Here is a 57,671-nt window from a genome sequence, read left to right as displayed (position 1 = left end):
AGTACAAGAGAATGCTGAAGCCCCAGCACCACTTATGACGATTCGTGCATCTTCAATCTTTTTTCCAGCAATTTTCAATGCATTAAGCAATCCAGCGGCAGAAATAATAGCTGTACCATGCTGGTCATCATGCATTACAGGGATATCAAGCTCATCTTTGAGGGCTTGTTCGATTCTAAAGCACTCAGGTGCCTTTATATCTTCGAGGTTGATTCCTCCAAATGTAGGAGCAATAGCCTTGACGATCTCAATAAACTTCTCGGGATCTTTTTCATCTATTTCGATATCAAATACATCTATTCCCGCATAAATTTTGAATAGAAGTCCCTTACCTTCCATCACAGGTTTCCCTGCTAATGCACCGATATCACCAAGCCCTAGTACGGCTGTACCATTGGAAATTACGGCCACAAGATTTCCTTTTGATGTAAAATCGTAAGCACATGCAGGATCTTTATCTATATCTAAGCAAGGAACAGCTACACCTGGGCTGTATGCAAGGGTTAGGTCTTTCTGTGTGCTAAAGGGTTTAGTAGGTCTTACTTCAATTTTACCTGGTTGAGGCAATGAGTGGTACACTCTTGCTTCTTCTGAGAGTTTTTTGTCCATGTTTAAAAATAATATTGATTGGCTTAAGTTTTGGCAAAGTTACACAAAGCTTTAGAATATATAATTGTTATATAGCAATTCGTAAGGTCTTTATATCCCTTTTATGAGAAAGGGTGTCGTAGATCACTCTACAACACCCTCGCAATCTTGAAAATAATTTGAAAGTGAAAATATTGAATAATTACTTCAAGAATGGATATGTATAATCTACAGGTGGGACAAAGGTCTCTTTAATACAGCGGGCATTTGTCCAGCGTATTAGATTGAGAACCCCACCAGCTTTATCATTGGTACCACTAGCACGACTTCCACCAAATGGTTGTTGACCTACCACAGCACCTGTCGGTTTATCATTTATATAAAAGTTGCCAGCTGAGAAACGTAGCTTATCTAGTGCCGTCTCTATTGCGTATCTATCTCGTGAGAAGATGGAGCCTGTCAATCCATATGGAGAGGTTTCATCACATAGCACAAGTATATCTTCAAACTTAGAGTCATCATACACAAAGATGGTAAGAACTGGTCCAAATATCTCCTCCTGCATCGTCTTAAACTTAGGATCTGTTGTGAGGATAACGGTTGGCTCCACAAAGTAACCTTCACTCTTGTCGCATCCACCACCGATGATAACTTCAACATCAGACGAGCTCTTAGCATAATCAATATAGGACTTGATGTTATCGAATGAGGTTTCGTCTATCACAGCATTCATGAAGTTAGAGAAGTCTGTTACATCGCCCATCTTGATGGTCCCAATCATGGACTCTAAGCGTTCACGTAGCTCATTCCACATACTCTGAGGAATGTATGCTCGTGATGCAGCTGAGCACTTTTGTCCCTGATACTCGTATGCTCCTCGTACTAAAGCCACCGCTACTTCATCCACATTAGCAGTAGGATGAGCGACCACGAAATTCTTACCACCAGTCTCTCCAACAATCTTTGGATAACTCTTATACCCTGAAATATTTTCGCCTATTTGTCGCCATAAGGTATTGAATGTTGCAGAACTACCAGTAAAGTGAAATCCTCCAAGATCTTTATGGGGTATTAAGGACTTTCCGATGACGCTCCCTTTGCCAGGGATGAAATTAATCACGCCATCAGGTAGTCCAGCCTCCTTCATCACTTTAAGCAATAGATAATTTGAGAATATTGCAGTTGATGATGGCTTCCAGACAGATACATTACCCATGATAGCAGGAGCCATAGTAAGGTTCAGTGCGATGCTAGTGAAGTTAAATGGTGTGAGAGCAAAGACAAATCCTTCAAGCGGACGATATTCCACTCTGTTCAGTATAGTATGATCACTTAAGGGTTGATCTGTGTATATTTTTGAAGCATAGTAGGCAGAGAAACGTAGGAAGTCTATCAATTCGCACGGTGCATCGATCTCTGCCTGCATGGGATTTTTACTCTGACCCAGCATTACAGCCGCAGCTAATTCATATCTATATTTTGTGCTAAATAGTTCAGCCGCTTTTAGCATAATAGAGCTCCTTTCAAGCCATGGCAGTCTACTCCATTCATGGTGAGCCTTCATCGCGGCATCAATTGCCATCTGCACCTCTTTATGGCCAGCTTTGTGATATTTAGCCAGAATGTGTTTGTGATTATGAGGCATTACTACCTCTCCCATATCACCAGTACGCACCTCTTTGCCACCGATAATGAGTGGCACTTCTAGTTCCGTGGCAGCCGCACTTTTTAATGCTTCTGTAAGGCGATCACGTTCGAGTGTCCCTGGAGCGTATGAGTTTATCGGTTCATTGGTTGGTCTCTCAAAGTTATATAGAATATTATCCATCTTGACTATTAAAATTATTATTTATTCAAATATTAGTATAAGTTCTTCTTCTGCAATCTTTTTATTATGAGCCAAGAAGATCTCAGCTATCATACATCTAGCAGAGCCACCACCATTCTTCTCAATGACGTTAAGATTAGGTGTGATTAATTTGCTCTTGTTACTCAGTCTCTTAATCTGATCAGGCGTAAGGCTATCATAGGCTGCTTTGCTCATGACGAGTAGGGGAGCTCCCGATTTGTTGTGCAGTGCAAGCATATTCCCTGCAAATGACTTGACTTGCTCTTGGGTTATTTCGACAATTTCTCTCCCAGCACTCCTAAAGCATGCCCTCAGCGTTTGTTGTTCTTTTTCAGACTTAATACTATCCATACAGATGATAACCTGCTTAGGAGCAATGCACATCATGACATTTGTGTGGTAGATAGGCCGCCCTTCGTCATCAGTTGAATCGAAGAGAATGTACTCGTAGTCAAGTTCCTTACAGAATTCGGCTAGGATTTCTTCATCTGTTCTGGGGCTTCTGCAGGCAAAGAGGACCTTATTGACACGATCCAGGATCATACTTCCTGTTCCCTCAAGAGCTTTCATGTCAGCTTCCCATTTCGTGAGATCAATGATCTTTGTAACTCCTGGCATCAATGATAGCATATCTACAGCCTCCAGCTTACGTTCCAGTTGCCTATTATCGGCAAACATAGGATAGAAGACAAGCTCTCCAGTGCAGTGTGTGCTAAACCAATTATTGGGGAAGATGGAGTCCGGAGTCGCTGGCTCTAGAGTATCCTGCACCACGATGACCTCGACTCCATTTTTTCGAAGTAGATCTACATAATGATCAAACTCCGCTAATGCTTCCATCGCAACATCAACCTGCTGATCCGAACGAACTTGGAAATGATTAGTTACAGCCGTTTCCTCATTAAAACCAAACCTTGCGGGGCGGACCATCAGTACTGTATCAGTTGTTTGTTTGCGTATCATTTTAGACCATTTCTAGAATAGACTTTTTAATAATAGATATCGCATCTCTTAGTTCATTTTCTGTAATACATAGTGGAGGAGCAAAGCGGATAATATGACCATGAGTAGGCTTTGCTAGTAATCCATTTTCAGCCATCTTCAGGCACACATCCCAGGCTTCTTTGCCTTTATAAGGCCTGATTACCACTGCATTTAGAAGTCCCTTTCCCCTAACTATTTCTATAAATGGAGTATCAATAGCTTCCATCTCGTCACGGAATATTTTTCCGAGCCTAGCCGCATTCTCCATCATGTTTTCTTCCTTGACCACATCAAGGGCTGCCATGGCTACTTTACAAGCAAGGGGAAATCCACCGTAAGTACTGCCATGTTCACCTGGACCTATAGTCATCATGATTTCGTCATCGGCAAGAACAGCGGATACCGGAAGAACTCCACCACTTATAGCCTTCCCTAAGAGGACTATATCTGGTCTGACGCCTTCATGATCGCATGCTAGCATCTTACCAGTTCGGGCGATGCCTGTCTGGATCTCATCGGCGATGAATAGGACATTGTGCATTTTACACAAATCATAAGCTTTCTTTATGTAGCCATCATCAGGGACATATACACCAGCCTCACCTTGGATTGGCTCCACAAGCATGGCTGCGACCTTCGTTCCTTGAGTCGAAAGGGTAGTCTCTAACGCTTCGATATCATTATAAGGGATGTTAACAAAGCCTGGTGTGTATGGTCCATAATCAGTATAGGCAGATGGATCATTACTCATGCTTACAATACTTATGGTACGACCATGAAAATTACCATTACAGACAATGACAAGAGCTTCATCCTTAGGGATGCCCTTTATACGATATCCCCATCGACGGGCTAGTTTTACTCCAGTCTCGACTGCCTCCGCACCACTATTCATTGGAAGAACCTTGTCATAACCAAAGTAATGATGCATATACTCCTCATACGGGCCTAAGTCATCGTTATAAAATGCCCTTGATGTCAGACAGAGCTGCGCAGCTTGATCCTTAAGTGCTTGAATGATTTTGGGGTGGCAGTGTCCTTGATTAACAGCTGAGTAAGCGGATAAAAAGTCATAGTACTTTTTGCCATCCACATCCCATACATACGCCCCCTTTCCTTTGGCGAGTACTACCGGGAGTGGGTGGTAGTTATGTGCTCCATATTTTTCCTCTTGGGCGATATACCGCTGTGCATTCTTTGAAATTTCCATAGGGTTATTTTTTATATTTAGGGTTAAGTCGGGTATTCATTCCCTCTCGTACAAATTAAATGAAATTAATTCATATTATCAACTAAATATCAATAAAATAGTATAATGTATTGACCGTTGGTTAAGAAATTGTTATTTTTATGACTCAATGTTGTTTCGGTGCGAGTCGATATTGTGGTCTATTTTGTCTTATCTTTGATTCATTTTAAAAGTAACATCATGAATTTTTAATATCTTTGCTGCAAAATAAATTATTATTATACCGTATTAAATTATGAAGCTAAATGGACGTAGAGAGAGTGAAAATGTAGAGGATCGCCGAGGAAAAAGGACTCGGAAGGCATCCCTAGGAGTAGGAGGGCTAATCATTCTTGGATTGATTACTTGGGTCCTAGGTGGTAATCCATTGGATGTCCTAAAAGATAATGGTGCTGAGATCATTCCAACCCCTGCAACCACAGAGGAGTATGTACCAACAGCTCAGGAGGAGGAGATGGCTACATTTGTAAAAAAGGTCCTAGCCGGTACCGAGGATGTCTGGACAAACGTTTTCGCTGAAAATGGGATGACATACAGAGCACCTAAGTTGGTTATGTTTACCAATTCAGTAGAAAGTGGATGTGGTGCAGCGTCGGCACAAGTAGGCCCCTTTTACTGTTCAGCAGATCAGACCGTTTACATTGACTTATCTTTCTTTGTTGAAATGAAGAATAGGTTAGGTGCTGGAGGCGATTTTGCTTATGCTTATGTCATTGCTCATGAGATAGGTCATCACGTGCAGTATTTACTAGGCACCTTGGATGAAGCTCATTCCAAGATGGCTCAGATGAGTAAAAAAGAAGCTAATGCCGTGAGTGTACGTCTAGAGCTCCAGGCAGATTATTATGCAGGAGTATGGGCACATTATGAAAAGGCTATGTACGATTCACTGGAGCCTGGCGACCTTGAAGAAGGCATCAACGCTGCACACGCGATAGGAGACGACAAGCTACAGATGGAAGCGCAGGGCTATGTAGTTCCGGATGCATTTAATCACGGGACTTCCAAGCAACGTATGGCATGGTTGACTAAAGGCTATCAAATGGGAACTATCAAAGATGGTGATACATTCAATCTCAAGGATCCATTATAAATATCTGTACTCCGCCACGAATGATTATCAGAAAGCTCTTAGGTTTGTATAAATCTAAGAGCTTTTTTTATCGTTTGTATATAAAGCATGATACTAGGTTATGGTCCATTTTTGATTCAGTCAAACATGACAAACTGAAATCTGTAGTGTCTAGATGATAGGCTTGAAGAGTAAAAAAATTCTCTTATAAGAACGATTTCTTCTTCCTATAGGAAGAAAAAATGTTTCCTATATGAAGCGTTTCTCCTCCCTATAGCTAGCGTTCTGATCCGTTTATAGACGACATCCACTTGACTTCAAGGCTAGAGATAGTGCCGCTTTGTTAGCATCTATCGGCTCTGTTTTTTAGAGTTCACTATGCTCATTCCGCAAGTAATTAGGGCAGGTTTTCAGGTACTTTTCTTATTCTTAATTTCTGTGAGATCATCTAATGTCACCACGAGCTCTCTTTCTTTATCATTATGTATTCTTAATACATATTCTAGCGGTTCTCAATCTGATAACTCCACGAATATATATGTATAGGCAATACGATTTCAAAATCGTGAAACAGAGGGAGCTAAAATTATTAGGTGGGAAAACCAATACTTTCTTCCTACCTTATCAGTACCAATAGGACCATTCACCATGGAATCTATCCATGGGTAACGCATTAGGACGCATAGTATATCTCACGTTAGTGTTAAATTCTATTATTGGTGTCCGATAAAAATTTTAATAGCTTTTATAACGAATTGAATAATAGTCCATTACACTACAATTAGAAGAAGGGGGCTTGTCTCTTAAAACTATCTTGATTATCAAAGAGTTAAGTGTGTTTATCGGACACTAATAATATTTAATAAAAACAAAAATAATTAACAGGTTTAGTATATTTTCATATGCCAATTAATGTGCATATATTTGTTTAGAAACTTTTCGGTCGGTTTTTGAAAGTAATTCAAGGTTTTTCATTTGAGAAGATTACAAATGAGCAATAAAGAACAAATATTGAAAGAGTCATTCATGCTTTTCCTAAAGCATGGATATGAAGCTGTAAGCCTTGTTGATATAGAAAAGGCATCCGGAGTTTCACGGGGTGGAATTTACCACCACTTCAAAAGCAAAGAAAGCATATTCGTTGAGTCTATAGGGAAGTTTGTCTTTGAGTTTTTAGAATCTTCGCCCGTTGAATCAATGCCAGACCATACAAGTATTAGCTCTCCTTTACTAACTTTTCTAAGTCTTATACTTGAAAACATAGAGCATAGAATGAAGATATTTCACGAAAGATTTGGTGATGAAGTATCAGCTAGGAATCTCTTTGCTTTAGTTTTTTACCTTAGTAATAACTATCCGAATACAAAGGAAAAGATTAGAGAATCCAGCTACCATGATCAAGAAAAGTGGGTAGGTGTAATTAACGAGTCTATAAAAGCTAATGAAATCACTGATGCTGTGGATGTCGAACAACTGGCACTCAACTTCAGAAACATATATGTAGGAAAGTCTATAAGCGATTCCCTAAATGAGGAATTGATTGTAGAGGAGCTTCGCTCTCAATGGATAAACATATACAACTTAATTAGACAAAAATAATTTTGTTGCAATCTTCAATATAACGAGCTTATAGTTGTAGAAATGCACCACAAGAAATTTTAAGAAAAGCTCCTCAAATTTTATTAGATATATCAGAAATGTGTTGAAGGAAATGGATTGAAGTGCCACATAAAGGATTTAATTCAAGGTGTTCATTCAATCATTTTGGGCAAGGTCAAAAGGATTTGTAATATAGAACGAAATCAAGATTATGAACAATAAAACACTTTTAAGAAGTCTAATCACAATACCCTTTTTATTATTTTCGGGTTTGTACGCTATCACTGGTTGGGCTCAATACACGGACACGCTTCAGGTGGAGACTTTACCGGAGGTTACTATTCATGCACAGTTACAAAGGACATCTGCCAAGTCCTCTGTATTTACACCAACGATGAGCCAGAAAATCTCTGCTCAGAGTGCTGTGGACTTGCTTCGTCAGTTGGCGATTCCTCAGATTAATATCAACCTGATGAATAATAAGGTGACTACTCCAATAGGTGCTGGTGTAGCACTATTCATCAATTACATTCCTGCTTCTCAGCAGGATATTGATGGATTGTTGACGACTGACGTGAGGCGAGTGGAGTATCTGGACTTTCCTATTGATCCTCGCTTTCAGGGTAGTGAGCATGTCATCCACTTTATTGTACACAAGTATGAGTATGGAGGGTACACCAAGCTGAGTGTCAATGAGAATTTCCTCACTGGACTATCTAGCAATGTCTCACTCTTTTCAAAATTTGCTTACAAAAAGATGATTTATGATCTCTATGTAGGTGCTTCTAATTATGACCTCCGAAATATTGGTACCTCCACGATTGGCACTTATTCACTGCTTGATGAGAGTGGAAATCCTAAGTCTATCACTAGGAAAGAGCTATTTGATAAGGCTCACTATAAACAGAATACCTATCCTATCACATTTAGAGCATTCTATGAAGCTGACAAGACCCAAATAACCAATACGGTAGGCTTCTCTTACTCCGAAAAGCCGATGGCGAGATATGCAGGTACACTTTTTTACGAGCCGACTCTAGGCAGTGACTATCAATTTACGAGGGACAATCCTACAAAGCATAGACTGATTACTTGGAATGGTTTTTACTTCTTTGTCCTTCAGAATGGATTTCAACTTAGCTTTAGTCCTTTTGCTAGCTATGGAAAAGTGAATGACAATAGCTTGTACTCTAATACTTTGCCTAACTCTACTGCTATAGAGAATAATGCCGAAGAGGATCAGTATAGGTATGGGCTGACTGCGACGCTTAATAAGAGGCTGTCAGATGGTCAAAACATCTTGATTAGGGGATATTATGGAGCGAACAAGAGCGATGTGAGTTACCGCGGTACTTCGCCCTATGAAAATGAATTTATGTCGCAATATGGTGGTGCCACTCTGGGCTACAACTTTTTCAATAATAAGTGGAACTTTAATGCCAATGCTTCGCTTCAGTGGGAGGAGAATAGAATCAATAAGGAATCGATTAAGGAGCTTTATCCGCTTTTTAATATCTCAGCTGGCTTTTCTCCTTCGTCCAAGCACTCATTTAGGACTTATTTCCACTTTGGAGCTAATTACCCTGGAGCAAGTGTGAAGACTCCTAATGTGTTGCAGGATAATGAATTGATGTATATTACTGGTAACCCTGATATAAGGCTTTCAAGACAGTTTAATTTTAATCTTTCGTATAATTGGATACCCAATAATAAGTTTTCAACCTCTCTATACAGTCAATACTTTGGGGAGCTAAACCTCTATGTGCCTATCTATGAGCATTACAAAGAGGGCAAAGTCCTATTAAGGAAGTACGATACAGACTCTCAGTATCATCGTGTACAGCTAGGAGCTTCCTTTAATTATAAGTTGTTTGATGGTAAGCTCCAATTGGCAGCCTCCCCATCGGTCACCCTATTTCGTGTGCTTGGCTATTACGATATGTCCAAAGCTCCCTTCTATTTTAATGCTTCAGCGACCTATTACCTCAATAACTTTTACTTCCAAAGTGCTTATCAGACTAAGTTCCGTACTATCCAGGGCAACAGAGCTGTCTATTATGAGGATAGGGACTTCTGGCAATTAAAAGCAGGTTGGAGTAAGAACAACTTGAATATCCGTCTAAGTGGCAATAACTTATTTAGAAACGACTGGAGGACCTCGACAGAGATATTTGATAGTCCACTATATTCTGAGATTAGATACTTAGAGGGTAATAATTTCCATCGTCGCATCAATCTCTCTGTGACCTATACCATTGGCTACGGTAAGAAAGTACAGCATGGTAACGAAGTAGGACAACAGTATGGAGCTTCATCAGCAATCTTAAAGTAAAAATGAAATTTGTTTTTTTTGCAAAGAGATGCGATGGATTGTGGACCAGTGTGCTTGGCTATGGTGGTTAAGCACTATGGTCGGCATCCTGACGTGGAACAAATCTGTGAAGCTTCGCTTTAAGTAAGAAGGGGTCACGGAAAATGGTTCATCATTCTTTGGTGTTACTTGCACCACTTTATCTAGGTTACCCGTAGTCTGTAGTGTGGTTTTCTCCTCATCGGTGAACTTATACCCCAGATATGGGTAGTCCAACTTTGGCTCCTTACGGATGTTGTGGATCGCCAAACCGATTTCACCATCTTCATTGGTGCGAAGTGCGAGACGAGCATCTGTGTAGATGGTCTCCTTGCCCGCTTTTACTGCAATAGTAACAAGGTCGGACTTCTGCCAATTAAGGAGTTTTTCCAATTGTCCGCTCTCTTCCAATCGCTCCTTAGTGACTCCAATAGTTTCCAACTGCTTCCAATCTACCTTGTTTTCGGGAATGGCCGTCGTCTTCTTCTGCATAGGGAGGAAGTCCTCAAAGCGAACTTGACTCTTCTCCAACTCTGCTTTAATCTTTGGGTCTTCACGCTCAGGAAGCATAGTCTTGAGAGTCTCCACGCTCTTTTCCACTCCTTGGGCAGCTACTCTGTAAAGTCCGAAGTGGGTCGGGTTGTTGAACTGCCTGAGGAAGTTGCTCATGAAGTTCTTGAATAGACCGTCTTTATTATTAAACTTGAGGAATGCTGCTTGATTGGCATCTATCGGCTCAGTCGTCTTGAGCTTGCCCTGCTCGTCCATTCCTGTTACCACAGAGAGCTTTCCAGCCTCCTGATCATTCTTAACTTTCGTGCGATCCTCTAAAATCAGCACATACTCTTGTTGTCCATTGTCATTCTGTTCCATAAGACATATTCTTTTGGTTATCAATCAAATTACCAAGCAAATATATCCGCTAAGGAAATACGATTTCAAAACCGTGAAACAGAAGGAACTAAAATTATAAGGTAGGAAGAAAACACTATTTTCTTCCTACCTTATTAGTGTCAACAAGACTATTGTATAGAGAAAAGATACTTATGAATCTTCTTCGGATCTCTCCCCATTTATGAAGCAGTAACCAATACCGTGGATGGAGCGGAGGTAAGAGTTGACGGTGTAGCGATTGATGATACGGCGGATACTGGAGATAGCGTTGTAAATCACCCCGTCGGCATTGGTGGGGAGCTGCTCTTCACCCCAGAGATGTGCCTTGAGCTCAGCAAATGTCACATTTTTACCCTCACGCTCATTTAGCAGCTTCAGCATCTGACTCTGCATGGGACTAATCCCTACGATACTACCGTCAGCAAAGTAAATCATCTGCTCACCAAAATCTATCTCCATCTCACGATATTGCTCATTAGGAGCTTTGGAGTAGCGCTCCGCATAAGCTGCCAGTAGCTGTGCTGTCAGAGGCTTCTCTACATAGCTGAGCGCACCAGCTTTGACCGCTTTCACCTTGACACTCGGGTCTGCGTGGCTACTAATGATGATAACAAGGAGGTCGGGATACGTACGAGTCACCTCCTCACACACCTCGATACCATTTCTATCCTCTCTCAGTTCGATATCTAGGAAGAGGAGTTCGGGCTGGTAATCCTTGATAAAGTCCATAATTCCATGTGCTGTAGGTGAGTAATAGACATCATAGCCCAGCTCCTCCAGTTTGCTCTTCAAGTCGTAGCCATACTTCAGCACATCATCTATAAGCATTATCTTTTTCATCATCAGTTTTTTGTAATAGGATTGTAAATTTTGAACCTCTCGGTTGTGATTTTTCATATCTCATCTCACCACCCATAGCAGAGATCAGCGACCAAGCAGTCATCAGTCCCACACCGCTGCTGGATGATTGTGATACTCTCTTGATCCACACAGGAGTGATGAGCTGCTCCTTCTGCTCTATAGCGATTTCTATCCCCTCTGCCTCATCACAGATGACGATAGCTATGGAGTCATTCTTTTCTACCGCATCTATGCAGATAGATGGTTCGAGGTCATTGTATTTAACCGCATTATCGAGCAATACCCTCAAGATGAGTCTTAGCTCCTCTATCGGCTGGTAGAGCTGTAGCTCAGTGTCAAATCTCCGCTCTAGTGTAATCCCCTTTTCTGGATAGTGAGAAATTAGTTCGCCTATGATATCCTCCAGAAGGTCATAGAGGTAAAAAGCCCTTCGACTAAAGTTTCGTTGCTCTCTTGCTCTCCTGATGAGTAGTAGAGTATTGACATCCTCTGTCAGCTTCAAGATATACTGGTCTGCTTCTGTCAGACCACTCTCTAGTTCGTCACTAAGCTCCGCACTGTGGTCGCTTCTCAATCCATAGAGCATAGAGTGAGCAAGTGATAGGGGGAGCTTGAGGTCGTGTACCAGTCCGTAGAAAAAGATCTCTTGCTGCTGTGTACTCTCTCGCTCTAGCCTAAGCTCTCTACTCATCCTAACTAGTAAAATAAGTATCGCCACAAGCACCACTACACCGAGGATAAAGAGAATAAATACCAGACTGAGTGACGAAGGAAGCGAAGAAGTTACCTCTAGGTATAGTCTATATTGCTGTTCATTAGTTTCATAGTGCTTATAGACAATTTGCTGATAGTTCCACAAGTGACTTCTCTTCAGCTCTATTTTTCTATTTCCTATCTCTTCATCACCAGCTAGTAGCGTTAGTTTGAATGATGAGACATCTCTGCCAACGACTTTGCTTTCAAGAAAACTAGTAACACGGTCCAAAAACTCTGAATCCTTAATAATACCTGTAAGTATCGTGATATCACTCAGTAGATTGGTCATCTGCTGACGAGAGTCCAAATTAATCTCAAAAATAGCACCACTCACTACTGAGTCTTTCTCTGCTTCAAGAACCCTCTCAATATTGAGTCCTACACTCTCTACAGGGTTTTTCAGATTCTCCTTGAAGGAGGAAAATGCATACATTTCAAGAACCTCATTAAATATCACCTCCACTTCTTGCTTCTCTTTCTCCACATGGGCTTTGTAGAGATTGATGCCCCATGCGAGCTGTACCGCCACATATAAGAGAAGTGCAATAATGGTAAGGAAGAGATATGCTCTCTTCCTGCTCCCTGCTTTGCTTTTTGTTATCCAGGTCATAATCATAACTGTCTATTAGTGCCACAAATATAGTATTTTACGAGTGATCCTCCACCAAAAATCCGTTTGTTAGGATTTCAGTTAGAATTTCAGTTAGAATTGGCTTGGTTTTCTTTAAAACTCCCCCGACCTTTGTAGTGTGAGTTAAAACTAATGAAAGAGAGAATATAAGTGTATGAAAAGGTGTGTAACAATACTAATCCTATGTCTGTTATGTGCTATCAGGGCGATGGCGCAGGAGACTTCAAAGGACTCTATCTTAATAATGCGAGATAGTATTGGGCTTCATTATCAGCCTAAGCATGAGATTCCCAAGCAGTCTCCGAATTGGAGCCATTCTCTAGAGAAGAAAGATATAAATGAATTGATAGAGCTAGATAGAGCTACTGAGCCCATATTTGCACCAGAAAATAGTGAGAGACTTAGTGCCGAGATATCACCTTTTAGAGTAAGCGGTGGTGCTTCATCTGGATTTGTTGTAGGAGTTCATCATAGTTTGCTATTCTCTAATTCTAAGACATTAAGACTGGACTATAAGATTCTTAAAAATCTCTCACTTTCTATGGGTTCAACTATTGGAAATACTAGTGTGCCATGGCTTCAAATTCCTATAAATCAGTATTCTGGATATTTGGGTCTCAATTACAGTCCTATTGCTAGCGTAGTACTCTCAACTAGCATCAATATGGGTTCGCTAATGGGAGAAAGATACTATAATCCAGTAGCTGAACTTGTCTATACCCCTAACCAGAATTGGGAGCTCACACTCTACGGTGGAGCTTACTTCTCCCCGATGCTCCATGGAGGTAAAATCTACAATGCAATCTATGGTGGTGTGAAAGCTAAATATACAACAGATTTGGGGATATTTATTTACGGTAAGGGCTCTATAAGTAAGTCTAATCTGCCATATAATGGTTCGTCGCCAAAAGCGTTGTTTAATGGATACTCAAGTTTTGGAGGAGGTGTAGGTTACCAAAACATAGGTGTAGGTGCAAATTACTCTATCAATCCATTAACTGGTCGGTCACGTGTTACTTACGAAGTCTCGTACGACTTATAACTTTGACTTATTAGCTTTGGAAAATTTAAAAAGCAAACACCATCGCAGTTAGAAATCACAAAATTCTGATACGATTATTAATATATAACAATGGAAAAGAAGAACAGTATAGTATTATTAAATTGGTGCCCGCCAGCTATCACTTTATGGCCATCACCAGCACACAGTATTCTCAAACAAGCAATTATTAAAGAAGGAATTAATTGTAAGGTCATATATTGGAATATTGAACTAGAGGAAATTTTAGCGAGCTTTTTATTCGCTGAAAGCACATATAGCTTTAGTGATTCGGATCGATTGGCTCTATTTTATAGCTACATAGCGTTCAAGAGAAATGATTACATCCTTCTATTAAGAGAGGAAATACGCCTCAGAGGCATTAAACCCTCTTTGGATTCAATCCAATTTGACTTTAAAGACCATGTATTAACCCACATCAAGAAGCTTGAGGATAAAATAAATGAAATTATAGATCGTGACATTTCTGAAGCATTACTCGTTGGGTTTTGCCTGCACTTATATCAATGGGTAGCTGCATCTGTAATATCTGAAATCATTAGGAGAAAGCATCCGGAAATTCCAATAGCTGTTGGAGGTATTGGTTCAAAAGGTACAGCAAATGCATTTTTAGATACCTTTCCCCAATTTGACATTGCAATGTGGGGAGAAGGGGAAATGTCACTGATTGATGTAGTGTTAGCGTGCAAAAAGAGTTTTTCTCTCGAGGGTATTTCTCAAATTGCATTCAGAGACAAATATAATAATATCGTGTTTAACGAACAAAAGAAAAAATATTACGACATTCAATCTGAACTTTCATTTGAATACGATGATTTTTTTAACTATAAAACAATAGATAAAGATAAGATAGTTATTCCATTGGAAATGAGTCGCGGTTGTCATTGGAATAAATGTCATTTTTGCTTTCTTAATGATGGGTATAAATATAGAACAAAAAGTCCTGAAAAGGTAATTAGAGAACTTGAGTATTATATCAGTAAGTATGGTATATACAAGTTTTCCTTTTTGGATAATGATTTAATTGGGGGGAACTTAAAGCGTTTTGAAATGCTCTTAGATATGTTAATTATGCTAAGAGTGAATTTTCCTGACTTTGAGATAATTTTAGCAGAGATAATAACGAAAGGGCTAAATAGGAATTTGATTAAAAAGATGAGTCTGGCAGGGTTTAATCATGTCCAGATTGGGTATGAATTTCCAGGAGATACTATTCTCAGAAAAATTCAAAAGAAAAATAGTTTTTCTAGCAATTTGTTATTTGTTAAATGGGCAGACTGCTATGGTATATCTTTGGGAGGAATGAATATCATTCGAGGTTTATTAGAAGAAGACACAGAAGATATTTCAGAAGCATGTCAAAACCTTCATTTTCTAAGATTTTACTTAAAGAAAGGGGTTATTGAACATAATGTTTCCTCTTTGGCTGTTTCTAGCACTTCTTATTATTACGACTCTCTGATTAACAATCCTTTGTATGAGAATGTTTTGGATGACTCTCTTAAAAAAAGACTTCCTAAAAACTTCATTCCTTCAAAATGGTGGTTTTATATTTATCATATGGTTATTCTAATACAAGATGACTTATGGGCATCGTTTGACAAATTGAATGAATTTTACACAAACTCACTGTTTGAGTATAAAATTATCAATAATGGTAACACAAACACATATTATGAGTATTGTAATTATGAAGAGATAAATAGATTGGACTTTTTAATTGAAGATATGCATTGGAAAGTGCTCGCTTTTGCCAATGAACAAGTTAGGTCATATTTAGAAACAATGACTTATTTTTCTTTAGATAAAATATCATTAGAGAGTATTCTTGATGCTCTTTCTGCAGAAGGATTACTTTATGATTCTCGCTCTAGAGGGGAGTTTGTCAGTGTAGTCAATACTAATTTACAAAACATTTAAATTTTAACAAGATGAGAAAGTTGAAGAAAGCAAGTTTTGCTGATGTAAGTGCAATGGATTTGGAGAAAATCAAAGGAGGAACTCAATCGTCTTCTGGAGATGGAGGAAATCATCAAATCCGTATTTCTGTGAATAATGACCCATCTATACAGGTAGGTGTGGGCATAAGATTCTAAAATGAATTTGGAGTTGTGGCTATAGGACATCATCCTTCTGTCACAACTCCTCAATTCTGCTATAGACCGCTCGTAATCCATTGGAGAATTTGACCCTTATTTTGCCAAACTAAATAAAGGTAAGATATCAATAAACTTGTAAATTGAAAGTATCTACCACAATGGTGCTTTAAAGGAGTAGAGTTGTTGGAGATGGACTAGTAAGATAGATGAAAACTCACTTCAGATTCTATTACATCAATAACTACTTAAATTTGCCTGCGACCTCTTTAAATATAAATAATCCACTATATTCAAAAATCAGATACTTCAAGGGTAAAATTTCCTGCATTGTGCCGACATTTCTATAGCTTACAGATCAAAACATAGAAAAATACAGAGTTGAAATGAGGTAGATTGAAATATGGAGTTCTCTTCGTTATCCTTAAGTTTACATTGATCTTACGATGGCAATAAATCTTGGAATTAAAAAGCTAGTAAAATTTGTTAATAGACTTTTGGAGTGAGTATAAGTAGATTTCAACTAAAAAAAAAGAATTCTTATGAAGAAAAAGAGAGTAATAGAATTAGTGGTAGTAAGTTTGTTTTGTGCCATCGGAGTAATGGCGCAGGAGGTGACTTATAAGTCGGTGATTAAGGATAGGAAAGAGCAGGTGGTGGAATTTGCTACCGTGGTATTGCTGGATGGTGATTCGTTGGTGCTGACTGTAGGGGCTTCCGATTCTGAGGGGACTTTTTCACTTACAGGTGAGGGAGCAAAGTATTTAAGGATTTCACACCTCGCCTATAAGGATGCTTTGCTAAGTCTTTCTGAGCCTTTGCCTGAAGTGATCTATCTAGAGGAGAGTGACCTATCACTGGACGAACTGGTCGTGAAAGCAGATCGTCCGCTGATGAAACTGGTAGATGGTAGTATTCCGAACTATGACATTGATGTGCTCTTTGAGAATAGTCCGATCACTACAGCCTACGAGATGCTGGGGAGATTGCCAGGAATGGCGATGGAGGGTGGTGTGCCAACGCTGATGGGCACTACTGGTTATACGCTGGTGCTCAATAGCAAACCGTCCGATATCCCTCAGGGACAGCTGCTGGAGATGCTGAAAACAATCCCGGTGCAGATGGTCGCCAATGTGGAGATTTCGTATGCTCCAATCGCTCGATACAGAGCAAAGGGGGCTTCTATCAATGTGATCCTCAAGACTCAATCCAAGGATAAGCAGCTGAGCGGTCTTTCGGGGCAGTTATTTGCTGGGTATTACAATACCTTCTACGATACATATTCTGGCGGTGGCAATATTAGCTATGCTGGTGAGAGTGGCTGGGCTTTTAATGGCGGTTACAAAGGCAGCGGTGGTAAATCATATACAGATATGAGCTTTGAGACAGAGCCATTTGGGGGCAATAGCGGAATTGCTGTCAATAATGTGGGCGTGTCAAAGTTTTTAGCTCATACGCTATTTAGTGACCTGTCGTATAGCTGTGATAAGCACTCAGTCTCTCTCAATTATTACGGCGATATCAATCCTCGCAATCGATACATCGAGAGCGATATCAAAAATATAAGTCCACTAGAGCGCAATCAAGAGAGTAAGACGCAGACTCATCACGCCGCACTGGAGTATGTCTATAATAATAGTCTGATGGTGGGTGGTTTTTATACTCGTTATAACACTGATAGGGAGCTGCAGTACGGTATGGATAAAACACCCCTAGAGGCTAGAGCTCATCACTATATTCAGAGTCAATCTTCTGAAGTGTGGGGTGCGCATATAGACAATCGTCATCGCTGGCAAAGTGGCTGGGGACTAGAGTATGGAAGTAAACTATCCTACTCTCATACCGTCAATAGGCAAGACAACTTTGTACCTATAAAATCTGAGAACGAGAGGATTAGTCGCGAGCTACTGGCAGACCTCTATCTAGGTGTCAAGAAGCAGTTTTCGCCTAGACTTAATGCTGGTATTACGCTGATAGGCGACTATGCTAAATACTTTGATCACGAAGATAATTTCCAACTGATTCCTCAAGCTAATCTTACTTATGTGATCAATCCCGCCAATATCGTGCAATTTAACCTCCAGTCTCAAAAGAGCTACCCCGCCTACTATGAGCGGGAGCCATTTGAGATGATTCATAGCGAGTATCAGATGTGGAAGGGGAATCCTGAGCTGAGACCTTTTGTGAGCTATGATGCGAAGCTGCTCTATATCCATAAGCAAAAATATATATTCATACTGGAGGATACCTATAATCCTGATTACTTTGTACAGCAGATGTACCTAGACCCAGAACGTAATCAGATTGTCTATAGGACTTGGAACTGGGACTACTACAACACTCTATCAGCTGTAGCTGTGCTACCTCTGCCTCAGATGAGGTGGTGGGAGGGCAAACTAACTATCAATGGTCAGCTCAATTCGCTTCAGATGGATGTGCCATTTGCTGAGAAGCTGAGGAGGAATAAAATAATGCTCTTTGCGTCAATGACCAATGACTTTAGACTCAGTCAAAAGCACAATATCTCTCTGGGGCTCAATGGTACATATATAAAAGGTGGTATGCAAGGTTATTATGACTTTGCTGATATGTTTAACCTCTCAGCTAGTGCCAAGTGGACCAGTCAAAACCAGAAGTGGAGCGTCACTCTGCAAGCCAATGACCTGCTGAATAGTGCTATCCCAAAGGTAAAGGCGGATTATGGCATTCATAAGTTCAATTTTGAACCAATGAATTTCAATCGCTCTATTTCATTAGATATACGCTATACATTTGGAGGATTTAAGACTATCAAGAAACCTACACAGCTGAATACAGAGCGTTTTGGGATGTGAGTTCACAATAATGTATTTGTAATTATTGTTGTCTAGTAAAAGCTAGAAATAGCTTTGTAATAGTTATAGGGTACTGTAATATCTGGGGGCCTTTTCGAATTGAAAAGCCCCCCTCTTTGGAGTGCCGTGCATGTGTATAATCTAGGTGGTGTAAGTCCACTGCGGGGTAAGCGGGTATTATATTCTTTTCTTTAATTTCTTTTATGGTTATAGTATGGGCGTTTTCTTATCAAATTTTCATAAAAAGAAAATTCTGTCCTCTTTGTCTCTTTGTTCAATTGCTTACATTAGCTTTCTTTATTAAACAAATAATGCACCAAAATTTATTAGTAGTTGATCAATATAAAGTTAGTGAAATAGTTTCGTTATCGTTTGTCTTTTTACTTATAACATTAGTGTTAAGTTCTTTTGTTAAACCTCATTTTGTAAATCAGAGCGATTTAATCTCCGCTAAATACCTTCTCAACAAATTAAAAGCAAGATTAGTCAAAAATTATCTCGAGAAGGATAAAAATGGAATATCTCATAATAAGAACTTACATCAATCTAGTTTGCCTATTTCCACTACAGGAGCTTCCCATGAATCATTGTTGTCATTAATCCGTTTTGTGTGCAATGTGGAGAGCATTATCAATCCTCTTTTTTTATCCAAAACACTTCATCAACATGCAACATTAAATATATTTTTTTATATGGTAATCAGTTGCAATTTGAATCTGTTAAGAGTATTTATTCTGCAATTGAGAATGGACAAGATTTTAGAACTATTCTTCTTAAGTGGTATTCGATACGAAGCAAAACTGACATCAAAAGTTTATTAACCAATACAATAAAAAACTCTTTCGGAAAACTCTTTAACTGAGATACAAGCAAATAATAATTGGTGTATTTCAAATTGAATTTACGAAGTTCCTGCCGTTATATTAAATGGAGAAAAATTGCCTTACGACATCGGGGTTTCAGATATTTTGAATCTCACTTTATGAGATAACAAACTAAGTAGACTCTTTTTTGATTTGACATTTAGTTTTATGCATCTAATTCACTTATCAGTATACTAATTTATGCACTTTATTAAACAGAAAGACGCAATGGATTGTGGGCCTGCTTGCTTGGCTATGGTGGTCAATCACTATGGTCGTCATCTAGACTTGGAGCAAATCTGTGAGGATTGTGCTTTAGGTAAAGAGGGGGTCTCTTTGCTGGGCGTAAGTAAGGCTGCAGAAAAGAGGGGGTTGCACTCACTGGGTGGTCGTATTACTTTTGAGACACTAGAGAATGAAGCTCCGCTCCCCTGTATCGCTCATTGGAATCAGAATCATTTTGTAGTCGTTTATAAGGTCAAGAAACTTCGTAAGGGCAATTATAGGGTCTATATCGCAGACCCTGGAAAAGGGTTGCTCACATACTCCAAAGAGGAGTTTTGCGAACATTGGGTGAGTACCAAGACTAATGGGGAAGAGAAAGGTATTGTCCTACTCTTAGAGCCGACAGACGAGTTTTATAACCAAGAACTAGCTGATAGTGGAAAGCTAGAGAAAGGTAATCGTCTGACTTTCCTATGGAGTTATGTCAAGAAGTACCGCAGATACTTAGGACAGATTATACTGGGACTTTTGCTTGGTTCGCTGATTCAGCTCGTTTTCCCATTCCTCACCCAAGCAATAGTTGATACCGGTATTGGAGGGCGAGACATCGGTTTTATTTGGCTAGTATTACTGGCTCAGCTAATGCTACTCTTTAGCCGTACTGCCATCAGCTTCATCCGCTCCAAGCTACTTCTTCATATCTCCACGAGAATCAATATATCGCTGATTAGCGACTTCTTTATCAAGTTGATGAAGCTACCGATGAAGTTCTTTGATACCAAGCTCTTAGGTGACTTATTGGAAAGGATAGAGGATCATAGGAGGGTGGAGCAATTCTTGACCTCCAATAGCTTAAATCTGCTATTCTCTTTCTTTACTTTCATCATCTTTAGTATCGTTCTAGCTTACTATAACCTCCTGATATTTGGAGTGTTTATCATCGGTACGCTCCTCTATGCTGGTTGGATTACTTTATTTCTCAAAAAGCGAAGAACACTTGACTACAAGTTCTTTGAACAAGCTGGCAGAAACCGCAATGTCACCTATCAGCTCATCAATGGTATGCAGGAGATTAAGCTACAAGGGTGTGAGCAGAGAAAGCGATGGGAGTGGGAAGATGTGCAGGCTGATCTATTCAAGGTCAATCTTCAGAGTCTCAATCTCCAACAAGTACAACAGGCTGGAAGTATCACGATTAATGAGGTGAAAAATATTCTCATTACCGTATTTGCTGCGACAGCTGTAATACAGGGTAATATGACGCTTGGTATGATGCTAGCTGTGCAGTATATTATCGGTCAGCTCAATAGCCCCGTAGAGCAATTGATCCAATTCATTTACTCTTGGCAGGATGTCAGCATCAGCCTAGACCGTATGAATGAAATCCATACAGAAGAGAACGAAGAGAATAGTAACCGACATGTTACTAGTTTTGCACAGAACAACTTAGATATCAAGGTGGAGAATCTTTCCTTTAAGTATGATATCTATAGTCCAACTCCTATCCTAGACAATCTTAATCTCACCATTCCCAATGGAAAAGTAACAGCCATAGTGGGGGCTAGTGGAAGCGGAAAGACCACTTTGATTAAGCTACTACTTGGTTATTATTCACCACTAGAGGGTGAGATAAAGGTCTCAGGGACCGACCTTGAGGAGTACAATCTAAGCTGGTGGAGAAGTCACTGTGGAGCAGTGATGCAGGAGGGGTATCTATTTAGTGATACAATAGCTCGGAATATCGCCATAAGCGATGACACCCCAGATATAGAGCGAATAAGAGCTGCTGCCTGTATTGCTAACATAGCTGACCATATAGAGAGCCTTCCACTGGCTTACAACACAATGATCGGTCAAGATGGTCAAGGGATTAGTCAAGGACAGAGACAGCGAATACTGATTGCTCGAATGGTCTATAAAGACCCTACATTTGTATTCCTTGACGAAGCAACGAATGCACTTGATGCTAATAATGAGCGAGCTATCACGGAAAAGCTTGAGAATTTCTACAAGGGTAAAACGGTAGTGGTCGTTGCTCATCGTCTATCTACCGTATGCAATGCCGACCAAATTGTAGTATTAGATGAGGGAAAGATCGTAGAAGTTGGCGACCACGATAGCTTGACTGCTAGACGTGGTAAGTACTATGAACTCGTAAAAAATCAATTAGAGTTAGGTAATTGATATGGAAAACAGAGAGAAAACCTACGAACTAAGAAGCGAAAAGGTGCGGAGCATTGTAGGACAGATACCTCCAGCACTTGTTAGATACGGGACTATTATCCTATTTGCCGTCTTAATGGTCTTATTTGGCATTGCCTATTTTATGCCGTATAAGCAAGTCTATTCAGGCACCATTACCTTTTACGATATTTCGGAGCCTACAACGACTGCCTATATCTCTTTTGCTAATAACAAAACTCTGACAAATATTGATGAGCCTATTCTTCTTACAGTCCATCTTGACACCAAGAAATTGGATGTGAGATTGAGAGACATAGAGAGCAAACGAGATACTCTTAATCGCTATCCTGTAGTCATTGAAGTAAATAGGGGGATTCAAAACATAGCTAATCTTAAGAATAGCACATTTGACTTTACCATAGTAGAGAGTTCAGATAATCTATTATCACACTTCCTGCCGAAAAAGAAAAAATAAGTGCATCAACAATGTAAGTTCGATCTAGGAAAACCATCTCTCTCAATTGATATATCAAATTATTATTTCTGATTAGTCTTATGTTCTGTGCTCTATAAAATCCATAGATGGTGCACGAAAGCTTTAAAAGTGATTCTATTTGATATTAGAAAACCAATTATAACGACAATAATTACAAGACATTGGTAATCAAACAGTCTTATCATATCGAACTGAGGCTATTAAGGTTTGTTGATTTCGTTTAGCCTAGAGATCAGCGAGTTTTGTGTATATTTGTCACGGCAAAATAATTTATTTTATCAGAATGGAAAAGAATTATATTTTTAGGTTAATCCTTCTTTTTGGGCTGACACTTGGCTATATCTCATCATTAGAGGCTCAAGAACAGAGTGAGGGATTTTATGCTCCAGAAATGAAGAAGCATGAGGTTAAAGTGAATGCTTTGAGCACGATCCTTCTTCAACACCCTGAGGTGGCGTATGAGTATTCGTTTAATCAAGACCTTTCAGTAGGAGGACGCCTAGGCTTCTCTTTCAATAACGAAATTGAATATTTGGGAGCATTCCAATTGATGCCGTATGTTCGATGGCATTTTTATACTGGGAGTAATAAGAATGTGCATTCCCTTCGTGGCTTTTTTGCTGAAGTAAACACAGCATACACTCTGTATAAGATAAATGAGTTAGAGCCATCGGTAGACTCAAATTACACTCTCAATGAGGTGACTAGAAAAAATAAGTCAGGCTTTGGCATGGGTGTAGGCGTAGGATATAAGTATATTTCACGGCGAAATTGGGTCGTCGAGACTAGCCTAATGGCTGGACGTAATTTTTCAGGTCCAGACTCTAGGATAATCTATTTAGGTCTAGGACTTTCGATAGGTAAGCGTTTCTGATACAATAAACTATAAAATGATATGTTAAACGTAATTACTTGGACCGTAGATCCTATTTTGGTAGAGTTTGGTCCATTGAGAATAGCATGGTATGGTGTGTTCTTTGCCGTTGGACTATTTGTCTTTGGTGCTACTATCCTTTCTAAAATGTGGAAGCATGAGGATTTGCCAGAGTCTTGGCTAAATTCCATGGTTCTCTATGTTCTAATTGCTGTTATAGTAGGTGCACGGTTAGGACATTGCCTCTTTTATGAGCCCGAATACTATCTTGCTCATCCCGTAGAGATCTTAAAAACATGGAAAGGGGGACTAGCGAGTCATGGAGGAGTTCTAGGGATAGTGATTGCTATGTATATTTACTCTAAGCGTGTGTCTAAGAGATCTATGCTTTGGAGTTTTGACCGCCTTTGTGTTCCTACTGGTATTGTTGCGGCTATGATTCGCTTTGGTAATCTTATGAATCACGAGATATATGGCCATGCCACAGATATGCCATGGGGCTTCCGTTTTATTCAGAATATCAGTGCCTGGAGAGCAGGAGCAGAGCCTATTTTTTCAGCCCCATCTCATCCAACTCAGATATATGAGGGACTTTGGTATCTCCTTACCTTTGCCATATGTATGTGGCTGTACTGGAAGAAGGATGCTCAGAAGAAAGAAGGCTTTATCTTCGGCTTTTCTATGGTCATGATCTTTGTCGCTCGTTTTTTCATCGAGTTCGTTAAGAACGACCAGGTTGATTTTGAGGCCAGTATGACGCTCAATATGGGGCAGTGGTTGAGCATACCATTCATCATTGTGGGTATTGTGGCCATGGTGCATGCGCTTAAGACGCCTGAGAAGGTGTATCCAAAGCCTAGAGTAAAAGTAAATAAGAAGTAATATGTATTTTATTAGTATATACAATAATTTAATTTTTTTTAGTTCCAATTTAAAACATCTATGAAGTATAATTTGAAAGTTAATGACTCAACATATTTCTTTGGTCAGAATGATAGAATAATAGATAAGTTTGAGCATGTTTATCCTGTTCCAAGGGGCATGGCCTACAATAACTATCTAATCAAGGATGAAAAAAATGTACTCCTTGATACCGTGGATGTCAATTTTAGTGAGCAATTCTTTGGTCAATTGGAGAGTGCTTTGGACGGATCGGATCTGGACTATTTGATTGTTCAGCACATGGAGCCAGACCATTCAGGAGCCATTCGCCTTCTGAGAAATAAGTATCCTAATGTCCAAATCGTTGGTAATAAGAAGTCCTTGGCTATGCTTAAGGGATATCATCATATCACTGAGGGATTGGTTGAAGTTGGCGAGGATAGTGAATTAAATATTGGTAGCCGAAGTCTGAAGTTTATGTTCGCTCCCATGGTCCACTGGCCTGAAGTGATGTTCACTTACGATCCTTTGGAGAAGACCCTCTTTAGTGCTGATGCTTTTGGTGCTTTTGGTGCCATTGATGGAGGATTTTTTGATGAGCAACAAGATCTCAATTGGTTATTCCCAGAGGTACAGAGGTATTATACCAATATAGTTGGTAAGTACGGAAGTTTTACTACTAAGGCATTAGAGAAAGCCGCAAAGTGGGATATTCAAACTATCTGTCCGGTGCACGGTGTTGTATGGCGTAAGCATATTCCCGAGGTGATGGAACTATATAATAAGTTGTCAAGCTACGAACCAGAGGAGGGAGTGGTCATTGTGTTTGGCTCGATGTATGGAAATACTGAGCATCTCGCTGAGCTCATTGGTAGAAGTATAGCAGCTCATGGAGTTAAGAATGTCAAGCTCCATCACATGGGTAAGTCTAATTCTTCATATGTCATCAGTGACATCTTCAGATACAAGGGGGTTATCTGGGCTTCACCTACGTATAATAATGGGCTTTGGCCTCATATTCAGGAGGCTCTAGATGCTGTGGCCGCTCGTAATATCCCAAATCGTATGTATGCTGTCATTTCTTCAGGGTCATGGAATCCTAATACGATTAAGCCTATTGAGGAGTATTGCGAGAAAATGAAGTGGAGCAAGGTCGCTGAACCTATTAAGATGCTCATGAGTATGGATGAAGATATTATGAGTCAGGCTTGGGAGCTTGGCCGTGTAATGGCAGGAGCCGTAAAGAAAAAATAGTGAGTGGGGGAGGGAATAATAGTTTTTATAATATATTAAACGATTAAAAGAGATGAGATTAATCATTTTACAGGACTACAATGAAATGTCCAAGTGGGCTGCAACCCATGTAATGAACCGTATTAATGAATTTAAGCCAACAAATGATAAGCCTTTTATATTAGGCCTACCTACTGGCTCAACACCACTCGGCATGTATGCGGAATTAATCAGACTTAATCGTGAAAAAAAGGTTTCATTTGAGAATGTGGTGACCTTTAATATGGATGAGTATATCGGTATTCCTAAAAATCATGAGCAGAGTTACTATACATTCATGTGGGATAATTTCTTTAGCCATATTGATATCAAGGAGGAAAATACAAACATCTTAGATGGAAATGCCTCTGATCCGATGGCTGAGTGTCAGCGTTTTGAAGATAAGATAGCAAGTTATGGAGGGATTCACCTCTTTATCGGTGGTGTAGGATCCGATGGCCATATTGCTTTCAATGAGCCAGGATCTTCTCTAACCTCGCGTACTCGTGTGAAGCAACTCTCCCATGAGACAATAATGGATAATGCTAGATTTTTCGAAGACGACAAGACACAAGTCCCCACTAAGGCGGTAACTGTAGGTGTCGGTACTGTTATGGATTCAGATGAAGTGATGATTCTGATTAATGGAACGAAGAAAGCTAATGCTCTAAAACATGCCATTGAAGGTGGTGTTAATCATATGTGGACTGTTTCTGCACTTCAGTTACATTCCAACGCTTTTATCGCTTGCGATGAAGATGCCACCAATGAGTTAAAGGTATCTACTTATCGTTTCTTTAAGACCCTCGGAAAGACTGATTACAAGCTAGGAGATGTAGATCTCTAAGCTATATTTGTGCTATATAATGAAAAGGGTGTAACTACTTATAGTTGCACCCTTTTCTTTTATTATGATGATCAGAGAACTATTATTCTGATCTAGATTTACTTTTTCTGTACACACTAAGCAGTTATGCATGTTTATCGGATACCAATTAATAAACAAATAACTAATGAGGTCAGGGGTGAGAACCACAAGATATTTAGCTTACTGTATCTCAAGTAGGTCCATGATGAACCACCTATGACCATTCGTAAGCGACTTCATCCAAATAGGGGGCAATGCAAACCGAAATATGCACTTCATGACAATTTAATAATACAAAGACACAGCTGACATACCTTTGAGAATCACGCATCCTTCCACATTTGAGAAGTGAATAACACGGGCTTTCAAAACGTAATCTCAAGTGTTAATTTCGAGCTAAATGTGGGGTGAAAAATTTAGTTATATGAAACGTAAACGCTTCTCATAGGAAAAATAATTTTTTCTTATGAGAAGCCGAACTGTTTCCTATAGGAAGAAAATTCACCCTTAATAGGCACTTTTATATGTGAAGCACTTTCATTACGTCACTTGTTCTCAAACTCGCCAAAGAGGTCATAAAATGTTCCAAAGGACACCAATAAAAACCTATTTACAGAAGCAAAAACTCTATTCGGATAAAATAACTTGAGAAAAGCGATGATTAAACTCTATATTCAATATTTTCTATCATTGGACACCAATAATTATATTCTATGCCTTTGCCATATATGTTTGTTGCTCTACCTTAGTACATGTTTTGAGGCTTTTGATTTTGTTCTGTGTCTCTTAATTTATCATCCAAGTCCTTGTCATTTTTGTAACCAAATCAGCGAGCATTTCACTTCGATTAACTTTTTTATCAGGAAGGAGGAACCACATCCGTAACTATATGCAATCAGTAACTTTTGAGTAACTTTGTATATTATGAAGAAAAGAGGATATATCTATATACAATGAGTGATTTGGATAATAAGATAGGGGATGAGGGACATGGCGAAGTTGAAATGGTGGAGATGAAAGTTAGTGGATTGGGCAACCTGTCTCATAGCGAACAATCTCTTGTCATTTTATTGATGCCTTCTGATGATTCCTTTAATGATCAGTATAATGATGGCAAACAGATGGTTTTCCCAATCGCGGTACCTAAAGTTTTGAGCCCTCTTTATTTTTATAAAATCACGAGTATTTATAAGCTTAGACCAGTTCAGGATGATTTGATTGATTATTACTCTAAGATTACTAAATCTCGGCTGACACATATTAGCATCTTTAGTGTCCATGGTCAATTAAAGGGAATCATGCATTATAAACGCGATGATGATATGCCTGGAGGACACTTTGAAGTCAACTTACCAAACTTAGTATATACGGCTATTAAGCATGGGTTAGGTATTTTTATTGAGCTTGAACTACTTATCGATGCCTCTAAAACAGTAAAGGTTAGTTACCTAGATGGCGGTATAGCAGATGGTCAGCAGCAAGAGGCAAAGGGCTTTGAATTAATATCAAATTTTATATTGGATGGCATCCGTCCAGATGAACTTAACAACAAGCAGTTAGAGGATAATAGATCTATGCTTAATACCCATGAGATAAGTGAGCTATTTGAATTGGCGATTCAGCATGAGGAGTATGAATGGGCGGAGTGGATTGGACACCTAGAGGAAGGAGAGGAAAATGAATAATATATTAGATTGGGAGGAAAGAGATCCTGGGGATTTTGCTCACGAACAGTTGGTACAAATGGTCTTTGAAAAAGTCCATAGGTATAGGGTGGATAAGCGGCTACAAGGCTTAGATATTGTTTTAAAAATAGCGACTCATGACCCTAGTCCATTCTATAAGGAGCTTTATGAGTTTTGGGGCAAAGAGACGATACTGACGGTCAATGTACCCGCGAAGTATGCTAATGAAGTTATGATGCTTCTCAAGCTGCTCCGATATGAGTTCTTATTTGATACAGATGTTATCAATGGTTATCAAGATGCCATGGGAGTGAGGTTCAGAAAACTGCTTTTAGTACCCGATGACGATAACCCTGGAGAGATATTGAGTTACCTCCATTCGATGAATGAGCTTGGTGATGGTAAATATCTGAGGGTTCCGACTCATGACGGGATCTCCTTTGCACTGACTCATAAGAATATCCCCATCTATACTAGTGTAAAGCTCTTCATGAATGATCATCTAAGAGTGGCTAAGCGCGAGCGAGCTAAGTTGGAAGAGGAATTTGGCTTTTCTTCTAGTATGACTTGGAGTGATAAAGTTAAGACTGCTATCAGTAGGGATATCAATCCTACGGAGTTTGAACGTTATTCCACAAGAGATCATTTGCTCTTAGAGCTAAGTGAAGAAGATATGGAGGAGCTTAAAGAGCTGGCTGTTGCTCTTGAGAAATATGAGTGGGCTCAGTTCTTAGCAGAAGAGTAAAAATAATAATTATTACACAGTGCGAGGTTATGGCTAAATCCAAAGGTGATAAACAAGTAGAGCTATCATACTTCTATGTACCAGATATTAAGGAGACTAAGATGTTAAGTGAGTCTGAGGCACAGCATGCAATACGCGTGCTGAGATTGCAGACAGGTACTCTCATTCACATCACTGATGGTCAAGGGCGACTGTACACAGGGATTCTTGACGGAAATAATCCTAAAAGTGCCACCGTTACTGATCTACATTTAGTGCGTGAGGAGCTACCCTACAGACCCTATCTCCATGTGGCTATAGCACCGACTAAAAATGCTGACCGAATAGAGTGGACTTTGGAGAAGTTAGTAGAGGTTGGTGTTGATAAAGTTTCTTTTGTCGTTACAGATCGTACGATCCGAAGCCGAGTTAATATGGAACGGATGGAACGTATTATGGTAGCTGCCGTGAAACAGTCCGAGAAGCTAAGGACTGTAGAGCTTGATATGGTAAAGGGCTTAGACGAATTCCTCAAAAACGATGAGAGTGATGATAAGTTTATAGCCTACTGTGGTGCTGAATATGAACGAAAAGAGCTAAAGGATTGTTTTACTAAAGGACGGAGTGCCACTTATTTGATCGGTCCCGAAGGAGATTTCACTCCAGAGGAGGTGAGGGATGCTGTAAGTGCTGGTTATGAGGTGGTTTCTCTTGGTAGGGAGCGCCTTCGTACAGAGACAGCAGGGCTGTATGTGGGGATGCTTCATCAAATTTTGAATGATTAATAATTTTCGATTATGAATATAGATAAGATAAGAGCTGACTTTCCTGCATTAGGGGAGAGGATTTATAATGGTATTCCATTGGTGTATTTAGATAATGCTGCTACGACACAGCGACCTACTCAAGTGGTAGAGCGTATGAATGAAGCTTATTACAGGCGTAATGCTAATATTCATCGTGGAGTCCATTTCCTAAGCCAGAAGGCGACCGAAGCTCACGAGGAGGCTAGGACGTATGTGGCCAATTTTATTAATGCACGTGAGTCGGCAGAGGTATTATTTGTGAGGGGTACAACTGAGGGGATCAATCTCATTGCCTCTACTTTTTGTCCTGCCTTCATGAAGGAGGGCGATGAGGTGATTATTTCGGAGATGGAGCATCACTCTAATATTGTACCTTGGCAAATGGCAGAGACTCGAATGGGGATTAAGCTAAAGGTCGTCCCGATACATGATAATGGTGAGCTGGATCTAGATGCATATAGGGCGGCCTTTTCCGATAAGACTAAGTTAGTCTCCATCTGCTTTGCTTCGAATGTATTAGGTACGGTTAATCCGATAAAGGATATTGTGAAAGAAGCTCATAAGCACGATGTCCCTGTGATGATTGATGCTGCACAAGCTATAGCTCATCGTCAGATTGATGTGCAGGATCTAGATGTTGACTTCTTAGCATTCAGTGCTCATAAAGCTTATGGACCCACAGGGGTAGGTGTTCTGTATGGCAAACGAGAATGGCTGGATAAGCTCCCTCCTTATCAAGGAGGTGGAGAGATGATTGAGCACGTTAGCTTTGCTGGTACTACATTTAATGAACTCCCCTTTAAGTTTGAAGCTGGAACGCCAGACTTTCTCGGTTCTGTAGGTCTTATGGAAGGCTTGCGATATATTGAGAATATTGGTTTTGATGCCTTGCAGGCTCATGAGAAAGCGTTACTAGAGTATGCCACAGAAGAGTTACAGAAGATCTCGGGACTAAAGATATATGGTACGGCTGCTGAAAAGGAGGCGGTCATTAGTTTTCTTATTGATGGTATTCACCCATATGACTTAGGTGTGTTGCTTGATAGACAAGGCATAGCCATTAGAACTGGTCACCATTGTGCACAGCCATTGATGGAGAGATATGGTATTGATGGTACAGCTAGGGTAAGTTTTGCGGTCTATAATACCAAAGAGGAGGTGGATTTTCTTATCAAAGCACTTCATAGAGCTATACCGATGTTACAATAAAAAAGGTTGTTTTTAGTATCCCCTATATGAGTATAGAATACCTATATGTAGGTATTTTATACTCATTTTTCTTTGGTTATCTACTTAAATGTATTTATATTTGCTTTTGATAGGTGAGACTAATAGACATATTATGTAGCTATTAGTGGTGATTACTTGGTTGTTCAACATTAAAAAATAAAATATTAATATCGTTATGGGAAAAAAGAGTCTAAAAGGAACTCAGACAGAGAAAAACCTAATTATGTCATTTGCAAATGAAAGCCAGGCACACGCCCGTTATAGCTTTTTTGCAAGTCAAGCTAAGAAAGACGGTTTTGTAGAGGTACAGGCTTTCTTTGAGCAGACTGCGGATCAGGAAAAAGCACATGCTAAGCGTTTCTTCAAGTTCTTAGAGGGAGGCATGGTTAATGTCAATGCGGATTTTCCTGCAGGAGTAATTGGTAAGACTTTGGAGAACTTGGAAGCTTCAGCTAAGTTGGAGTGGGAGGAGATGGAGAGTCTATATCCTGGATTTGCTGACGTGGCAGAGGAGGAAGGTTTCCCTGAAATTGCAGAGGCATACCGTCATATCGCTGTTGCAGAAGGTCAACACTCTAAAGTTTATACTGAATTTGCTAAGCGTATCAAGGAAAATAAGATGTTCACTAGCGAAGAGGAGATTGTATGGCAATGCCGTAAATGTGGTTATATAATGAAGGGAATAGAACCACCTGTAGTATGTCCTGCTTGTGATCATCCTCGTGCACATTTCCAAAGACTTAGTGATGCTCCTATTGCTCCTATTTCGACACTATAAGATATTAACAATAGAAGAATTAATAATATTAACTCTTTAATGATGTAAATCATTTGATGTTTTTAGATTGATTTGTTTCTTTGAACACAGGGGACTGCTGAAGTCTCCTGTGTACTTTTTTTATAAGGTCCTACTAAGAGCTTACAATGGTAGTATTTATTCTGAAAATACTGTCCTGGTGAAGAGTCTTGACTTCAATCATTTTGTGCGGCAGGTGTCTTCTTCATTGATAGTGTGTGTAAAGGCTTAGACCTATATACTCAGGCAGAGCGACGTCAATGTTGAATCTAAGTGTACGATCTTAGTTTTGAGGTGCCATCTCATTTACTTAAAGAGTCTGTGCTAGGTAATCATAGATACTTTGCGAATTGTGTACCTATAGCTTGTAGGCAAACAATGGGGAAGGTGGACTTTTTAGCCCGCCGAAAAATGCTTATCTTTGGGTGAAGTAGAATTATTAGATTAAGTATGATTAAGAACATATTATTTGACCTTGGAGGGGTTTTTATAGAGCATACTAGAGAGGTATGTGTAAGACGATTTGAGGAACTTGGTATCCATGATGCCGATCAGATGTTAGATCCCTATTTACAAAGCGGGATTTTTTTAGATCTAGAGAGAGGGGTTCATACCGAGGAGAGTTTCACTGCAGAGCTGAATCGCCTCTATGATGTCCAGCTTACACCAGATCAGGTACGCCACGCGATTCATGGGTTTGTAAATAAGGTGCAGGACTATAAGTTTGATTATCTCGAAGAGGGACTACCTGAGGATATTCGGTTGTTGTTGATTAGTAATACAAACCCTTTTATCTGGAAGATGGCGACAGAGGGGCAGTTGCTTGATAATCACCGTTCTTTAGAGAGCTACTTTGATATCTGTTATAAGTCTTATGAAATGAAGATGTGCAAGCCCGAAAAGGAAATCTTCGAGAATATTATCAAGGATTCAGGTATCGTAGCGTCCGAAACACTTTTTATAGACGATGGACCAGCAAATACTCGGATGGCTCGAACATTAGGATTTGTAACTTACTGTCCAGATAATGGCGAAGATTGGCGTCCAGTACTCGATAAGATGTTGAATAGATAAGATAAGTAGTAACTCTTGTGAAGAAAGTTCATAGCTATCGTACTATCTCATCTCCTTCAGAGGGACTCTACACCGAGAAGCGAAGTAAATTTATCTCTCATGCTTTGCCTGTTTCGTCCGAATCTGAAGCTATGGTATTGATTGATGAGTTTCGCAAAAAGTATTATGATGCAAGGCATGTTTGTTGGGCCTATAGAGTTGGTAAGTATGAAATGGAAGAGCGTGCCAATGATGATGGCGAGCCCAGTAGCACCGCAGGAAAGCCTATTTTAGGGCAGATACACAGTCACGAACTGACGGATGTATTGATTATTGTCATACGTTACTTTGGTGGTGTCAAGTTGGGTACAGGAGGGCTGATTACGGCATACAAGAGTGCCGCGGCAGAGGCTATTCATAATAATACTATAGAAGAGAGAATATTATACACTCGATTCAAACTCCAATTCCCCTTTGATTTAATTAATCCTGTGATGATGCTCTTGAAGAATCATGATGCAGAGACCATCGGTAATGATGCAGATGTCAATGGACATATTTGGATTGTCAGGGTTTCAAACGCTATAGTGGATGAGTTTGAAGCAGCTGCGGAGGCTCTGTATCAACTACGACTGGAAGAGATAGATGATGAGGATGAAGGATAAGGTTACAGAGTAATCATGGGGATCACCTGTATTTGCAGATAGATTTTTTTTGAGAGGGCATATTTAGCAAATTTCTTTTGAATGGATGAATTGGCTTTAATTGTTTTTTGAAGATGTGGTGTTTTTAGTATGATTTGTCATTTTTATGCCCTTCTAATGAACCAATTGGTCATAGGCTTGTTTTTATAATAGTGGTTCTATAAGAGCCTACATAACGTTGTAATATATACATTAAATAACATAATAATTTATTCTATTGATTTATGAAATCAGATATTGAAATTGCTAGAGAGTCAAAGCTTCTCGAGATTAACCAAATTGCTGAAAAAGCTGGTATCCCTCTTGACCATGTTAATCCATATGGAAAATACATGGCAAAGATAGATGCTGATCAACTAAAAAAAGATGATAAGCAAGGAAACCTAATTCTAGTTACTGCCATCACACCTACTAAAGCAGGTATTGGTAAGACCACTGTCTCTATCGGTCTAGCATTAGGGCTGAATAAAATAGGTAAGAAGGCCTATGTTGCTCTACGTGAGCCATCACTTGGCCCTGTCTTTGGTATGAAGGGTGGAGCTGCAGGAGGTGGATATGCCCAAGTATTGCCAATGGACCAGATTAACCTTCACTTTACTGGAGACTTCCACGCTATCACATCGGCTAATAATACTATCGCAGCATTGGTTGATAACTATGCCTACCAAAATAGAAATAATGAAAATGGCTTAAGCCGTATTATCTGGAGACGTGTACAGGATGTTAACGACCGTAGCTTACGTCATGTGATTACTGGCCTAGGTGCTGTAACTAATGGCATACCAACTGAGACGGGCTTTGATATCACACCTGCTTCTGAGATTATGGCTATTTTATGTCTTGCAACTGATGTAGATGACCTTCGCAGAAGAATTGATAATATTCTCCTTGGGTATAAGAAGGATGGTGCTCCATTTACAGTCAAAGATCTTGGTGTAGGTGGTGCTATTACTATTCTACTAAAGGATGCTATTAATCCTAACTTAGTGCAAACTACAGAGAATACACCAGCGTTCATACATGGAGGTCCATTTGCTAATATCGCCCATGGTTGTAACTCTGTGATGGCGACAAGAATGGCTCTGAAGTATGGTGACTATGCAATTACAGAGGCTGGTTTCGGTGCTGACCTTGGTGGTGAGAAGTTCTTTGATATCAAGTGCCGTCAGGCAGGACTTTCTCCTAAGCTATCAGTCCTTGTAGCTACTGCTCAAGCTCTAAAGTTACATGGTGGGGTCAATCCAAAGGAGCTTAAGAGCGAGAACCTTGATGCCCTTCGTAATGGGTTCTGTAACATGGATCGTCATGTTGAGAACCTTCGTAAGTTCGGACAAAGTGTTGTAGTGAGTATCAATAGATTCCCTACTGATACAGATGCAGAGATTGAATTAATCCGTCAGCATTGTGAGGAAAACAACTTACCATTTGCTGTCAATACTGCATTCTCTGATGGTGGTAATGGAGCGACAGAGCTTGCAAGGGTAGTGGTAGAGACCATTGAGAAGAATCCTTCTAAGCCTCTTGATTTCTTGTATGACGATAAGATGTCTATCAAAGAGAAGATAGAGTATATTACCTCTAATATCTATCGTGCTAAGCGCGTTGATTATGAAAACAAGGCAGAAAAAGCCATCAAGAAGATTGAGGAGCTGGGATACGCACACTTCCCAGTATGTATAGCGAAGACTCAGTATTCTTTCTCTGATGATGCTTCAGCTGTAGGTGCTCCAACTGACTTTAGTCTTAATGTACAGGATGTGGTAGTCAATTCTGGTGCTGAAATGATTGTGGTCATCATGGGCAATATCATGCGTATGCCTGGACTTCCTAAGGAGCCTAGTGCTAATCATATGGATCTTATAGATGGTGTCATTCATGGCTTGAGCTAATCCATCTATGTCTCATACTGACAAATGCTCGGCAGTAGTCGAACTCATGAAGGAGTTTGAGGCTACTGCCGAGTCTTCTTATAGACTGTTCCTTGCTGAGCGAGTGAAGGTAACCACTAATCCTGATACAATCCTTGGGATTCGTATGGGGGTGATTAGGCGTTTTGCTCGCACGCTCTCTAAGCTGATAACTTATGAGGATACTCTAGAGTTACTTTATCCTAAGGCTATTCAATGGTATGAATATAAGCTGTTATTTGGGCTGATAGTCCAGAGGGTTCTCCCACTGGTGAGGGTAGGCGATGTTCTCCCTCTATTTTATAATTTGTGCGATGGCTGGGCTGTACCTGATCTCTACCAAAGCATTTTGGGTGACTTTGCTATAAGAGGTGGGCTAAGAGAAGTTCTTTCTTCGGTGGAAGCCAATACGACTTCACCCAACCCTTTTGCACGAAGGCTTACGGTGGTGGTGCAAATGCCTCTCAATAAGCTAGAGTTAATTCCGATAGAAGATGCTTTAGCTCAATGTCAAAGCCTTCAGTGGGATCATGAATATTTGGTACAGATGGGTGTGGCTTGGACTCTCTCTGAGCTCTATATAAATCATCCTGAAGAGGTAGAGAGATTTGTTAATAGTGGGGAGATTTCCTCTGAGCCAGTCCTTAAGAAATATCGACAGAAGTTACGTGATTCCTTACGTCTAAAAAATTAAGGCGATAAGTATTAGAAAGCCTACTATTAAGGATACTATATTAGTGTACTTAAGTAACTTATTCAGTGACGATGGCCGAAGCCGTCTAATAGAGAGTACCCCTATACCGAAGAGGAATAGGCATATCACTCCTATGATAATAGCCCATACTGTTCTTCCAGAGAGGAATAGTCCTAGGAATATGCAAATGACTGATAGTACTGCGTTAATCAAATAAAGAATTGGCCCTGAGGCTTTGCCCATCCTCACTATAAGGGTCCTTTTTCCACTCGTCACGTCTTCATCGTAATCCCTATAATTATTAGTTACCAGGATGTTGGCTTCCCATATCCCTATCCCGAATGCTAGAGGGATTAGATAGGGTAGGAACATCCCATTGATGGCATAGTAACTAGCTAAGATAGGTATTAGCCCATAAAAAAAGACTACAGCTATATCGCCCAATGCTTGATGGGATAGGGGGAAAGGTCCTGCTGAATAGGAGATCGCCCCCAGGATTACAAGGACACCGATGATTATTAATGCCCAGTTCTGTATGGCTACAAGGGTGATACCAGCTGCAGCACAAATGACTAATGCTATTATGAGGGCGAGCATCATTTGTTTGGGCGTCACCTTACCACTTTGTAATAGACGTTCAAAGCCTATTCTCTTCGAGGTGTCCTTCTCCCCGATATAATCAAAGTAATCGTTTGCAAAGTTGCTTGCTATCTGTGCCGATAATGCGACGATGAAGCACAATAGATAGAGCCCAAAGTGCAACCCTCCATCAGCAATGAGAGCTCCTAATACTATCAACATCGGTGCCACGGACGCACCCAATGTATGGGGCCGTGTTGCATAAATCCATGTCTTCACACTCTCATTCATGATATGTGACTTTAATTCTTACTCTATAATGAATTGTTGTAGAAGAGATTTTGGCTGAGGAGGTTGAGAGATTCTTCCTTATCTTCACTTCTTATCAGCATAGATACATTATAGTTAGAGCCCCCGTATGAAATCATACGTACAGGAATCTTTTCCAACGCCTTCACAATATCACTTTCGAAGCCTACATTTTTCCAGTTGAGATCCCCTACAACGCTTAGGATGGTCATATCGTTATCGACATAGACGGTGCTAAACTTTTTTAGTTCTCCTAGAATCTCTTCTAGTCGATTCGTATTATCAATCGTTAGGGAAACGGCTACCTCACTCGTCGTGACCATATCCACAGGGGTCTGATGTTGCTCAAAGACCTCAAAGACCTTACGGAAAAAGCCATGTGCAAGGAGCATCCGTCTACTCAAAATCCTAATCGAGGTGATGCCATCCTTAGCTGCTACAGCCTTTATTTTACCCTCTATCATCCGATTGGAGATGAGGGTTCCTTCGGCATCAGGCTCCATGGAATTAAGCAACCGTACTGGAATGTTAGCCATCTTTGCGGGATGGATACAGGTTGGGTGTAATATCTTCGCACCGAAGTAGGCCAATTCTGCTGCTTCATCAAAATGAAGAATATGCACAGGATCTGTTTTATCAACAACCCTTGGGTCATTATTGTGCATGCCATCAATATCGGTCCATATCTGGATCTCCTTCGCATCAATTGCAGCACCTACGAGAGATGCGGTGTAATCACTTCCACCACGCTTTAGGTTGTCTATTTCTAGGTAAGCATTACGGCAGATATATCCTTCGGTCAAGAATAGCCTTTGATCAGGATACTTACGTAGTAATGCCAATAATTGCTGTCTTATAAGTTCCTGATTTGGTTCGCCATACTTATTTGTAATCATATAGTCCAGAGCTGGAAGCTTCACAGCCTCTACACCCCTTTCTTTCAAGTAAAGACGCATCATCTCTATTGAGATTATTTCACCCTGTGCTAATATCTGACGCTCTTCAAAGTCTGTGAAAAATTCTTTCTGAAACTCACGAATGAAGTCCATCTTCTGAGCTACAAATGCCTCCGCATCAGAAATATTGTCAGGTGTCTCATACAGCCCTTTGATAGCTTCTGAATATCTATCCTGAAGGGCTCTAATGGTATTAAGAGCCCCTTGCTTGTTACCAGAATAGTAGAGCTGACAAATTTCAACTAAGCTATTCGTAACTCCAGACATAGCCGAAAGGACAACTATCTTTCGCTCTTTTGTCGTGATTAAATCGGCTACATTACGAATACGCTCTGGATTTCCCACCGATGTACCCCCAAATTTCATTACAAGGGCATCGGAGTAATTTAAATCTGTTGTCATCTAATCCTAATTAATAGCTGATTATTATAAACCGTCTCGGAGTTGCATCTCTACTAATCCACCATTCTCTACCTTTACAATCCTCTCAGGATATTTTTTGACAAGAGAATAATTGTGAGTACTCATCAGGACTGTAGTCCCCATCTCCTTTATCTCACGAAGGAGCATGATGATTTGTTCACTCGTTTGGGGATCCAGATTCCCAGTAGGCTCATCGGCCAAAATCATTTTAGGTTTATTCAGCAAAGCACGTGAAATGACTACGCGTTGTTGCTCACCTCCAGATAATTCATGTGGCATCTTATAGGCTTTATGATCTAGGCCTACAAGGTCTAGGACCTCCTTAATCCTATCTCTAATCTCCTTCTTGTCTTTCCAGCCTGTTGCTTTTAGTACAAATTCGAGATTCTTCTCTACCGATCTGTCTTGAAGCAGCTGAAAGTCCTGGAATATGATGCCTAGCTCACGTCTAAGGAATGGGATCTGCTTTCTTTTTATCTTTTTTAAATCATATTCGCTAAATCTACCCTCTCCTGAATCGAGTGGGAGATCTGCGTATATGGATTTGAGCAAAGTTGATTTGCCAGCTCCCACACGTCCAATCAAATAGACAAATTCACCTGGATATATGTTCAATGAAGCGTTCTGAAGAATAGCATTTTCCTCACGCTTTATGGATATGTTCTTTAATTCTAAAAGTGGTTCCACTTTATTTACCTCCGATCCTAATTTATAATATACTTACCAATGCAAAAATAACCAATTCTTAGCACTTTACTTGCTGAAAAGCTTTACAATTTCTCCAAATGTATTTTTACTTGGATAAAAGGCGATGTTTATGCCCCTTTCGCCTGAAGATAACTTTGCATTATCACTGATCTCAAATGGTAGGACAGCTATAACATGATCATCAAGGCATAGAACAGGCCACAGCTCTCGATAACATTCAGGGATGCCCTTTTCACCCAAGTATCTGAATAGCTTTTTCTTCCCCTTCCTCATTCCGTATGGCTGAAAGTAATCTTCCTTAGTGGCGGTGCGAAAACTAATATTGCTACCTCCTCCCTCTATCATCGCATGACTAATCCTTAGGGTACCCTCAAATCCACCAATAGCAATAGTTCCGATACCTTCTAGTTCGTGCATCCCTGCAGTTAACTTCGTTAGTGGAGAGGGGTTGGGAAAATCATTATCGTAGAAGAATCCTATACCTCGATATATTTGTAAGTAGATATCCTTCTCAATATTACTATATGAAGTACACTTCTTATTTTGATGATATGTCAGGATATTATGGACCTGAGTGTCCGAAAAGTTCATAGACCTTAGTTTTCTTGATAGCAATGGTTTAGCTTGCGGGTGGAGCTCTTGTTTCCGTAGGTCTATGGTTGCACTTGGAGCGTCATATATCGAGTCGAAATAATCATCTGTGAAGTAATCCAGCACTTGCTTTTCTTCTCTGAAGTTCTCCATACTTCTGAGCATAGACTCCTTAAAAGATGGGTTCAGCTTCTCCATCAAGGGTATTACCTTATGCCTAATCAGGTTACGCTTATACTTAGTATCTATATTAGTCGAATCCGTACAAAACTTGTAGCCATGCTGCTTCATATATGAAATGATCTCATGTCGCCAAATCCCGAGCATAGGACGGAATATATTTTGCTTATTTGTGATCTCCATTCCAGCCATCCCCGTTCCTCCGGTGCCCCGAGATAAGTTCAGCAGTGCTGTTTCTATTTGGTCATCAGCATGATGTCCTACTAAGATCCACTTAATCCCTTTGCGGCCTGCAATTTCTCTGAATAAAGAATATCGAAGGTCTCGTGCAGCCATCTCGATTGAGATGCCTTTTTCTTTGGCGTAGGCTATGGTATCCACATCGATGACTTGTAGATTGTGTTTCATGAAATACTCCTTATGTAAGTTCCTCACAAAGGCCTCATCTCGGTCACTTTCTTCATCTCTAAGATGAAAGTTTATGTGGATAAACTCTATAGGGTATCCGGCATCACTGACAATGTGGGCAAGAGCTACGGAATCGGCCCCTCCACTCAGTCCTATTATAATCTGTTCGTTGGGATCTATCCATTTATTCAGTATTTCTCTAACCTTTTCTTCCATCAGAATAAAAAAGAATATTTTTTTAGTTGATGACCCTATCTCCTTAATTTCATCAGCATCATTTTGCTTTTTCTGACTCTATCAGTCTTCTTCGAAATATCCTCGTATCTCTTAGAGCATAGCATTTAGAACTAAGTCAAAGCCACTGATACCAAAAACATATTAAGTCGATAGAGAGCTCTCTATATTAATTATACAAACTTAATGATTATCTTTCTTACTTCAGCTTTCATACTGAAAATATGAGAGTCTGGTTTGTGTAGGGCTTTACATGGATTGTTGCGTAAAGAGCTATTTTTGCAGATGAATTAGTAACTCACCTAAGGGGTTTGATGATGGCTGAAAAACTCTATGCGACTGAAATAGGATGACCCAATTAAAAAAATCAAAACGTAACGAGGGGGGGGGATTTCTAATCGGTAAAAGCAGGCGAAATTTTAGTTATATGAAGGAGAAATGTTTCATATATGAAACATATTTTTTTCCTATGACAAGAAGAACAGTTTCCAATAGGAAGATTTTACACTAGTTCATGAGCCCTTATTTAGAATAGGTCTATCTGTGATATAAAACTTACTAAATGAGGAGGTTGCTATCACGAATACTTTCTAGATCATAGGAGGTGTCATATCATCCTATCTATGAAATCAGGATCTATAAAATAATACTCGATAAAAGCCATTCAATAATTGAAGATAGGCTTTTACCGAGTACTAAATTATTATTCAATATCATCTATGCGTTGAAATAGCACAGAGATAAGATCACATCGCTACCTCTATAGCTAGAACTCTTGCTTTGGAGTTGAATTTCAGTGAAACTTCATCTGTATCCCAAACGCCAATACCATCACGATCTGATAGTTCCTCATCAGCGATATTAACATCTCCTTCGATGATGAAGAAATAGACTCCAGTGTTCTTTCCTTTTAACTGATAAGAGATTTGCTTACCAGCATCAAAGGTCCCCATGGAGAACCAAGTCTCCTGTCTTAACTGGGCTTCAGCTTCTCCTCCTTTAGGGGATATGAATGTTACTAGTTCATTATCCTTCAATAACGGACGTATGTCATAATTGTGATATTCAGGTGGAGTCTCTTCTTCGTTTGGAATGATCCAAATCTGCAAGAATTTCAATTCTTCTGTATCACTATCATTATACTCTTTATGGAAGATACCTGTACCAGTACTCATTACTTGTACATCTCCTGGTGTGATTGTTTCCTCATTATCAATGCTGTCACCATGTCTTAGGTACCCTTTTAGTGGAATGGATACGACCTCCATATTTCTATGCGGATGCATCCCAAATCCCTCTGTCGGAAGTACTGTGTCATCATTAAGAACACGTAGGGCTCCAAAATGCACACGATTAGGATTCCGATAATTTGCAAAGCTAAATGTGTGATGTGTTTTTAGCCAACCATGGTCGAAATAACCTCTTGAGTCTGACTTATCTATTACTTTTTTCATACTTTTTCTCCTTTTAATGGTATGAATATAAGACTATGTGCTTATATTCTTTGTTATTTATTTTTCTTATAACTCAGTGCTCCAGAAGGGCATAAATCTATTTGATTGATTAATTCCTCTGTAGTAGCATTTTCCATTTTTACCCATGGGCGGGCATCTGGGTTATATACTTTAGGGAGTGTTTTAACACAAATTCCTGCGTGTTGGCATAGTTCAGGTTGCCAAATAATCGTCAGTTCATCACTCTTATATTCAATTTTCTTTCCCATAATAACATTTTTCTTTTAATGATTAAATCCTCTTGAATGGTTAAACTTATATAGATATTAGATATTTATCCCACGAAGAACTAACTTCTTCCATTCCGGATTTTTCTTGATGTACATTGCTACAAAGGGGCACAGAGGGACAAGGCGGAGGTCTTGTTTTTCTACATCTTCAAGCACATCTCTAACTAGGCTTGTACCAATACCACGACCTTCTAATACTCTTGGCACTTCTGTATGTGTCAGGAAGATTTCATTTTTTGCCGACTTAATGTATTCTATTTTTGCTACATGGCCCTCAATATGATATTCATATTGGTTTTTCTCCTGATTGTCAATCAGCTCATACCCTTTTTCCATAGGTTATTCCTTTCTAATGTATGTTAGTATAATTATATTTTTTGACCACCTTTATACGGGTTGGTCTAAGACTTATTGGTCAATATTTGTGCCATTATTTTTCAAAAACCACAATTGTCAGCCATTTATACTGTTTTTTAAGCTTCTTTTTGTGGATCAGTAAGGATATAACATTACTTATACATTGAGCTTATAGCTCTATGTCTCTATCGAATACAGAACTGAAGGCTTTGATAAGCTCCTCCTTAGCTTCGCTCATCGAAATGACTCTCCCAGATTCAATAGATAGGTTGGTTACACCCCGATCAGTGAACCCACAGGGATTGATTATGCTAAAGGCTTTTGGATCTGTACTTACATTAAAGGCTATACCATGCATTGTAACGTATCGGCTTGCTTGAATACCTACAGCACAGAGTTTATTAGTGTCGCCATTATCCTTAGTAATCCATACTCCAGATGCTCCCTTTATTCGACCAGCTCTGACTCCATATTTATCAGCAACTCTGATGGCTACTTCCTCCAGAGCATCCACGTAGTCCCTTATCCCGATTCCTAGCTCCTCAAGGTCGAAGATAGGGTAGATGGTCCACTGTCCAGGACCATGGTAAGTGACGTCTCCTCCTCTTCCTATATTATAGAGCTCAATACCATGTTGATGAAGATATTCTTCGCTGTATAATATATTGTTATGATCGCCGTGCTTTCCCAGAGTGAGAACAGGGTAGTGTTCATTGAATATCAAGTGGTGCTGTACTGGTTCATTACGATGTTTAGCTTCAATAGCCTTATCGAATAGAGCCTTTTGATGTGCCATTGATTCACCATAGTGAATTTTTCCATTGTCAATTAGTTTTATATTCATACTGATCAGTATTTAGTGATTTTAGCGTCAGGACAGATGTCTCTTGCTGGGCAGTAGTTGCATACTCCAGACCTATCAGGATTGGGCGAAAACTCACTATCTGCCTTTGCTATCTTATATAAAATATCATTCATACACTCTTCAAAGGTTTCCTTTATGGAACTATTATTGAAAGTGTCCAATGTGTTGCCGCCTTGAGTCAGTTTGAATTCTGAGCTTTCTTTACTTCTAGGCTTAATCATTAAGGGCTTTAGGGTGGATCCAGGCTTGATGAGAATCTTGCCGTTCATGTCGGAAAGACCATTGTGGTATGTGATTAAGCAGTAATTTAGTAGCTGTACAGCGGCTTTATTGATTCTAGATTTTCCTTCTAAGTCCAGACTCTTTTCGAGATCTAAGTCATAGCTATCGCCCCCTGTTTTGTAGTCAATAATACGATAGACTCCATCAACGTAATCTATTCTATCAATGAAGCCAGTAAGATTGATATTAATAGACTCATCGTTGTTCTCTTGGTTGCAAACTTTGAGTACGGTCCTAATTTCAACTTCTCCGCCAATGTATGTGATTGCGATACCTTGGAGAATCTGTTCGAGATCCATCTGGATTAGATTCTGCACCAATGATAAGGCGGTGTCATAATTGATCTTATTAATCCCATTCACTGGCATTTCTGAGCCACTATTTAATTCTTTATAAGATTGGCGTAGGGCATCCTCAATCGTATAATCTGAGAATGATAGTAGCTTTTGAGTCATCTTTTGGCCAATATACGGTGTGTATAGCCTATTGATGGTATCATGTACTAGGGATCCTAAAGCACTTTCGTCTAGTAAATCATCTAGCTCTTCCACCTCTTTTATGCCCAAGATGGACTTGAAATAAAATTTTCTAGGACACTCAATATAATCGTTGATGCGGGTAGGAGAGATATGCCTATCACCAGCTGATGTGATCGATTCTCTGAATTGTCTTACCGCATTTTGATCAATTACGTACTGATGCTCATTGGATCTATTGGCAAGGATATTGAAGTTGGCCGTCGTCCTCGTTAGATTTGGAATTTTATATACGTACTCTAGCTGTTGGATATATCTAGATGGTTCCCCCCTCGAAGAGCCATCTTTCCTTGAGTCATAGAGTGCTACTACTTTCTTAGCTCTGCTTATAAGACGGAAAAAGTTGTAGGATCTGGTTTGCTCTTGCCATTTGAATGTCGGTAATTCGTGCCCAACGCGTAGCAGATGTGGCATGATGCCCATAACTTTAGTATTGGCAGGTAGAATCCCATCAGTGGCATCTACTATATAGATCGTCTCGAAGTCAAGACCTCTAGTCTCTAGTATCCCCATGATCTGTAACCCGCGAAGTGGTTCACCAGAAAATGGGACCCGTGCATTCTTTAGGAGGCTGGAGAGAATATCATAGAGGGTATTAAAGTTGTATGGAGATTCGATCAGAGTCCCTTTTTGTTTATTCAGATAATAATCTGAGAGTGCCTTCTTCTGCTCCTCTAGTAGATCGATAATGATGCGAAGGACAGCCATGCTTTTTGGCTCTATTTCTACTCCTTCGTCCTCAGGCTCTTCACATGAATCAATCTCTGTCTTTATGCTCTCTTCCTCTTTTGAAAATAAATAGTTGACGATATCTGAGACGTAAGTGAGTAATCCATCTTCCTTTTCAGGGACGTTAAAAAGTAATTTGAGAAGCTGCCTTTCTTCAGGATCAGGATGATTTTCTTCAATCAATTTTTCTAGCCCCTTGTCATCAATGAAGATCAGCTTCTTTTCATTAATGATTTTGGGAAGAGGACTTGATAAGTCAAATATACTATTCGATAAGATTTCACAAACTTCGTCACCTCTCCAGTACTTGTGATTACGATTTTGCCTTATCTTTTGTATCTCAAGCATCCGTAAAAGTGTCCCAACCATTGGGAATTCCTTAATAGAATACCCCATTGTGACATTGGCCAGATTCACTACTGGTTGAGATGAATTTATGCTCTCATTACCACTTTCTAAAAAGAGAGAAGCGTCTAGATTAGCGAGTAGGGGGGACAGTAGGCGTTCATTAGCCAAAACCACAGCTACTTTCATATCTCGTAACTGTTGGCGTCCTTCTTCCGTGCTAGCTAATTTATTTAGTTCTGTACCAATATATGCAGCTTGACCTATCTTGGACGGAACAGCTATGACCTCTAGCTCAGGATAGCTGTCAATTGGATTACGTTTTAGGAATAAGGGGTCGGATTCTGTCGGTTCTGGAAACGAACTAAGATTTTCATTCTTAAATGAGCCTGCCAGCTGTTCAATATCAAATAGACTTGAATCATAGTCCCAGTAAAAGGTGGTCTTACCTGACTTTTTGAAGTGAGAGAGAATTTCTTTCTCTGCTTTGGATAGGGCATTGAGACCTACAAATACGTTATACTTTTCATCAGAGCATAAGTTCAGAGAGCCTGCTTCAATCTTTTCAATGGTATCTCTTATGATCATACCATTATAGGCTAGGTTCTCTTCCCTTAGCTTTGTCTTATAATTCTCGTAAAGGTGGGATAGGGTATTGTAGAAGTCCGAAAAACTCTTATCAAAGGGGGATTCATTTCTCTTGGACTTAATGAATTGCTTAAGTGCATTCAGCTGTTTTTCACTGAGATATTCTGAAGGGGCTGCATCTAAATCTTTGAGGTCTTGTAGATTCCCAAAGATGACTTTATGATCTGCCAATTGGAGATCGAGGTCATTAAAGTCCGTCAATATCTGCTTGCCAAACTGATAAAAAGAATTTAGATCTTGAAACTTATCATCCGAACCATCCTCAGGTGTTGTTCTTGTCTGAGCTTCATTAAGTCCTCTATATACCGTATAGAGGGGATAGATTAAGAACAGTTCATTATTGATACTGTCCTCAACTAAGTGTTGCTTTTTCCTCAAAAACGTGGGCAACGTCGTGACTTCAGGAAGGATTAATAATCCATCCTCGGGGGCTAATTCCTTAAGATAGTGGTGAAAGAACTTCCCAGCTCTTTTATTCTGAAAAAAGAAACGATACCTATAAAGTTCATTCCGTAACTCATCATTACTGATGAATTTTTCGGCCAATGACTTTAAGAACGGTGTCATATACGTCTCAGCTTTTTCCTAGAATGGAGCTCCTACTTTTCTCTCTACTACATATACCTTAATAGTCCGATTTTCTTCATTCGAACGGATTTTAATGGCAGCTGGAAAGACGAGGTTAGATATGCTAGATGTTGTTGATGAACTTCCCTGAGCCTGAGATACTGTTTTGTCTACAGGTACGACCCATAACTTTAGATCTTTACCAACGTTGTCTTTATTTTCAATATGCTTAAGCACAACAGATGAAATGTTCCCAAAGTCAAAGGACATCGATGTTTGGATACTCTTCTGGCTCAAAAAAGCAGTGTATGGTCTTTGGAGATCAGTTAGCTCCCTACTGAAGAATGTTTTGACTGAATCTTCGGGAATAAGTAGAAGGTCTTCAGGTGCTGGAAGAGCATATCTATTGACCTCTCCATTTTCATCCTGACTTGGTTGGTTCTCTCCTAATATTGATAATTGTACTGAATTTAAGATACGTTCATACCCTTCAGGAGCACCCTCTAATAGTTGGCGAATGCCTTCGGTTGGTATTGTTATTTGGGTCAGTACACCGGCAGGTGACTTGATATAGGTATAGTCGGTGTCATTTTCAGCTTTTTTGATTAGCTTTTTAAGGTCTCCATTAGCAAAGCGAGAAAGCTGAGGGACCTCTGAGGTGTGAACTAACTCTTGCGTCTTAGTTACGTTGACAATCTTCTTGCCCGATGGGCTTTCCTTATCTTTTACCTCTTCCTCAATTTGGAAGTAAAAGGTCAATGCTGTACCATAAACACGGATCATGCTACCCACACCAGCAGACGTTGTTAGGTATACTCCTGGGAAAAACTTATCGAAGTTACTCTGGTTGGCGAAGTGTTCGCTATCTGCACGAGTTAGATCATAAATATTCTGTCCAAAGTTTTGATCCAATGGTATCTTAATCGCTTTTATGCTATTGTCCTTGCCAAGTGGTGTCCCTTTCTTAGCTTGAAAGGTTACTTTACCGAGTAAGATGTCCTTATTGGTATATTCAGAAACATCAGTAATCGAATACTTATTAAAGTCCAATGGCTTATTAAGTTGATAAGCTGAAATCTCAATAGGTGCGATAGGGTCACCAGAGTAGCCATTGTAATAAATAGTAATGAATGCTGAGTCAATCTTATTATCAATAGGGGGAAGTGAAAACTTAAACCCTTCTGGACAACGAAATTGGGTTAGATATTCGCACTCAATGCTGCCAAATTCCTTATTTGGGATCGCACCTAGAAATCCGTAGCTGGAGCTAACGTAAATGTTATTGTATGAGGTCCCATTAATATCAGCTCCAGTACTAGACATATCAGCAGAAACTGTTTCGAGATCTATCTTAAAATCTTGGTTTATAGCCCTGCTTTTTGTATAATCAGGCAGATAATCAGCACCAACTGAATTATCAACATTGTCACACGCATTGAAAAGGGTGACAGTACTAGCTGCAAAGACCATCATACAGATGGCATATATCTTATTTCTCATCAAGATTGACTATTTATTTGGTAAAAATGTACGGTAAGGCGTCCTGAGTCGCAATATAATACTATCAGAGACAACCTCGCAAAGTTCCGATTTTTCTCTATAAAATACCACTCTATTAGTAGTTTTATGGAATATTAGTTTTACTTAGTTATTTCAGCTTAATCACTTGCATCAAGCTTCCCATAAAATTCAGCCATTGACTCAATGATCTGCTCATTATTTTGATAGTCAAGGTAGGCAACTCCAGACGTGGTAATAGCATCCATAAGAGACTTGCTAGCATCGGATGTCGCAACAACAATCCCATCAACGTACTTAAGGATGAGCTGTGCTAGCATATCCTTATCCAATTGATTACCATTTAATAATGGGTCTTTAATGCCATCATAAGCCAGTACCTCGGTGAGATTTTCTGCAAATGGGTAAGGTGGTGTTGTGTCGTATGTTGAAAAAACGATTTTTGCTTGGGATAGAGCTGGATCATCCTTAAATAATGTTTTAAGGTATAGAGGAGCCAATCCTGTAAACCATCCTTGACAATGGATGATATCGGGGATCCAGCGAAGTTTTTTTATAGTCTCAAATACCCCTCTAATAAAAAACACCGAACGCTCTACATTGTCATCGTAAAACGTATCGTCCTTAGGATTTTTGAAAACCCCTTTTCTTCCAAAGAAATCTTCATTGTCAATGAAATAAACCTGCATACGCTGGGGCATTAAGCTGGCTACCTTTACGACCAATTGGTGTACTTTATCATTAACAGTAAGATTGACGCCAGATAATCTAATCACTTCATGGAGTTGATTGCGACGCTCGTTGATTGTGCCATAGTTTGGCATAAATGTACGGATGTCATTGCCACGCTCCATAATACCTAGTGGCACCAACTCTGATTCTTTACCTACCTGACTTTCCTCAAGGTATGGATATATCTCTTGGGCTAGGTATAGGACTTTCTTTTTCGACATAAAACAATTCTATCTTATTACTTTTTGCTCCCTAATTTTTTATTTAAGGTTGTGTATAGCTTAAATGTTTGGTTACATATATCTAAATAATTAGGGATACAATACCACATCCAAAGATACAAAAAAATGAGGACTAGTGCAAGGATACGGCACTGTAGATCGTTTTGGACTATATCTCTGCATGAAGTGATTGCAGGTAGTATTCTAATGTGACATGATAGAGTTAGATAAAAGTAGAGAGAGTCATATAGACATTATGAGTCGTAATATATTCTTGTAATAGTACCATTTATACTTTTCAAAACGCATTACGTTTTGAAAAGTATAAAAAAGGTATTTAAATCCTCTGTGGTGTAGAGAGTTAAAAATTTAATCATTGAAAAAAACTTTATTTTAAGCTTCTTTTATTTCAAATCGTTAGTGGATGGCCTGAAAAAGTGGTCTTTTGGCATGGATAGTATCTGTCGTTAAGGATTAAAAGACCTGTCCTTTTGATGTGTAATGTCGTGAAAATCAATCGAATATAATTATTGTGATTTTGTTTTCATGGTGTTGAGAATGTTTTATTTCAAAATGATAACTTATTTGTAGGCTCAAACGAAATATTGTATATTTGCGAGAAATTATAAAAGACCTTATTTTGCTTGATTAAAATTAAGGTTTTTTGGGATAGAGAAGATGTGTGTTGAATACCTTAAAAAATATTATTTATAATCGTTTACTATAATGGAGAACAATCTGAAGCCTAGTAAAAATGCTTTTACTATTGAAAATGCAAAAAAAAGTCTTTTGAAAGTTTTAGCATTACTTAAGACTAAGAAGTTTTGGGTGGAGCTGGTAATCATGACAGTCGGAATGTTTATAGGTGCTATTGGTGTCTATTTCTTTTTATTACCAAGTAAATTAATCGTAGGGTCTATCACTGGATTGTCCATTGTCTTAGCAAAGATTTTCCCTATTATGTCCGTTGGGAGCATGATCTTTCTACTCAACTTTATCTTATTGGTCTTAGCCTTTGTATTGATAGGAAATGAGTTCGGAGCTAAAACCGTTTATACAGCATTGATACTAGGTCCGATGATTGATTTTATCTCTTCAATAGCCCATCTTGAGCAGTCTATATTTGCTATTGAAGTGGCAGGAGAAACGATTCTCAATCCGTGGTTTGACTTGCTATGCTTCGTGGTTATTCTAAGTGCATCGCAGAGTGTCCTATTCAGCATTAACGCCTCAACTGGAGGGTTAGATATCTTAGCTAAGATCATTAATAAGTACACTGGTATTAATATCGGAACTGCTGTGACCGTAGCTGGAGGGTTGATTTGCTGTACTGCATTTGCTATTAATGACGTCAACTTAGTTTTGATCGGCTTAATTGGAACCTGGCTTAACGGAATCATTTTGAATAATTTTATGTCTGGAATGAGTTCCAAGACTCGAGTCTTTATTATCTCTAAAGAATACCAAAAGATACAAGATTTTGTTATCCACAAGATAGGACGAGGAGTGACACTTCATGAAATTATTGGTGGCTATACTAATGAGAAAAGTGTGCAGTTGGAGATCTTGTTAGCACGTGATGAGTTTGGTAAGTTGATGGAGTTTTTGGGAAAGAATAAGATTCCTTCATTCGTTACTACAGACTCTGTAAATGAGGTTTATGGCTTGTGGAATAAAAAGACCAAGATAAGAGTCTGAGGCTAGTAAATATCTAATTGTCAAGAGGATAAATCATAATGTAATTTTGATAGACCATGAAAAAGAGGATATTGATTTTATTTATATTATTGTGGGGGAGTGCTCGTCTGATGGCACAGGAGAGTATGCCGATGACTATTTCGGTAGAGGCAAGAGGTGATTTTCAGCATACTTTATTGGATAAGGAGGTCATAGGAGCAGAAAGTGGCTTCAAAGGGAACATTCTCAACCTGATTATGAAGGGGGAGCTTACTTCTAAGTTTTCGTATGCCTATCGACAACGCTTCAATGCTATTAATAGAGATGCAGCATTCTTTGATTCTGTAGATTGGCTCTTCTTGAATTATCATCCAGTACAAAATCTTAAGTTGACACTAGGGAAAATGCCTGTCTTTGTAGGTGGATGGGAGTTGGACTTAGCTCCTATTGATTGCTTTTTCCTGTCTTCTTTTTGCTACCACTTCCCTTGTTATGAATGGGGGGTAAGTGTTGATTATGCTACAACTTCAGGTAATGACAACATTACCCTTCAGCTCTGTCAAAGCCCTTTTCAGGTAGGATATTCAAGGGTTGCTGGAGCTACGACAAATATGTATGCATACAATCTTATTTGGCATGGACACCATGGTTTCTTTGCTCCTATTTGGTCCGTTAATATGATGGAATATGCACCTAATAAGTACATTAACTATATCTCTCTTGGTAATAGATTTTACTTAAGTGATAGGGTGCAGATGGACTTGGAGTTCATGAATCGTGCTGCAGCTGGCCAAACCTTTATAGGAAAGGATTACACTTTTGTCGGACAGGTCTCTTATCAACCAATCGATAAGCTAAATCTCTATGCTAAGGGGACCTATGACGTTAATCGTACAGATTCAGATGCCGACCTCTGTGTCCTAAAGGGAACTGAAATTACTAGGCTGGGAGGTGGTTTTGAATACTTCCCACTAAGTGATAAGAGTGTACGAATACATGGCCATTATTCATATTCCTTTGGTACTAATACTCAGCCAGATGCTTACGTGAGAGATAAATTTTCAATGTTCGACATTGGTGTGACTTGGAGGGTGAAAGTCATGTGATACATCACATCACTAGACAATACTCGGTTTGATATTAAAAAGCCACATTAAAAAAGGATAGCCAAAACCGGCTATCCTTTTTTAATTGTTGTCTCCACAGATTATCGGCTATTATGCTTCTTGATGGTAATTCTCTTTCTTCATTTTAGTATATAGGTAGAATGTTTTTAAGGCAAATGTAGAATGGGTAGAAGGTAGAAGAACATTTTTCCGATGTATAAAATGGAATATGCTTTTCTAAGACTCTTCATTCAGATTGTGCATTTAGGGGTCACGAATGAATATAAATTAATTGGTATATTTGTTTGTTACAAGATTTTTGAATCATAATTAAGTGATAATAAATATGTCATACGGTTTATTGAAAGGAAAAAGGGGGATTATTTTTGGAGCTCTTAATGAGCAGTCTATCGCTTGGAAGGTAGCTGAAAAGTGTGTAGAAGAGGGTGCAACTATAGCCCTGACTAATACTCCTGTAGCCATCAGGATGGGGACTCTGAATGAGTTAGCGAAGAAGACTGGTGCAGCTGTTATACCTGCTGATGCTACTTCAGTTGATGACCTAAAGGTGGTTTTTGAAGAGAGTATGAAAGCCCTTGGAGGAAAGATTGACTTTGTGCTTCACTCAATTGGAATGAGTCCTAATGTACGTAAGGGAATACCTTATGATGACACTAATTATTCCAATATGACCAAGACGCTGGACATCTCTGCTATTTCTTTTCATAAAATGTTATCAGTTGCCAAGAAGTTAGATGCTATTGCTGAGGGAGGATCTGTAGTGGCTCTAACCTATATTGCTGCTCAGCGTAGCTTTGTTGGCTACAATGATATGGCAGATGCTAAGTCTCTATTAGAGTCCATTACACGTAACTTTGGTTTGATTTATGGTAAAGAGAAAGGCGTGCGAATCAATACTGTTTCTCAGTCGCCTACAGTGACAACTGCTGGTAGTGGCGTAGATGGTATGATGATGTTACGTCACTTTGCTGAGAAAGTAGCACCTCTAGGAAATGCAGATGCTAATGATTGTGCTGATTACTGTGTTACTCTCTTTAGCGATCTTACTCGTAAGGTCACAATGCAAAATCTCTTTAATGATGGTGGATTTTCTACTACTGGAATGAGTGCTACAGCTCTAGAGCAATACGTTAAGGGTGGTGTAGATGATATTGATTAAGAGAGCATAGAGAATTATATCTCATAACATATTAATAAAGCGGTCGGATATTATATAATTCCGACCGCTTTATTTGTATGTCATGAATCAGGAAAAATACTGGATTCTTCTAATGTGTGCTCTACTGAAGAAATAGAAGATATTAGGAAATACATAAAGACCTGTTTATGATTAAATCATTCATTATCATTTAATTGCGATAAATTAAAACCTACCTTATATCATAGCAAATACATTAGTTTTATCTGTGAGATGATTTCTCTATCTAGTTTAATCGTGTTATTGCTAAGAAGGCTATTGATTAAAGAGTAAAAATGAAGAATTACAGAGTAGCGTCTTTCTTGTAATGAGGTCTTGAAAATTCTCATACAATATCACATGTCCAGGTATAGAAACCTTAAGTCTGATTGTCTTAATTCTGCACAAGAACAGACTTATTGCTATTATTTAGCTTTCTCTTCGGCTACATAATTACTTTGTTATTACATAAGAGTTTCATTAAATTGTCGTACATTTGCGGGTACAAAACAAAATCAATGTGTTTACTTAAAGAGTGTACTCTATATGTTATTACAACTTTTATTTGTTCTTCTAGCAATTATCATTGGAGCTCGCCTTGGTGGTATTGGACTCGGTGTCATGGGAGGAGCGGGATTAGCGATCCTCACTTTTGGTTTCGGGTTGATGCCTACCTCTCCTCCTATCGATGTGATGCTCATGATTGCTGCCGTTATCTCAGCTGTAGCCTCTATGCAAGCTGCAGGCGGTCTTGATTACATGGTGGGAGTAGCGGAGCGTTTTCTACGTAAGCATCCTGCACAGATCACTATTTTTGCACCTTTTGTGTGCTATATCTTTACTTTCCTTGCAGGAACTGGGCACGTTGCTTATTCACTCCTGCCCGTGATTGCAGAGGTTGCTAAGGAGACAAAGGTAAGACCTGAACGCCCGTTAGGGATATCAGTGATTGCTTCACAACAGGCTATTACAGCAAGCCCTATTTCAGCTGCAACAGTAGCATTATTAAGTCTCCTAGCTGGCTTTAACATCACACTCTTTGACATCCTTAAAATCAGTATCCCTGCCACACTTATCGGAGTGCTTGTAGGAGCTCTATCTAGCATGAAGGTTGGTAAGGAGCTTGTTGATGATCCAGAGTATCAAAGACGCTTAAAAGAAGGCTTGGTTTCTGAGTCTAGCCTACCTAAGGATGGCGAAGCTGTTACATTTGGCTGGAAGCCCAAGTTTAGTGTCATTGTATTCCTTCTCGCTACAGTGCTGATCGTACTATTTGGCTCCATTTCATCACTTAAGCCGACTTTCAATATCGATGGCGAGACTATAGCTATGGGTATGCCAGCCATCATTGAGATCTTAATGCTCACAGCAGCAGCTCTCATTCTACTAGTCACAAAGACTGACGGTATTAAGGCCGCAAGAGGAAATGTCTTTGTGGCTGGCATGCAAGCTGTTATTGCTATATTTGGTATCGCCTGGATGGGGGACACCTTTATCCAAGGCAATCTAGATGTATTTATCACTACATTACAGGAAATGGTACAGAGTATGCCGTGGTTATTTGGGGTAGCTCTATTTGTGATGTCGATCTTACTATTTAGCCAAGCTGCCACTGTTAGAGCGATTATGCCTCTTGGTATAGCTTTAGGCCTCAGTCCTATGTACTTAATAGCTCTTTTCCCAGCAGTGAATGGCTATTTCTTTATTCCCAATTATCCTACCGTTGTTGCAGCTATCAACTTTGACAGTACAGGGACGACAAGGATAGGAAAATACGTTCTAAATCACTCCTTCATGATTCCTGGTATCGTCGCTACGATGACAGCTATTGTCATGGGGATGCTAATGATACAGATATTCTAGACTATATGAAGTAGTATTATTTAACTTATTAAATGATTACAATATGAAACTTTTTAATCGAATCTCATTACTCTGCTTAGTGGCATGCTTGTCACTTACAGCAATGGCTCAGAAGCCACGTTTACACATTCTTGCTACTGGTGGTACTATCGCAGGTGCAGGCGTATCAGCCACAACCTCTAACTACACCGCTGGTCAGCTAGCTATTGGTACACTTCTTGACGCCGTACCACAGATCAATGACCTTGCAGAGGTTACTGGAGAGCAGATTGTCAATATCGGCTCACAAGACATGTCTGACGAGGTCTGGCTAACACTTGCTCATAGGATTAATGAGCTCTTTGACAATGATGAGACAGATGCTGTCGTTATCACTCATGGAACAGATACCATGGAGGAAACAGCATTTTTCCTTAGCCTCACTATTCGCCAGCCTAAGCCCGTTGTTCTTGTAGGATCAATGCGCTCTTCTACAGCTATGAGTGCTGATGGCCCACTCAATCTCTACAATGCCGCTGTTACAGCATGTTCTCCAGAAAGTGCTGGTAGAGGCGTTTTGGTCGTGATGAATGGACAGATCCTCGATGCTGCGACAATCACAAAGACACACACTCTTGATGTGGCAACTTTCAAGGCTCTCAATGCTGGTCCTATCGGATATGTGTATAATAGAGAAGCTCATTATGTTATGAATAGCGGGCTACCAAAGGCAGAGCAGCGTATCGTCTTTGACGTAAGCAACGCTACAACCCTTCCTAAGGTAGGCATTGTATACTCATACTCTAATGTAGAGGCTGATATGGTTGAGCCTATGCTAGAGAATGGCTACCAAGGTATTGTACACGCTGGTGTGGGTAACGGTAACATCCACAAAAACTTATTTCCAGTACTTCAGAAAGCACGCCAGAATAATATCTTAGTAGTACGTAGCTCACGCCTTCCATCAGGACCTACTACACTAGATAATGAGGTCGATGACAATGCGAACCAGTTTGTAGCATCACAGACGCTCAATCCACAAAAGGCTCGTATCCTATTGCAGCTTGCTATTCTATCGGGTGCAGACTGGCAAAAAACACAAGAGTATTTCAATCTATTCTAATCTTTTATGTCAATCATGAAGAAAACCTTTAGAATCATTACGGCTACGGCTCTCATCCTACTTGGAGCCCATACAGTAATGGCACAGCAAGAGCACTACACTAATGAGAAGAGCCTTGCAGAAAGAGTAGGACTGATAGAGCAGAAGCAAGATCGCTTTAATCTCTACCTCAATAGTAATATGTCTGCTGACTTCTTATTTAATAACGATGGATTTGACCATGGTAACTTTAATGGTCGCCAGCTACGCATTGAAGCGAGAGGTAACGTGACAGACTGGCTTTCATTTAGATGGAGACAGAGGATCAATAGAGGCAATTCAGGTAATGGTCACATTGATAACTTACCAACCTCCATTGATATAGCAGGGATAGGATTACAGATGAGCGATCGCTGGTCACTCTTTCTTGGTAAGCAATGTGCTGCCTACGGAGGTATTGAATTTGACCTCAACCCTATTGAGATCTATGAGTATAGCAATATGATTGAGTACATGAGTAACTTCCTTACCGGGGTGAATATTGCTTATCAAGTTGCTCCTGGGCAACAGCTCCAGTTCCAAATACTTAATGGTCGCAATGGTGCTTTTGAGGATACTTATTCGCAACTTGACGGTATCAGAGAAGTTAAGCTTCCATGGGTATACACTTTTAACTGGAATGGTACCATCGCACCTTTCTGGAGCACTAGATGGTCTTACTCTATTATGAATCAAGCCAAAGACGATAATCGCAGTTACAATATGCATTATTTCGCGCTAGGTAACCAATTTAACTTCGGTAAATTCGGTGGATTCTTCGATGCTATGTACTCTAATGAAGGGCTCAATCGTAAGTTTATCATTGACAGCTCCAAAAATGTTGAGTACCTTTCTCTTGTTCTTAAGATGAATTATCGCATCGATCCTAATTGGAACGTATTCCTCAAAGGGATGTACGAGACAGCAGGTGCAGCAAATTCTGAAGATGATAATAAGTCCACTTTCTTTAAGTACGATACTCAGATGACCAGCTACGGTTATTTTGCTGGGCTTGAGTACTATCCTTTCCAGGACGATGGCCTTCATTTCTTCCTTACCTATGTAGGGCGTACCCATGATATAAATGGGCTAGATAAGAATGTTAATACTCATCGTCTTTCACTAGGATTTATTTATCAACTTCCTCTATTCTGATTCTCTAGCTCATAGCTAGGATGCATCGGATGCATACAAGACAGTCCCATACAGTGATCACTGTATGGGACTGCTTTATAATGGAGCTGGGACGTTGATATATTTATCTTACTCTTGATAAAAGCGTATCTTTTTAGTCTTACTTCTGTTTATGCATAATTCTCAAAAACTATTATTCCTAAATATGTGTGCTGATTAATAAATATATTTCTAGTAAAATAATTAGTAACAAAGGCTAACGGCTTGTGCTTCTTAGAAGTAAGCTAGATTACTTTTTCTGTTTTCTCAACAATCGTTGCAAGGGTGTATTAGAATCGTTTAGAATACCTGCTTGCGTACCGTACGGTACGGTATTCATTTTAAGTGCTATATATAGTTCATGTTACCTAAATATTGCCACCCTTTTCTATGATTTACTTAAGCGTATTAATGATGTCAATCATTCAAGAATTAATGCTTAACTATAGCTTTTGTTAATATATTCAGAAAGGTTCGAAATATGCTTTAATGACTTAAATATGCTCTGAGATATTC

At 39.5% G+C, this 57,671-nt stretch carries 45 protein-coding genes and 1 pseudogene (1 of these 46 cut by a window edge); 28 read left to right on the top strand and 18 right to left on the bottom strand.

Going from position 1 to position 57,671, the window contains the following annotated elements; all coding sequences use genetic code 11:
* From QYZ87_00880 to rocD, 4 genes are all read right to left on the bottom strand, one after another.
* Window positions 1-609, bottom strand: partial view of an NADP-dependent malic enzyme gene (locus QYZ87_00880; GenBank protein ID MDN4753092.1) — the start only. Its footprint begins 1,671 nt before the window's first position; only the first 609 of its 2,280 coding nucleotides appear in the window; its start codon is at window positions 607-609; the stop codon falls past the left edge of the window.
* Window positions 610-790: 181 nt separating this feature from the next.
* Window positions 791-2,416: an L-glutamate gamma-semialdehyde dehydrogenase gene (gene pruA / locus QYZ87_00875; protein MDN4753091.1), complete on the bottom strand. Its 1,626-nt coding sequence runs from the start codon at window positions 2,414-2,416 to the stop codon at window positions 791-793.
* Between the two features lie 21 nt (window positions 2,417-2,437).
* The gene (locus QYZ87_00870) at window positions 2,438-3,400 is read right to left on the bottom strand and encodes an arginine deiminase-related protein (GenBank protein MDN4753090.1); all 963 of its coding nucleotides are present in this window, start codon (window positions 3,398-3,400) and stop codon (window positions 2,438-2,440) included.
* 1 nt (window position 3,401) lies between these two features.
* The gene (gene rocD / locus QYZ87_00865) at window positions 3,402-4,631 is read right to left on the bottom strand and encodes an ornithine--oxo-acid transaminase (protein MDN4753089.1); all 1,230 of its coding nucleotides are present in this window, start codon (window positions 4,629-4,631) and stop codon (window positions 3,402-3,404) included.
* A gap of 274 nt (window positions 4,632-4,905) precedes the next feature.
* Here rocD and QYZ87_00860 point away from each other — a divergent pair, with 274 nt between their 5' ends.
* From QYZ87_00860 to QYZ87_00850, 3 genes are all read left to right on the top strand, one after another.
* Window positions 4,906-5,763 (top strand): neutral zinc metallopeptidase, encoded by an 858-nt coding sequence (locus QYZ87_00860; protein ID MDN4753088.1) that lies wholly within the window; start codon window positions 4,906-4,908, stop codon window positions 5,761-5,763.
* A gap of 969 nt (window positions 5,764-6,732) precedes the next feature.
* Window positions 6,733-7,341 carry a helix-turn-helix domain-containing protein gene (locus QYZ87_00855; GenBank protein ID MDN4753087.1) on the top strand — a complete coding sequence of 203 codons (609 nt, stop codon included), beginning with the start codon at window positions 6,733-6,735 and terminating at the stop codon, window positions 7,339-7,341.
* Between the two features lie 211 nt (window positions 7,342-7,552).
* Window positions 7,553-9,673 (top strand): hypothetical protein, encoded by a 2,121-nt coding sequence (locus tag QYZ87_00850; GenBank protein ID MDN4753086.1) that lies wholly within the window; start codon window positions 7,553-7,555, stop codon window positions 9,671-9,673.
* A gap of 138 nt (window positions 9,674-9,811) precedes the next feature.
* On the opposite strand, the pseudogene QYZ87_00845 reads toward QYZ87_00850, so the two are convergent.
* The 3 genes and pseudogenes from QYZ87_00845 to QYZ87_00835 form a co-directional block, all read right to left on the bottom strand.
* A pseudogene (locus QYZ87_00845) lies at window positions 9,812-10,564 on the bottom strand (DUF4099 domain-containing protein).
* A 171-nt stretch (window positions 10,565-10,735) separates the two neighbouring features.
* Complete coding sequence (locus tag QYZ87_00840) at window positions 10,736-11,428, bottom strand: response regulator (protein ID MDN4753085.1); 693 nt, start codon at window positions 11,426-11,428, stop codon at window positions 10,736-10,738.
* Window positions 11,400-12,812, bottom strand: coding sequence for a HAMP domain-containing sensor histidine kinase (locus QYZ87_00835; GenBank protein ID MDN4753084.1), 1,413 nt, complete (start codon window positions 12,810-12,812; stop codon window positions 11,400-11,402). Before QYZ87_00835 ends, QYZ87_00840 begins: the two co-directional genes overlap by 29 nt.
* A gap of 175 nt (window positions 12,813-12,987) precedes the next feature.
* Here QYZ87_00835 and QYZ87_00830 point away from each other — a divergent pair, with 175 nt between their 5' ends.
* The 19 genes from QYZ87_00830 to QYZ87_00740 all read left to right on the top strand — a co-directional run bounded on the left by QYZ87_00830 (window position 12,988) and on the right by QYZ87_00740 (window position 36,086).
* Window positions 12,988-13,875 carry a hypothetical protein gene (locus QYZ87_00830; protein MDN4753083.1) on the top strand — a complete coding sequence of 296 codons (888 nt, stop codon included), beginning with the start codon at window positions 12,988-12,990 and terminating at the stop codon, window positions 13,873-13,875.
* Window positions 13,876-13,965: 90 nt separating this feature from the next.
* Window positions 13,966-15,813, top strand: a complete 1,848-nt coding sequence (locus tag QYZ87_00825; GenBank protein MDN4753082.1) for a radical SAM protein — start codon at window positions 13,966-13,968, stop codon at window positions 15,811-15,813.
* 11 nt (window positions 15,814-15,824) lie between these two features.
* Window positions 15,825-15,989, top strand: a complete 165-nt coding sequence (locus tag QYZ87_00820; GenBank protein ID MDN4753081.1) for a hypothetical protein — start codon at window positions 15,825-15,827, stop codon at window positions 15,987-15,989.
* Window positions 15,990-16,531: 542 nt separating this feature from the next.
* Window positions 16,532-18,823 carry an outer membrane beta-barrel protein gene (locus tag QYZ87_00815; GenBank protein ID MDN4753080.1) on the top strand — a complete coding sequence of 764 codons (2,292 nt, stop codon included), beginning with the start codon at window positions 16,532-16,534 and terminating at the stop codon, window positions 18,821-18,823.
* 1,064 nt (window positions 18,824-19,887) lie between these two features.
* Window positions 19,888-22,095 carry a peptidase domain-containing ABC transporter gene (locus QYZ87_00810; protein ID MDN4753079.1) on the top strand — a complete coding sequence of 736 codons (2,208 nt, stop codon included), beginning with the start codon at window positions 19,888-19,890 and terminating at the stop codon, window positions 22,093-22,095.
* Window position 22,096: 1 nt separating this feature from the next.
* Complete coding sequence (locus QYZ87_00805; protein ID MDN4753078.1) at window positions 22,097-22,570, top strand: hypothetical protein; 474 nt, start codon at window positions 22,097-22,099, stop codon at window positions 22,568-22,570.
* Between the two features lie 304 nt (window positions 22,571-22,874).
* Window positions 22,875-23,465 carry a DUF3575 domain-containing protein gene (locus QYZ87_00800; protein MDN4753077.1) on the top strand — a complete coding sequence of 197 codons (591 nt, stop codon included), beginning with the start codon at window positions 22,875-22,877 and terminating at the stop codon, window positions 23,463-23,465.
* A 21-nt stretch (window positions 23,466-23,486) separates the two neighbouring features.
* Window positions 23,487-24,347, top strand: a complete 861-nt coding sequence (lgt, locus tag QYZ87_00795) for a prolipoprotein diacylglyceryl transferase (GenBank protein ID MDN4753076.1) — start codon at window positions 23,487-23,489, stop codon at window positions 24,345-24,347.
* 60 nt (window positions 24,348-24,407) lie between these two features.
* A complete protein-coding gene (locus QYZ87_00790) occupies window positions 24,408-25,601 on the top strand; it encodes an FprA family A-type flavoprotein (GenBank protein MDN4753075.1) in 1,194 nt (397 codons plus the stop codon).
* Between the two features lie 52 nt (window positions 25,602-25,653).
* Window positions 25,654-26,466: a glucosamine-6-phosphate deaminase gene (nagB, locus tag QYZ87_00785; protein ID MDN4753074.1), complete on the top strand. Its 813-nt coding sequence runs from the start codon at window positions 25,654-25,656 to the stop codon at window positions 26,464-26,466.
* 974 nt (window positions 26,467-27,440) lie between these two features.
* Window positions 27,441-28,172 carry a hypothetical protein gene (locus QYZ87_00780; protein ID MDN4753073.1) on the top strand — a complete coding sequence of 244 codons (732 nt, stop codon included), beginning with the start codon at window positions 27,441-27,443 and terminating at the stop codon, window positions 28,170-28,172.
* On the top strand, window positions 28,165-28,917 hold the full coding sequence (locus tag QYZ87_00775; GenBank protein ID MDN4753072.1) for a hypothetical protein: 753 nt from the start codon (window positions 28,165-28,167) through the stop codon (window positions 28,915-28,917). Before QYZ87_00780 ends, QYZ87_00775 begins: the two co-directional genes overlap by 8 nt.
* A 29-nt stretch (window positions 28,918-28,946) precedes the next feature.
* Complete coding sequence (locus QYZ87_00770) at window positions 28,947-29,681, top strand: RsmE family RNA methyltransferase (GenBank protein MDN4753071.1); 735 nt, start codon at window positions 28,947-28,949, stop codon at window positions 29,679-29,681.
* Window positions 29,682-29,690: 9 nt separating this feature from the next.
* Entirely contained in the window at window positions 29,691-30,911 is a 1,221-nt protein-coding gene (locus QYZ87_00765; GenBank protein ID MDN4753070.1) for a cysteine desulfurase, read from the top strand.
* A 196-nt stretch (window positions 30,912-31,107) separates the two neighbouring features.
* On the top strand, window positions 31,108-31,710 hold the full coding sequence (locus tag QYZ87_00760; GenBank protein MDN4753069.1) for a rubrerythrin family protein: 603 nt from the start codon (window positions 31,108-31,110) through the stop codon (window positions 31,708-31,710).
* 468 nt (window positions 31,711-32,178) lie between these two features.
* Complete coding sequence (locus tag QYZ87_00755) at window positions 32,179-32,802, top strand: HAD family phosphatase (GenBank protein MDN4753068.1); 624 nt, start codon at window positions 32,179-32,181, stop codon at window positions 32,800-32,802.
* A 17-nt stretch (window positions 32,803-32,819) separates the two neighbouring features.
* Window positions 32,820-33,446, top strand: a complete 627-nt coding sequence (locus QYZ87_00750) for a YigZ family protein (GenBank protein ID MDN4753067.1) — start codon at window positions 32,820-32,822, stop codon at window positions 33,444-33,446.
* A 263-nt stretch (window positions 33,447-33,709) separates the two neighbouring features.
* Window positions 33,710-35,374: a formate--tetrahydrofolate ligase gene (locus QYZ87_00745; GenBank protein MDN4753066.1), complete on the top strand. Its 1,665-nt coding sequence runs from the start codon at window positions 33,710-33,712 to the stop codon at window positions 35,372-35,374.
* Window positions 35,375-35,381: 7 nt separating this feature from the next.
* Window positions 35,382-36,086: a DNA alkylation repair protein gene (locus tag QYZ87_00740; protein MDN4753065.1), complete on the top strand. Its 705-nt coding sequence runs from the start codon at window positions 35,382-35,384 to the stop codon at window positions 36,084-36,086.
* Here the strand turns inward: QYZ87_00740 and menA are convergent.
* The 11 genes from menA to QYZ87_00685 form a co-directional block, all read right to left on the bottom strand.
* A complete protein-coding gene (gene menA, locus QYZ87_00735; protein ID MDN4753064.1) occupies window positions 36,075-36,944 on the bottom strand; it encodes a 1,4-dihydroxy-2-naphthoate octaprenyltransferase in 870 nt (289 codons plus the stop codon). The genes QYZ87_00740 and menA overlap by 12 nt on opposite strands.
* 35 nt (window positions 36,945-36,979) lie before the next feature.
* Window positions 36,980-38,332, bottom strand: coding sequence for an aspartate kinase (locus QYZ87_00730; GenBank protein ID MDN4753063.1), 1,353 nt, complete (start codon window positions 38,330-38,332; stop codon window positions 36,980-36,982).
* Between the two features lie 24 nt (window positions 38,333-38,356).
* Window positions 38,357-39,040, bottom strand: coding sequence for an ATP-binding cassette domain-containing protein (locus QYZ87_00725; GenBank protein MDN4753062.1), 684 nt, complete (start codon window positions 39,038-39,040; stop codon window positions 38,357-38,359).
* Between the two features lie 66 nt (window positions 39,041-39,106).
* On the bottom strand, window positions 39,107-40,456 hold the full coding sequence (gene tilS, locus QYZ87_00720; GenBank protein ID MDN4753061.1) for a tRNA lysidine(34) synthetase TilS: 1,350 nt from the start codon (window positions 40,454-40,456) through the stop codon (window positions 39,107-39,109).
* Window positions 40,457-41,220: 764 nt separating this feature from the next.
* On the bottom strand, window positions 41,221-41,928 hold the full coding sequence (locus QYZ87_00715; GenBank protein MDN4753060.1) for a pirin family protein: 708 nt from the start codon (window positions 41,926-41,928) through the stop codon (window positions 41,221-41,223).
* A 53-nt stretch (window positions 41,929-41,981) separates the two neighbouring features.
* Window positions 41,982-42,197, bottom strand: a complete 216-nt coding sequence (locus QYZ87_00710) for a (4Fe-4S)-binding protein (protein ID MDN4753059.1) — start codon at window positions 42,195-42,197, stop codon at window positions 41,982-41,984.
* Between the two features lie 57 nt (window positions 42,198-42,254).
* Window positions 42,255-42,554: a GNAT family N-acetyltransferase gene (locus QYZ87_00705; protein ID MDN4753058.1), complete on the bottom strand. Its 300-nt coding sequence runs from the start codon at window positions 42,552-42,554 to the stop codon at window positions 42,255-42,257.
* 190 nt (window positions 42,555-42,744) lie between these two features.
* Complete coding sequence (gene lipB / locus QYZ87_00700; protein ID MDN4753057.1) at window positions 42,745-43,419, bottom strand: lipoyl(octanoyl) transferase LipB; 675 nt, start codon at window positions 43,417-43,419, stop codon at window positions 42,745-42,747.
* A gap of 5 nt (window positions 43,420-43,424) precedes the next feature.
* Window positions 43,425-46,547: a PD-(D/E)XK nuclease family protein gene (locus QYZ87_00695; GenBank protein ID MDN4753056.1), complete on the bottom strand. Its 3,123-nt coding sequence runs from the start codon at window positions 46,545-46,547 to the stop codon at window positions 43,425-43,427.
* An 18-nt stretch (window positions 46,548-46,565) separates the two neighbouring features.
* Window positions 46,566-48,047: a DUF4270 domain-containing protein gene (locus tag QYZ87_00690; GenBank protein MDN4753055.1), complete on the bottom strand. Its 1,482-nt coding sequence runs from the start codon at window positions 48,045-48,047 to the stop codon at window positions 46,566-46,568.
* A 158-nt stretch (window positions 48,048-48,205) separates the two neighbouring features.
* Window positions 48,206-49,018 carry a glycogen/starch synthase gene (locus QYZ87_00685; protein MDN4753054.1) on the bottom strand — a complete coding sequence of 271 codons (813 nt, stop codon included), beginning with the start codon at window positions 49,016-49,018 and terminating at the stop codon, window positions 48,206-48,208.
* Window positions 49,019-49,744: 726 nt separating this feature from the next.
* Here QYZ87_00685 and QYZ87_00680 point away from each other — a divergent pair.
* From QYZ87_00680 to QYZ87_00655, 6 genes are all read left to right on the top strand, one after another.
* The gene (locus tag QYZ87_00680; protein ID MDN4753053.1) at window positions 49,745-50,716 is read left to right on the top strand and encodes a YitT family protein; all 972 of its coding nucleotides are present in this window, start codon (window positions 49,745-49,747) and stop codon (window positions 50,714-50,716) included.
* Between the two features lie 56 nt (window positions 50,717-50,772).
* Window positions 50,773-51,801, top strand: a complete 1,029-nt coding sequence (locus tag QYZ87_00675; GenBank protein MDN4753052.1) for a porin — start codon at window positions 50,773-50,775, stop codon at window positions 51,799-51,801.
* Window positions 51,802-52,147: 346 nt separating this feature from the next.
* Entirely contained in the window at window positions 52,148-52,981 is an 834-nt protein-coding gene (locus tag QYZ87_00670) for an SDR family oxidoreductase (GenBank protein ID MDN4753051.1), read from the top strand.
* A 564-nt stretch (window positions 52,982-53,545) separates the two neighbouring features.
* The gene (locus QYZ87_00665) at window positions 53,546-54,862 is read left to right on the top strand and encodes an anaerobic C4-dicarboxylate transporter (GenBank protein MDN4753050.1); all 1,317 of its coding nucleotides are present in this window, start codon (window positions 53,546-53,548) and stop codon (window positions 54,860-54,862) included.
* A 43-nt stretch (window positions 54,863-54,905) separates the two neighbouring features.
* Complete coding sequence (ansB, locus tag QYZ87_00660) at window positions 54,906-55,964, top strand: L-asparaginase 2 (GenBank protein ID MDN4753049.1); 1,059 nt, start codon at window positions 54,906-54,908, stop codon at window positions 55,962-55,964.
* Between the two features lie 15 nt (window positions 55,965-55,979).
* On the top strand, window positions 55,980-57,137 hold the full coding sequence (locus QYZ87_00655; protein MDN4753048.1) for a porin: 1,158 nt from the start codon (window positions 55,980-55,982) through the stop codon (window positions 57,135-57,137).
* Window positions 57,138-57,671 lie beyond the last annotated feature (534 nt).

This window comes from Porphyromonadaceae bacterium W3.11 (assembly GCA_030434245.1).
Taxonomy (GTDB): Bacteria; Bacteroidota; Bacteroidia; order Bacteroidales; family Porphyromonadaceae; genus Porphyromonas_A.
This window is presented reverse-complemented; position numbering and strand designations above follow the sequence as displayed.

What these genes read in the sequence shown, in the direction of transcription:
- pruA (MDN4753091.1), bottom strand. Translation starts at nt 2,416, where the DNA reads ATGGATAATATTCTATATAACTTTGAGAGACCAACCAATGAACCGATA.
- QYZ87_00870 (MDN4753090.1), bottom strand. Translation starts at nt 3,400, where the DNA reads ATGATACGCAAACAAACAACTGATACAGTACTGATGGTCCGCCCCGCA.
- rocD (MDN4753089.1), bottom strand. Translation starts at nt 4,631, where the DNA reads ATGGAAATTTCAAAGAATGCACAGCGGTATATCGCCCAAGAGGAAAAA.
- QYZ87_00860 (MDN4753088.1), top strand. Translation starts at nt 4,906, where the DNA reads ATGAAGCTAAATGGACGTAGAGAGAGTGAAAATGTAGAGGATCGCCGA.
- QYZ87_00855 (MDN4753087.1), top strand. Translation starts at nt 6,733, where the DNA reads ATGAGCAATAAAGAACAAATATTGAAAGAGTCATTCATGCTTTTCCTA.
- QYZ87_00850 (MDN4753086.1), top strand. Translation starts at nt 7,553, where the DNA reads ATGAACAATAAAACACTTTTAAGAAGTCTAATCACAATACCCTTTTTA.
- QYZ87_00840 (MDN4753085.1), bottom strand. Translation starts at nt 11,428, where the DNA reads ATGATGAAAAAGATAATGCTTATAGATGATGTGCTGAAGTATGGCTAC.
- QYZ87_00835 (MDN4753084.1), bottom strand. Translation starts at nt 12,812, where the DNA reads ATGACCTGGATAACAAAAAGCAAAGCAGGGAGCAGGAAGAGAGCATAT.
- QYZ87_00830 (MDN4753083.1), top strand. Translation starts at nt 12,988, where the DNA reads ATGAAAAGGTGTGTAACAATACTAATCCTATGTCTGTTATGTGCTATC.
- QYZ87_00825 (MDN4753082.1), top strand. Translation starts at nt 13,966, where the DNA reads ATGGAAAAGAAGAACAGTATAGTATTATTAAATTGGTGCCCGCCAGCT.
- QYZ87_00820 (MDN4753081.1), top strand. Translation starts at nt 15,825, where the DNA reads ATGAGAAAGTTGAAGAAAGCAAGTTTTGCTGATGTAAGTGCAATGGAT.
- QYZ87_00815 (MDN4753080.1), top strand. Translation starts at nt 16,532, where the DNA reads ATGAAGAAAAAGAGAGTAATAGAATTAGTGGTAGTAAGTTTGTTTTGT.
- QYZ87_00810 (MDN4753079.1), top strand. Translation starts at nt 19,888, where the DNA reads ATGCACTTTATTAAACAGAAAGACGCAATGGATTGTGGGCCTGCTTGC.
- QYZ87_00805 (MDN4753078.1), top strand. Translation starts at nt 22,097, where the DNA reads ATGGAAAACAGAGAGAAAACCTACGAACTAAGAAGCGAAAAGGTGCGG.
- QYZ87_00800 (MDN4753077.1), top strand. Translation starts at nt 22,875, where the DNA reads ATGGAAAAGAATTATATTTTTAGGTTAATCCTTCTTTTTGGGCTGACA.
- lgt (MDN4753076.1), top strand. Translation starts at nt 23,487, where the DNA reads ATGTTAAACGTAATTACTTGGACCGTAGATCCTATTTTGGTAGAGTTT.
- QYZ87_00790 (MDN4753075.1), top strand. Translation starts at nt 24,408, where the DNA reads ATGAAGTATAATTTGAAAGTTAATGACTCAACATATTTCTTTGGTCAG.
- nagB (MDN4753074.1), top strand. Translation starts at nt 25,654, where the DNA reads ATGAGATTAATCATTTTACAGGACTACAATGAAATGTCCAAGTGGGCT.
- QYZ87_00780 (MDN4753073.1), top strand. Translation starts at nt 27,441, where the DNA reads ATGAGTGATTTGGATAATAAGATAGGGGATGAGGGACATGGCGAAGTT.
- QYZ87_00775 (MDN4753072.1), top strand. Translation starts at nt 28,165, where the DNA reads ATGAATAATATATTAGATTGGGAGGAAAGAGATCCTGGGGATTTTGCT.
- QYZ87_00770 (MDN4753071.1), top strand. Translation starts at nt 28,947, where the DNA reads ATGGCTAAATCCAAAGGTGATAAACAAGTAGAGCTATCATACTTCTAT.
- QYZ87_00760 (MDN4753069.1), top strand. Translation starts at nt 31,108, where the DNA reads ATGGGAAAAAAGAGTCTAAAAGGAACTCAGACAGAGAAAAACCTAATT.
- QYZ87_00755 (MDN4753068.1), top strand. Translation starts at nt 32,179, where the DNA reads ATGATTAAGAACATATTATTTGACCTTGGAGGGGTTTTTATAGAGCAT.
- QYZ87_00745 (MDN4753066.1), top strand. Translation starts at nt 33,710, where the DNA reads ATGAAATCAGATATTGAAATTGCTAGAGAGTCAAAGCTTCTCGAGATT.
- QYZ87_00740 (MDN4753065.1), top strand. Translation starts at nt 35,382, where the DNA reads ATGTCTCATACTGACAAATGCTCGGCAGTAGTCGAACTCATGAAGGAG.
- QYZ87_00730 (MDN4753063.1), bottom strand. Translation starts at nt 38,332, where the DNA reads ATGACAACAGATTTAAATTACTCCGATGCCCTTGTAATGAAATTTGGG.
- tilS (MDN4753061.1), bottom strand. Translation starts at nt 40,456, where the DNA reads ATGGAAGAAAAGGTTAGAGAAATACTGAATAAATGGATAGATCCCAAC.
- QYZ87_00715 (MDN4753060.1), bottom strand. Translation starts at nt 41,928, where the DNA reads ATGAAAAAAGTAATAGATAAGTCAGACTCAAGAGGTTATTTCGACCAT.
- QYZ87_00710 (MDN4753059.1), bottom strand. Translation starts at nt 42,197, where the DNA reads ATGGGAAAGAAAATTGAATATAAGAGTGATGAACTGACGATTATTTGG.
- QYZ87_00705 (MDN4753058.1), bottom strand. Translation starts at nt 42,554, where the DNA reads ATGGAAAAAGGGTATGAGCTGATTGACAATCAGGAGAAAAACCAATAT.
- lipB (MDN4753057.1), bottom strand. Translation starts at nt 43,419, where the DNA reads ATGAATATAAAACTAATTGACAATGGAAAAATTCACTATGGTGAATCA.
- QYZ87_00695 (MDN4753056.1), bottom strand. Translation starts at nt 46,547, where the DNA reads ATGACACCGTTCTTAAAGTCATTGGCCGAAAAATTCATCAGTAATGAT.
- QYZ87_00690 (MDN4753055.1), bottom strand. Translation starts at nt 48,047, where the DNA reads ATGAGAAATAAGATATATGCCATCTGTATGATGGTCTTTGCAGCTAGT.
- QYZ87_00685 (MDN4753054.1), bottom strand. Translation starts at nt 49,018, where the DNA reads ATGTCGAAAAAGAAAGTCCTATACCTAGCCCAAGAGATATATCCATAC.
- QYZ87_00680 (MDN4753053.1), top strand. Translation starts at nt 49,745, where the DNA reads ATGGAGAACAATCTGAAGCCTAGTAAAAATGCTTTTACTATTGAAAAT.
- QYZ87_00675 (MDN4753052.1), top strand. Translation starts at nt 50,773, where the DNA reads ATGAAAAAGAGGATATTGATTTTATTTATATTATTGTGGGGGAGTGCT.
- QYZ87_00670 (MDN4753051.1), top strand. Translation starts at nt 52,148, where the DNA reads ATGTCATACGGTTTATTGAAAGGAAAAAGGGGGATTATTTTTGGAGCT.
- QYZ87_00665 (MDN4753050.1), top strand. Translation starts at nt 53,546, where the DNA reads ATGTTATTACAACTTTTATTTGTTCTTCTAGCAATTATCATTGGAGCT.
- ansB (MDN4753049.1), top strand. Translation starts at nt 54,906, where the DNA reads ATGAAACTTTTTAATCGAATCTCATTACTCTGCTTAGTGGCATGCTTG.
- QYZ87_00655 (MDN4753048.1), top strand. Translation starts at nt 55,980, where the DNA reads ATGAAGAAAACCTTTAGAATCATTACGGCTACGGCTCTCATCCTACTT.